The sequence below is a fragment of the Salipiger bermudensis genome, from assembly GCF_017309175.1.
Taxonomy (GTDB): Bacteria; Pseudomonadota; Alphaproteobacteria; order Rhodobacterales; family Rhodobacteraceae; genus Salipiger; species Salipiger bermudensis.
In genome coordinates this window covers 112,309-166,798 of record NZ_JAEKJV010000001.1, presented here as the reverse complement: position 1 = coordinate 166,798, position 54,490 = coordinate 112,309, and the positions used below count along the sequence as shown (strand labels likewise).

Genomic DNA, 54,490 nt, shown 5'->3' with positions numbered 1-54,490 from the left:
CTGTCGAGGGGGAGGAAGAGAAATGAAGACGCTTCTCGAAATGTCCGGCGTGTCGGTAAGCTTTGACGGCTTCAAGGCGATCAACAACCTCAGCTTCCGCATCGGGGAGCCCGAGTTGCGCGCCATCATCGGCCCCAACGGCGCCGGCAAGACCACCTTCATGGACATCATCACCGGCAAGACCCGGCCCGACGAGGGCACGGTAATCTATGGCGAGAAGTCGATCTCGCTGCTGAAGATGTCAGAAAGCCAGATCGCCATGGCCGGCGTCGGGCGCAAGTTCCAGAAGCCCACCGTGTTCGAGGCGCAGAGCGTGCGCGAGAACCTCGCCATGGCGCTGAAGAACAAGCGCGGGCCGTTCGACGTCCTGCTCTATCGCAAGACGAAGCGCGGCGCCGAGCGCATCGAGGAACTGGCCGAGATCATCGGCCTGACCGACAGCCTGCCCCGCATCGCGGGCGAGCTGAGCCACGGCCAGAAGCAATGGCTCGAGATCGGCATGCTGCTGGCGCAGGACCCGCGCCTGCTGCTGGTGGACGAGCCCGCCGCCGGCATGACCCCGGCCGAGCGCGAGCACACCACCGACCTGCTCAAGCGCGCCGCCGAGAAGCACGCCGTCGTCGTGGTCGAGCACGACATGGAGTTCATCCGCCGGCTCGACTGTCGGGTGACGGTGCTGTGCGAGGGCTCGGTGCTGGCCGAGGGCTCGCTCGATCACGTGACCTCGAACCCCGAGGTCATCGAAGTCTATCTCGGTCGCTGAGAGGAGAACGCCATGCTGAGCGTCGAGAACCTGACCCTGAAATACGGTCAAAGCCAGATCCTGCACGGGATCTCCCTCACCGCCGCGCCGGGCGAGGTCACCGCCGTGACCGGGACCAACGGCGTGGGCAAGACCTCGCTGCTGAAGGCCATCGCCGGACGGCACCCCTATTCGGGCGGCACCATCACGCTCGACGGCACGCCGCTGGAGCACCTCAACGCCTATCAGGCAGCGCGCGCGGGCATCGCCTACGTCCCGCAGGGACGCGAGGTCTTCCCGCTCATGACCGTGCAGGAGAACCTCGAGACCGGCTTCGCCTGCCTGCCGAAATCGGACCATGGCGTGCCTGCACATATCTTCGAGCTGTTCCCGATCCTGAAGGACTTCTTGCACCGCCGCGGCGGCGACCTTTCGGGCGGGCAGCAGCAGCAGCTTGCCATCGCGCGGGCGCTGATCTCGCGGCCGCGCGTGCTATTGCTGGACGAGCCGACCGAGGGCATCCAGCCCAACATCATCCAGCAGATCGGCCGGGTGATCGCGCAGCTGCGCGACCAAGGCGACATGGCGATCATCCTCGTGGAACAATACTTCGACTTCATGTGGGGGCTGGCCGACAGTTTCGTCGCGGTGACCCGCGGAGAAGTGGCACTCTCCGGTAGAGCGGGCGAGATCGACCGCGAGGCGCTGCTGGCCAAGGTCTCGATCTGACGGTTTATCGCTAACTTGCTGCGACGCGGCGGATTTTTCCCTTGCCCAAATCGCTTTGAAGGACAACTCTCCTGCACGGGAGAGTTGTTTGCATGCGGTTATCGGCAAACAGGAACAGAGGCGGCCTGACGCCCGCGCGTGACGGCGTGGCGCGATTCCGCACCCCCACCCGGATCTCGAACATCCGCTGCTGCCCGCCGGGCAGCGCGCCCGTCGATTTGACGACTTACGTGACGATTTACAGGAGGACCCCATGACATCCATGCGCAAACCGCTGCTCGGCAGCGTCGCGATGGCCCTGGCGCTGAGCGCCGGCGCCGCCGGGGCGGAGACCATCCGCTTCTGGACCACCGAGGAGCAGCCCGAGCGGCTCGCGCGGCAGGAAAGCATGGCGCAGGAATTCGGCGAGGCCTCGGGCCACACCGTCGAGGTGATCCCGGTCACCGAGAGCGAGCTTGGCACCCGCGCCACCGCGGCCTATGCCGCGGGCGACCTGCCAGACGTGATCTACCACCCGCTGGCACTGGCCCTGCCCTGGGCCGAGGCAGGCATCCTCGATCCCGACGCCGCGACCGACGTGATCGACGCGCTCGGCCCCGACACCTTCGCCTCGGGCGCGCTCGAGATGGCGCGATTCGACGAGGGCAGCTGGGCCTCGGTGCCCGCAGACGGCTGGACCCAGATGATCGTCTACCGCGCCGACCTGTTCGAGGAGGCCGGGCTCGAGCCGCCGACCTCCTACGCCGCGGTCGAGACCGCGCTGGAGGCGCTGCACAATCCGCCCGAGATGTACGGCTTCGTCGCCGCCACCAAGGTGGACGAAGCCTTCATGAGCCAGGTGCTCGAGCATGTCTTCCTCGCCAACGGTGTCTCGCCGGTTGGGCCGGACGGCTTCACCCCGCTCGACGAGGCCGCGACCACCGAGGTTCTGGAATTCTACAAGGCCATCGCCGAGGCCTCGCCTCCGGGTGATCTCTACTGGGACCAGTCGCGAACGCTCTACTTCTCGGGCAACGCGGCGATGATCATCTGGTCGCCCTTCATCCTCGACGAGCTGGCCGGCCTGCGCGACAGCGCGCCGCCGACCATCACCGACGATCCGACCTCGTCCGAGCTCGCCTCGAAGACCGGCATCGTGACCAACTTCGCCGGCCCGTCGAACCCCGATGGCGCGGCGTGGGCGTCGATCAACATGTTCGGCATCACCGGCGACGCGCAGACCGACGCCGCCATCGAGTTCGTGACCTACTCGATGGGCGAAGGCTATGTCGACACGCTCTCGATCGCGCCCGAGGGCAAGTTCCCGATCCGTCGCGGCGACGGTGATGACGCCGAGGCCTTCGTCAACGCCTGGTCCGAGCTGCCGGTGGGCGTCGACCGCAAGGCGCCGCTGAGCGATCTCTACCCGCAGGAGATGATCGACGAGATCGTCGCCGGTCTCGACGTGGCCCAGCGCTGGGGCGCCGATGACGGACAGCTGGCGCTGGCCTCGAAGATGATCAGCAGCCAGGCGCTGAACCGCGTGGTGCGCGAGTATATCGACGGCGAGATCGACGCGAGCGCGGCGGTCGAACAACTCAACAGCGAGCTTGGTGCGATCCAGTAACCCAGGCCCCTGCCCGTCCCGGCGTCGCGTCGGGACGGGCTTCGTATCCGCAAGACGAGGGCGAAGATGACCGACGCCACCCCTCCCACCGGCACCGGCCCGCTGGCGAAGCGCGAGGCGCGGCTGGCCTGGGGCCTGCTGTTCCCGACGCTGGCGGCGGTGTCGCTGGTGGTGATCCTGCCGCTGCTGGCAGTATTCTGGATCAGCTTCAAACCGGTGACGCTGGCCGACCTACGCCCGCCGACGCCCATCGTGCGCGAAGACATCCGCGGCGATCTAGAGGCACCGGGCGACGCGGCCACGCTGCGCTATCGGCTGCGCAACTCCTCGCAGGATCAGCCGATCCGCGGCGTCACGCTGAGCGATGCCTGGCCCGATGGGCTGGAGCCGGGCGAGCTCGATCCCGCCTGCGCCATCGCCGACGGACGGCTGGGCTGCGATTTCGGCGACTGGGAAGGCGGCCAGCGGGTGACGCTGCAGATCCCCGTTACCGCCACCGAGACCTATCTCGCGGGCCCGCCGGCCACCGACAGCCCGCCTGCGATGACCGGCAGCGCCACCAACGTGCTGACCAGCTTCGACTTTACCGCCGAGAACTTCGTCCGCGTCTTCGACGGCGACGAGTTCTGGTCCGTGCTGGGGGTGACCCTGTTCTACACCATCTTCGGCACGCTGGGCGCGCTGATCATGGGGCTCTTCGCCGCCATGCTGCTCAACAAGTCCTTCAAGGGACAGGGCATCCTGCGCGGGCTTTACCTGTTTCCCTATGTCGCCCCGGTGATCGCGGTGGCGTTCGCCTGGATCCTGCTCTTCGACCCGTTCTCGGGCTCGGCCAATGCGCTGCTGTTGCAGATGGGCGTGACCTCTCAGGCGATCAACTTCTTCGGCGAGCGCCCTCTGGCGCTGATCATGGTGACCCTGTTCGAGATCTGGCGCTATTTCCCGCTCAGTTTCCTGTTCATTCTCGCCAGGATGCAGTCGATCGACCACGACATGTACGAGGCCGCCGACATGGACGGCGCCTCGCCGTTCCAGAAGTTCTGGTACCTGTCGCTGCCGCAGCTTCTGGGCATCCTGTCGGTGCTGTTCCTGCTGCGCTTCATCTGGACCTTCAACAAGTTCGACGACATCTTCCTGCTCACCGGCGGCAACGCCGGCACGCGGGTGCTGACGGTGAACGTCTACGAGCAGGCCTTCGCGCTGTCGAATATCGGCGCCGGTGCGGCGGTGGCGGTGGTGATCTTCTGCTGCCTGCTGCTGTTCTCGGTGTTCTTCTTCCGGGTGATGAGCCGGGAGGAAGGGTTGTGAGCGTGGCGCGTGTGGCAGGGGTGTGGAGGGGCGCCGCCCCTCTGCCGCCCGGGGGGCGGCATTCACCCCGAGGTATTTTTGAACCAGAGAAGATCGGGGGTGCGGCATGAGACTGCTGCGGCATGGGCTCCTGACCGGGCCGATCCTTGGGGCGCTGTGGTCGCTCGTGGTGGCGACGACGGTGGCGGTGGCCATGAGCCTGTTCACCGGCGACGCCTTCCGCCCGACGCTCTGGGGCGGGCTGCTGGCCGGCGTGGCGCTTGGGCTGGGCTGCCTGCGGTTCGGCGGGCGGCAGCGGCTGCTGGTGCCGCTAGCGGTGGCGCTGGGTCTGCTCGCGCTGAGCGTTGTGGCGGGGATCGGTGCGCTTGAGATCGGCGATGGCAGTGCGCCGCTGGCGGCCTGGACCGGGCGGGTGGCGACGCTGGGCTTCACCGGGCTGGGGCTGTGGCTGATCCTCGAGGAACTGCGCCCCGGCACCATCACCCGGCACGAGTTCGAGGAGGCGGTGATCCGCTTCCTGACCGGCTTTGGCTACATCTTCTTCACCGCGATCGTGCTGATCCCGTTCTACGTCATGGTGATGACCAGCCTGAAGAACCAGTCCGAGCTGATGGCCAACCCGCTCGACTTCACCATCGACCTAAGCCAGGGGGCCGAACTCTTCCGCAGCTATTCCGAGCTGATGACCGAGTACAGCTTCGGCCGCTACCTGTGGACCAGCTTCTACGTCTCGGTGCTCACCGTGCTGATCACCCTGGCCTTTGCCATCCCCGGCGCCTACGCGGTGGCGCGGCTGCGCTTCAGGGGACAGGCGCTGTTCTCGCGCTCGATCCTGCTCATCTACATGGTGCCGATGATCGTGCTCGCGCTGCCGATCTACATCGCGTTTTCCATGACCGGGCTGCGCAACACCATCTTCGGCATCGTGCTGATCTACCCGGTGACCACCATCCCCGTGGCGCTCTACATGCTGCAGGGCTATTTCCGCGGGCTGCCTGCCGAGATCGAGGAGGCCGGGCTGATGGACGGGCTGAGCCGGCTCAAGGTGATCTGGCAGATCACCCTGCCGCTGTCGCTGCCGGCACTGGCGAGCGTGTCGCTCTACGTTTTCATGATCGCGTGGAACGAGTTCCTGCTCGCCTTCATGCTGCTCGACGATCCCTCGAAATACACCCTGACCCGCGGCATTGCCTCGCTGAACTCCTCCGAGGTGCCGCGCCAGCACCTGATGGCGGGCTCGGTGATCGCCACGGTGCCGATCATGGTGCTGTTCCTCGGGCTCGAGCGCTTCATGACCAAGGGGCTCACCGCCGGGTCGGTGAAAGGATGACGATGCGTGACAATCAGGCCCGCGCCATCCTGCGCGGCAACGACCGGGGCGGCTATACCGTGCCCACCGACATGCTCTACCCGTTCCAGTGGAACTGGGACAGCGCCTTCGCGGCGTGGGGCTTCTCCACCTTCGACAGCGACCGCGCTTGGCGCGAGTTCGAGACGCTTTTCGCCGCGCAATGGGCGGACGGCATGGTGCCGCACATGGTGTTCCACGACGAGGCACCGGGCTATTTCCCCGGCCCCGATGTCTGGGGCGCGGGCGGCGACGTGCCGACCTCGGGCATCAGCCAGCCCCCCGTCGCGGCCACGCTGATGCGCATGGTCTGGGAGGCCGATCCGGAGGCGGGCACCGCGCGGCTGCGCGCACTCTATCCGAGGCTTTTGGCGTGGCACCGCTGGTGGATGCAGACCCGTTGCGACAGCGGCGCGGTGGCGGTCTGCCACCCGTGGGAGTCGGGGCGCGACAACTGCCCCGACTGGGACGTCGGCCTCGCCAATGTCGACGGCTCCGGCGCCGGCGATTACGCCCGCCGCGACGCGGCAGAGGTCGACGGGGAACAGCGCCCGACCAAGCTCGAATACGACCGCTACCTCGCGCTTGTGCGCTTCGGCAAGGACTGCGGCTGGGACCAGCAGACCATCGTCGAGCGCTGCCCCTTCCTGATGGCCGACCCCGGCATCACCTTCCTCCTGATCCGCGCCCATGACGACCTCGCAGCCCTCGGCCGGGCGCTCGGAGAGGATGTCTCCGAGATCGAGGGCTGGGCGGCAGAGCTGCGCGCGAGCGTGGAGACGCTGTGGAACCCGGAGCTTCAGAGCTACGACGCGAAGGACCTGCGCAGCGGCGCATGGGCCGGGGTGATCGGCTCGGGCGCGCTGCTGTGCTGGCTGGCGCGCTGCGAGAGGCCCGAGATGGAGGCGCATCTCGCCCGCATGTGGGACGCGGTGACCTACGGCCTGCCCTCGTCGGACCCGGAGGCGCCAAGCTTCGAGCGCAAGCGCTACTGGCGCGGGCCGGTCTGGCCGCAGATGAACGCGCTGATCGGGCTCGGTCTGCTCGGCGCCGGGCGCGACTGGGACGAAGCGCGGCTGCGCGAGGAAACCGCCGCGCTGATCGAGAGCGCGGGCTTCCGCGAGTATTTCGACCCGCTGGATGCCGCCCCGTGCGGCGGCGACAACTTCACCTGGACCGCCGCGGTGTGGCTGGCCTGGGCCGGACGGTAAGGACGACAGACATGGCAAGCATCGAGCTCAAGAGCGTCGAGAAATGGTACGGCGAGGCGCAGGTCATCAAGGGCGTGGACCTCGCCATCGAGGAAGGCGAGTTCGTCATCTTCGTCGGCCCCTCGGGCTGCGGCAAGTCCACGTTGCTTCGGATGATCGCCGGGCTGGAAGAGACCTCGCGCGGGCAGATCCTGATCGGCGGGCGCGACGCCACCGCCGAGCCCCCTGCCCGGCGCGGGCTCGCGATGGTGTTCCAGAGCTACGCGCTCTATCCGCACATGTCGGTGCGCGAGAACATGGGCTTCTCTCTCAAGGCCGCGGGCGTCGCGAAATCCGAGATGGACGCCAAGGTCGACGAGGCGGCGCGCGTGCTGAAGCTTGAGCCATTGCTCGACCGCCGGCCCAAGGACCTGTCGGGCGGCCAGCGCCAGCGGGTGGCGATCGGCCGCTCGATCGTGCGCGATCCCACCGCCTTCCTGTTCGATGAGCCGCTCTCGAACCTCGACGCCGCGCTGCGCGTCGAGATGCGCTACGAGATCGCCAAGCTGCACCAGACGCTGGACGCCACGATGATCTACGTCACCCATGACCAGGTCGAGGCGATGACCCTTGCCGACCGCATCGTGGTGCTGGAAGCCGGCCGCGTCAGCCAGGTCGGCACCCCGCGCGAGCTCTATGAGAAGCCCGGCAACCTCTTCGTGGCGCAGTTCATCGGCTCGCCCAAGATGAACGTCTTCCCCGCCGCCACGCCCGGGCTGACGCTCGAGGCTCCGCTGCCCGCGCAGGCCGAACATTTCGGCATCCGCCCCGAGCACATCACGCTCGCCGAGCCGGGCAGCGGCCAGATCGACGGCACCGTCGACGTGATGGAATATCTCGGCGCCGACACCTACGTGATCGTCGATTGCGGCCCGGCCGGCAAGCTGACCGTCCGCAGCCACGGCGACACCGGGCTCAAACCCGGCCAGCCCTGCGGCCTGATCTTCGAGCCCGGTCAGACCCATCTCTTCGACGCTCAGGGTCTGGCGCTGCGCTGACGCAAGCGCCCCGCCCTTCTCTGGTTACCAAATACCTCGGGGGAGACCGCGCGCTCCGCGCGGGCGGGGGCAGCGCCCTCAACCGGCCCGACCTTGACAAGCGGGCCGCCGCAGGACACATCGCGCCCATGTTCTACACGCTTATACAGGTCGCCGCGGGCGGCGCACTGGGTGCCAGCGGGCGCTATCTCACCGGCGTCGGCATGACCGCGCTGATGGGGCGCAGCTACCCGTGGGGCACGCTGACGGTGAACGTCGTCGGCTCCTTCCTGATGGGCGTGCTGGTGGTCACACTGGCCAACCTCTCGGCCACCCGCTTCGCTCCCTTCCTCGCCATCGGGGTGCTGGGCGGCTTTACCACCTTTTCGAGCTTCTCGCTCGATGCCGTCACCTTGTATGAACGCGGTGAGGTGGCGCTGGCCGCCGGCTATGTCGCCGCCTCGCTGATCCTGTCCATCGCCGCGCTTTTCGCCGGCCTGTTCCTCACCCGGAGTGTCTTCGCATGAGCCGTGTCCAGACCATCACCGTGGGCCCCGGCGACGGCGACCAGCGCCTCGACCGCTGGCTTAAGCGCCAATTCCCGCATCTCCAGCAGGGCCGCATCGAGAAGATGTGCCGCAAGGGCGAGCTGCGGGTCGACGGTGGCCGCTGCAAGGCCGCGACCCGGCTCGAGGTCGGCCAGCAGGTGCGCGTCCCGCCCCTGCCCGAGCCCGGCGAGACCCCGGCACCGGCGGCCAAGCCCAAGGCCACGGTCAGCGATGCCGACGCCAAGATGATCCGCGACGCGGTGATCTACCGCGACGACCACATCATCGCGCTCAACAAGCCCCCGGGCCTGCCGGTGCAGGGCGGCAGCAAGCAGGAGCGCCATGTCGACGGCCTCGCCGAGGCGCTGCGCTTCGACTACGACGAGAAGCCCCGGCTGGTGCATCGGCTCGACAAGGACACCTCAGGCGTGCTGCTGCTGGCCCGCACCCGCGAGATCGCGCAGGCGCTCACCGGTGCGATCCGGCACAAGCAGACCCGCAAGATCTACTGGGCCGTGGTCGCCGGCGTGCCGACGCCCTATCTCGGTGAGATCCGCTTCGGCCTCGTGAAGGCACCGGGCCACGGCAAGTCCGGCGAGGGCGAGAAGATGATCTGCGTGCACCCGCGCGAGATGGACCGCACCCCCGGCGCGAAGCGTGCCCACACGCTCTATGCCACGCTCTACCGCGTGGCAGGCCGCGCCTCGTGGGTGGCCCTCGAGCCGATCACCGGCCGCACCCACCAGCTGCGCGCCCACATGGCCGAGATCGGCCACCCGATCATCGGCGACGGCAAGTATGGAGGCTCCGGGCAGGAGAACCTCGGCGATGGCTGGGGCGCTCAGCTTGGCGGGGTGATCTCGAAGAAGCTGCACCTGCACGCACGCTCGATGACCTTCCTGCACCCGGTGACCAAGAAGCCGGTCACCGTGACCGCCTCGCTGCCCGCGCATATGGCCAACACATGGGAGACGCTCGGCTGGGCCGAGGACATCGCCGCCGACGACCCCTTCGCGGAGCTGCACTGAGCATGTCGCTGCGCCTCGTGATCTTCGATGTCGACGGCACGCTGGTCGACAGCCAGGCCGACATCCTCGCCTCGATGCAGGCCGCCTTCAGCGCCACCGGCCTCACCGTTCCGGCGCGCGAGGAGATTCTCTCCATCGTCGGCCTCTCGCTGCCGCAGGCGATGGCCAGGCTCGCCCCCAAGGCGGACAAGACCGCCCGCGCGGAAATGGTCGAGGCCTACAAGGCCGCCTATCTCGCCCTGCGCGCCGAGAAGGGCACGCCCGACAGCTCGCCGCTCTACCCGCATGTGCGCAAGGTGCTCGACCAGCTTCACGCCGAGCCCGACACGTTGCTTGGGATCGCCACCGGCAAGTCCCGTCGCGGGCTCGACAAGCTGGTCGACGGACACGATATGCGCCCGCTCTTCGTCACCCAGCAATGCGCCGACGACCACCCGTCCAAGCCGCACCCCTCGATGATCGAGGCGGCGCTCTCTGAGACCGGGGTCGAGCCGCATCGCGCCGTGATGATCGGCGACACGAGCTACGACATGGACATGGCCCGTTCCGCCGGCATCCTCGCGATCGGCGTGACCTGGGGCTACCACGACGCCGAGCGGCTGCGCGACGCGCATCTCGTCATCGACGACATCCGCCTGCTGCCCGGCCTTCTGACACAGATCTGGGAGCAGACCGCATGAGCGAATGGGCACCCCGCCGGTTCTATGAGACCGCAACCGCCACGCAAGTCGAGGGTGGCCACGGCATCGCGCTGGACGGCCGCCGGGTGATGACGCCGGGCAAGTCGCCTCTGGTGGTGCCGACCCGCGGGCTGGCCGAGGCCATCGCCGAGGAATGGCAGGCGCAGGGCGAGAAGATCGACCCCAACACCATGCCCTTCACACGCACCGCGAACAGCGCCATCGAGAAGGTTACGCCGCAGCGAGCAGCGGTGGCCGATATGCTGGCCGATTACGGCGACAGCGATCTGCTGTGCTACCGCGCCGACCAGCCCGACGAGCTGGTGCAGCGCCAGTCCGAACGCTGGGACCCGCTGCTCAACTGGGCTGCCGCACGCTTCGGCGCCCGGCTCGAGCCCCGCGCCGGGGTAATCCACGCGCCGCAGGACCCGGGCGCCCTGGCAGCGCTGGCCCGCGAGGCGCATGCGCTCGATGCCTTCGAGCTGGCAGCGTTCCACGACCTCGTGTCACTCACCGGCTCGCTGGTGCTGGGCCTTGCGGCCACCGATCCGGACCACGATCCCGAGGCGCTCTGGGCGCTGTCGCGGCTCGACGAGAGCTGGCAGGAAGAGCTCTGGGGCGTTGACGAAGAGGCAAGCGACGTTGCGGAACGAAAGCGCGCCGCCTTTCTGCACGCGCATAGGTTTTATCGCCTCTGCAACGCTGATTAATCCCGCCGCGCCATCGGATTGACTGCTCAATTAGGCGGCACGTAATGGTGATTTGTCAGGCGGAACGGCTTGACCTCTCAGAAGGAATCCTCCCAAACTCGCGAGCACCAATGGGGGGGAGCACCCATCCTAGGTTATCACGGCCCACGAAGGGCCAATGAACCGGCCCGACAGGGGCTGGAAAACAGGAAGAGGTTAACATGAAGAACACCGTAATCCTTGGCGCGCTGACCGTTGCCGGTCTCGCCGCAGGCGCCGCAAGCGCCGCGACGCTCGACGACGTCAAGGCACGTGGCAATCTGAACTGCGGCGTGTCCACCGGCCTGACCGGCTTCTCGGCCCCCGACGCCAACGGCGTCTGGCAGGGCTTCGACGTCGCCGTCTGCCGTGCCGTTGCAGCCGCCGTCCTCGGCGATCCGATGGCTGTCGAGTTCGTCTCCACCACCGGTCAGACCCGCTTCACCGCGCTGGCCTCGGGCGAGATCGACATGCTGGCCCGCAACACCACCTGGACCTTCTCGCGGGACAACGACCTGAAGTTCGAATTCGTCGGCGTGAACTACTACGACGGCCAGGGCTTCATGATCCCGAAGGAGCTGGGCGTGTCCTCGGCCAAGGAGCTTGATGGCGCCACCGTCTGCATCCAGACCGGCACCACCACCGAGCTCAACCTCGCGGACTTCTTCCGCGTCAACAACATCAACTACGAGCCGGTGCCGATCGAGACCAACGCCGAGGCGCAGCAGCAGTACCTTGCCGGTGCCTGCGACGTCTACACCACCGACGCCTCCGGCCTCGCGGCGACCCGTGCCTCCTTCGAGACCCCCGGCGATCACGTGATCCTGCCTGAAATCATCTCGAAAGAGCCGCTCGGCCCGCTGGTCCGCCACGGCGACAACGAGTGGGGCGACATCGCCCGCTGGACCCTCAACGCGCTGATCGCCGCCGAAGAATACGGCGTCACCTCGGCGAACATCGAGGAACTGTCCTCGGCCCCGACCGACAACCCGGAAATCAACCGACTGCTCGGCACCGAAGGTGAGCTTGGCGCGATGATCGGCCTCGAAGCCGACTGGGCCAAGAAGGCCATCATGGCCAACGGCAACTACGGCGAGATCTTCGAGAAGACCATCGGCGAGAACACCCCGATCGGCCTGTCGCGCGGCCTGAACGCGCAGTGGACCGAAGGCGGCCTGATGTACAGCCCGCCGTTCCGCTGATCGGACGGAAAACACTGGGGCGCGGGGAGACATTCCCGCGCCCTTCCTAACTGACGACAAACAAATCAGACTATCGGTCGAAACGACCAAACTGAGTTCCCGGAGAGGGGCCGGATGCCGGACAAACCGGCGCGACGCCTTGGAAAGAACGGGAACCACCGGGGAGACGACATGACGACGATGACAGACCCGCCGGGGCAGGGCTTCCGGCTGTCGCAGCTTATTTACGACACACGCTACCGCTCGCTCACGATCCAGGTCGTGGCGATGATCGTGCTGATGCTCCTGTTCTCTTGGCTGGTGTCGAACACCATCCACAACCTGCAGACGCTCGGCAAGGATTTCGACTTCGGCTTCCTGACCCAGCCCTCGGGCTACGACATCAACCAGCGCCTGATCGAGTATGACAGCCAGTCCACGCATGGACGGGCGGCCATCGTCGGCATCCTCAACACGTTGCTCGTCGCCGTTCTGGGCTGCGCGCTGGCCACCGTGCTGGGCGTCATCGCCGGCGTGCTGCGCCTGTCCAACAACTGGCTCGTCTCGCGCCTGATGGCGGTCTATGTCGAGGGCTTCCGCAACGTGCCGCTGCTGCTCTGGATCGTGCTGATCTTCGCGCTGATGACCGAAAGCACCCCGGCCCCGCGCGCCTTCCGCGGCGACACGCCAGACGCCTCGATGCTGTTCGACGCCGTGGCGATCACCAACCGCGGCGTCTATGTCCCCGCGATCCATTTCGCCTCGCCCTTCTTCACCAACGGCGCCCTCAACTGGCTTGTCGTTCTGGTGGTGCTTGGCGCCTCGATCTTCGCCATCCAGCGACTGCGCCACTGGGCCACCGAGAAGCAGGAAGCCACCGGCGACCGGCCGACGACCTGGTATCTCATCCTCGGCATCCTGATCCTGCCCACCGGCCTGCTGATGCTGCTGATGGGCGCCTTCCTCGACATGCCCTCGCTGCAGGGCTTCAACTTCGGCGGCGGCATCCACCTGCGCAACTCGCTGATCGCGCTGTGGCTGGCGCTCTCGCTCTATACCGGTGCCTTCATCGCCGAGATCGTCCGCGGCGGCATCCTCGCGGTCAACAAGGGCCAGACCGAGGCCGCCTATGCGCTCGGCATTCGCCCCAGCACCACGATGAATCTCGTGATCCTGCCGCAGGCGTTGCGCGTCATCATCCCGCCGCTGATCTCGCAGTTCCTCAACCTCACCAAGAACAGCTCCCTGGCCATCGCCGTGGGCTACATGGACGTCCGCTCCACCCTCGGCGGCATCACCATCAACCAGACCGGACGTGAGCTCGAGGGCATGCTGCTGCTCGGGTTGTTCTACCTCGTGCTCAGCCTGCTGATCTCGGGCGTGATGAACGTCTACAACGCCTCCGTGAAGCTGAAGGAGCGCTGAGATGAGCGATACACACGCACAGACCGTCGCCTTTGTCCGCGACACCATGGTCGAGGAGCAGGAGCCGCCGCTGTCGCAGTCCGGCGCCTACAAGTGGATCCACGAGAACATGTTCTCGACCCCGCTCAACGTCATCCTGACGGTGGTGTCGCTGTTCGTGATCTGGACCGTGCTGAGCCACCTCCTGCCTTGGGCGGTGATGGGCATCTGGGATGCCGACAGCCTCGCCCAGTGCCGCGAGATCCGAGACGAGATCTACGGCGCCGATGCCTCCGTCGCCTGCTGGGCGGTGATCTCGGAGCGCTGGAACCAGCTGCTCTTCGGATTCTACCCGCCCGAACTCTACTGGCGCCCGGTTCTGGCCTTCGTGCTGTTCCTTGCCGCCATCGCACCGGTGCTCTTCGCCTCGGTGCCGCGCAAGGCACTGTGGTTCTCGGCCGCCGCCCCCTTCGTGCTCTACTGGCTCCTCTGGGGCGGCTCGCTCTGGGGCCCCATCGCCGTGGCAGCGGGCTTTGCCCTCGGTGCCGTGGTCATGCGCTTTGCGGCCCCTGCCCTCGGCGCGCTCGCGGCCGTCCTGCTGGCGATCTTCGTCCCCCTGCTCTACTGGTTCACCCTCAGCGGCCCGCTCGCGGGCGCGCTCAACGCGGTGATCCCGCTCGAGCTCGTCAACGTGCGCTCCAACGACATGGGCGGCTTCATGCTGGCGATGATCATCGGCGTCTCGGGCATCGCCCTGTCGCTGCCCCTGGGCATCGTGCTGGCGCTGGGACGGCAATCGGACCTGTTCATCATCAACAAGTGCTCGGTGATCTTCATCGAGGTGATCCGTGGCGTGCCGCTGATCGTGTGGTTGTTCACCGCTTCGCTGCTGCTGAACTACTTCCTGCCGCCGGGCACCAATTTCGACCTGATGCTGCGGGTCATCATCATGGTGACGCTGTTCTCCTCGGCCTATATCGCCGAGGTGGTCCGCGGCGGTCTGGCGGCGCTTCCCAAGGGCCAGTACGAGGCGGCGGATGCGCTTGGCCTAGACTACTGGAAGTCGATGCGGCTGATCATCCTGCCGCAGGCGCTGAAGATCTCGATCCCCGGGATCGTGAACACCTTCATCGGCCTGTTCAAGGACACCACGCTGGTGGTCTTCATCGGCCTGCTGGACCCGATCGGCCTGTCGAACGCGATCCGCGCCAGCACCGACTGGAACGGCATCTACTGGGAACTCTTCGTCTTCATCGGGCTGTGCTTCTTCATCTTCTGCTTCAGCATGGGCCGCTATTCCCTCTTCCTCGAGAAAAAGCTCCGTCGTGAGCACCGCTAAGGAGACCTGATCATGCAACAACAGGCGACCGAGACCGTCGACCGCAGCCAGATGACCGTCTCCGACGAGGTGGCGATCCAGATCACCAAGATGAACAAGTGGTACGGCAACTTCCACGTACTGCGCGACATCGACCTCACGGTGCATCGCGGCGAGCGCATCGTCATCGCCGGGCCCTCGGGCTCGGGCAAGTCGACGATGATCCGCTGCATCAACCGACTGGAAGAGCATCAGGCGGGCAAGATCGTGGTCGACGGCACCGAGCTCGGCTCGGATCTGAAGAACATCGACAAGATCCGCTCGGAAGTGGGCATGGTGTTCCAGCACTTTAACCTTTTCCCGCACCTGACCATCCTCGAGAACTGCACCCTCGCTCCGATCTGGGTCCGCAAGGTCCCGAAGAAGGAGGCCGAGGCCACGGCGATGCACTTCCTCGAGAAGGTCAAGATCCCCGAGCAGGCGCACAAGTATCCCGGCCAGCTCTCGGGCGGTCAGCAGCAGCGCGTGGCGATCGCCCGCTCGCTGTGCATGAAGCCGCGGATCATGCTCTTCGATGAGCCGACCTCGGCCCTCGACCCGGAGATGATCAAGGAGGTGCTCGACACCATGGTGAGCCTCGCCGAAGAGGGCATGACCATGCTCTGCGTGACCCATGAGATGGGTTTCGCGCAGGCGGTGGCGAACCGGGTGATCTTCATGGATGCGGGCCAGATCGTCGAGCAGAACGAGCCCAAGGCGTTCTTCAACAACCCGCAGCACGAGCGCACCAAGCTGTTCCTCAGCCAGATCCTCGGCCACTGACCCCCCTGCCCCACGGGCACAGACCTCAAAGAAAAAGCCCGTTCCTTCGGACGGGCTTTTTTTCATCCCCGGCGGGGGCCACGGGCCCAAGAATTTTAGCTAAAATTCTTGGGCTGCGCCGGAAGCTCTGCCTCTCAAAGGAAACACGCCCCGGAGAGGGATCTCCGGGGCGTGTCTCAATACTGTCGAAGCGGGGTGCTTCAGCCGCGCTCTTCGACGACCTCGACGAGATGCGGGATCTTGGCGATCATGCCGCGCACCGAGGGGGTGTCCTCGAGTTCGCGGGTCTTGTGCATCTTGTTCAGGCCGAGACCGATGAGGGTCTTGCGCTGGACTTCCGGGCGGCGGATCGGCGAGCCGATCTGCTTCACGACGATGGTTTTAGCCATGGATCTCAGGCCTCCTCAGCGACTTGGCTCGACTCGGCCGGCGCTTCGTCGCGCTTGGGCAGGATGTCGGCCACTTTCTTGCCGCGACGCTGGGCAACGTTGCGCGGCGACTGCTCGCGCTCGAGGCCGGCCAGCGTGGCGCGGATCATGTTGTAGGGGTTTTGCGACCCGATCGACTTGGCGACCACGTCGTGCACGCCCAGCATCTCGAACACAGCACGCATCGGACCACCGGCGATGATACCGGTACCTTGCGGTGCAGTGCGCATCACAACACGGCCAGCGCCGTGACGGCCCTCGACGTCGTGGTGCAGGGTGCGGCCTTCGCGCAGCGGCACGCGGATCATCTTGCGCTTGGCTTGCTCGGTGGCCTTGCGGATGGCCTCGGGGACCTCCTTGGCCTTGCCCTTGCCGAAGCCGACGCGGCCCTTCTGGTCGCCGACGACGACGAGCGCGGCGAAGCCGAAGCGCTTACCGCCCTTCACGGTCTTGGACACACGGTTGATCGCGACCAGGCGATCTGCGAATTCCGGCGTTTCGTCGCGGTCGCGACGGTTGTTCCGGCGATTGTCACGTTCTGCCATCAGGCATTCCTCTGTTCAGGGTCGGCGCGCTGCGGTCCTCGCGGACCGGAGCCACCGGGTTGGTGCAATCCAGGTGAGGCGCAGAAGGCGTCTCCCGGATCATCGAGGCGTTTCCGCCTACAAGAACGGGGCAACCGAAGCTGCCCCGAGAGAGATCGTCGGGCGGGGCCGAACCCCGCCGCGACAGATCAGAGCTTGAGGCCACCCTCGCGGGCCGCGTCGGCCAGAGCCTTGACGCGACCGTGATAGAGGAAGCCGCCACGATCGAAATAGGCTTCTTCCACACCGGCGGCCTTGGCACGCTCGGCGATCAGGGCGCCCACTTTCTGGGCCGCTTCGACGTTGCCCTTGCCGACCACACCGAGATCTTTCTCCATGGTCGAGGCCGAAGCCAAGGTCACGCCACGAACGTCGTCGATCAGCTGGACGCTGATGTTCTTGTTCGAACGGTGCACCGAAAGGCGCACGCGGCCGGCGTTGACCTTGCGAAGCTTGTTCCGGACGCGCAGGCGGCGCTTCTGGAACAGTTGCAGTTTGCTGTTTGCCATTGTCCGCGTCCTTACTTCTTCTTGCCTTCCTTGGCGAAGATGTACTCACCTTTGTAGCGAATACCCTTGCCTTTGTACGGCTCCGGACGGCGCCAGTCGCGGATGTTTGCCGCAACCTGACCGACCTCTTGGGCGTTGTGGCCCTCGACGATGATTTCCGTCGGCTTCGGCGTGGTGACCGTGATGCCCTGCGGAATGTCGAAGTTCACGTCGTGGCTGTAGCCCAGGTTCAGCTTCAGGGTCGAACCCTGGACCTGAGCGCGGTAACCCACGCCCTGGATCTCGAGCTCTTTCTTGAAGGTGTTCTGGACGCCGTGGACCATGTTGGCGACCACGGTGCGGGACATCCCCCACTGCTGACGGGCGCGCTTGGAGTTGCCGCGCGGCGTCACGCTGATGGTGTTGTCCTCGACCGCGATGGTCACATCGTCGGTGGCGGTGAAGGTCTGGGCGCCTTTCGGGCCCTTCACTTCAACGGTCTGGCCGCTGACGGATGCGGAAACACCCGAGGGCAGCTCGACCGGCTTTTTCCCAATACGAGACATGCGTCCCTCCTTAGAATACCGTGCAGAGCACCTCGCCGCCGACATTGGCAGCGCGGGCGTTTGCGTCCGACATCACGCCCTTCGGCGTGCTGACAATCGACACACCCAGGCCCTGACGGACCGAGGGGATGTCCTTCACACCCATGTACACGCGACGGCCGGGCTTGGAGACCCGCTGCAGTTCGCGGATGACCGGGGTGCCATCGAAGTACTTGAGGCTGATCTCGAGGGTCGGGTGGCCGTTCTTGTCGGTCCCGGACTCGTAGCCGCGGATGTAGCCTTCGTCCGCAAGGACGTCGAGCACCCAGGCGCGCAGCTTCGACGCGGGGGTCGACACGACCGACTTGCCGCGAAGCTGCGAGTTGCGGATACGGGTGAGCATATCGCCGATAGGATCGTTCATCTCATACCCTCCTTACCAGCTCGATTTCACGACACCGGGAGCCAGGCCATTGGAACCGAGATCGCGAAGAGCGATACGGCTGACCTTGAGCTTGCGGTAGTATGCGTGGGGACGGCCCGTGAGCTGGCAGCGGTTGTGCAGACGGGTCGGCGAGGAATTGCGCGGCAGCTTCGCCAGCTTCAGGCGGGCCTTGAAGCGCTCTTCCATCGGTTTGCTTTCGTCGGTCGCGATCTCTTTGAGCTCAGCGCGCTTGGCGGCATACTTCTCCACCAGCGCCTGGCGCTTCTTTTCGCGTTCGATCATGGATTTCTTGGCCATGTGTTCGCTCCTCAGGCGTTGAAGGGCATGTTGAAATGCTTCAACAGCGCCTTGGCTTCCGCGTCGGTTGCCGCGGTGGTGGTGATGATGACATCGATGCCCCAGACCTCGTCGACCTTGTCGAACTCGATCTCGGGGAACACGATGTGCTCCTTGATGCCCATGGCAAAGTTGCCACGGCCGTCGAACGACGGCTTCACGCCACGGAAGTCGCGGATGCGGGGCATCGCGATGTTCACCAGGCGGTCAAGGAAATCGTACATCCGGTCACCACGCAGGGTCACCTTGGCACCAAGCGGCATGTCTTCACGAACCCGGAAGCCGGCGATCGACTTCTTGGCTTTCGTGGTGACGGCCAGCTGGCCGGCGATCTTGGTCAGGTCTTCCTGAGCCGATTTCGCCTTCTTGGAGTCGCGCACGGCCTCGGCACCGCAGCCGATGTTCAGGACGATCTTGTCCAGACGCGGGATCTGCATGTCGTTGGTGTAGCCGAACTCTTCTTTCAGAGCGGCCTTGATCGTGTCGCGGAACTGCGTCTTGAGACGCGGGGTATAGGTCGCGGTATCAAGCATCGATCACGTCCCCCGTGGTCTTGGCGAAACGGACCTTCTTGTCGCCTTCCATGCGGAAGCCAACGCGGGTCGGTTTGCCGTTGGCATCGACGATGGCGAGGTTCGACAGGTCGAGGGGCTTCGCCTGCGGCAGACGGCCGCCCTGCGAGTCCTGCGACTGACGGGTGTGACGGATCGCCATGTTCACGCCGCCGACGACGGCCTTGCCGGCCTTCGGATCGACGGATTCGATGGTTCCGGTCTTGCCCTTGTCCTTACCGGCAAGAACGACGACCTTGTCACCTTTTTTCAGCTTGGCAGCCATCAGAGCACCTCCGGAGCGAGCGAGATGATCTTCATGAAGTTCTTCGCACGCAGCTCGCGAACGACCGGCCCGAAGATACGGGTGCCGACCGGCTCGCCCGAGTTGTTCAGGATGACGGCCGCGTTGCGGTCGAAGCGGATGGACGTGCCGTCTTCACGGCGGACTTCCTTGGCGGTGCGCACGACGACGGCCTTGCGGACGTCACCCTTCTTCACGCGGCCGCGCGGAATGGCCTCTTTCACCGAGACGACGATGATGTCGCCGACCGATGCGTAGCGGCGATGCGAGCCGCCGAGGACCTTGATGCACTGAACTTTCCGGGCACCGGAGTTGTCAGCGACATCCAGATTGGTCTGCATCTGGATCATGTGGTTTCTCCCGACCTTTGGGGGTTGTTCTAGGTCTACCCCCCAGGGTTTCGATCAAACTGGGATGTGGGCGGATTACTCCGCGATCACTTCCCAGCGCTTCGTCTTCGACTTAGGCGCGCATTCGATGATGCGGACGCTGTCGCCGACTGCGAACTTGCCCGCCTCGTCGTGAGCGCGGTACTTCTTCGACTTCTTGATGGTCTTCTGCAGCACGGGGTGCTTGAAGCGGCGGACCACCTGGACCGTGACGGTCTGTGCGTTGGCGGTGGAGGTCACGGTGCCTTGCAGGATACGCTTGGGCATGGGGTTAACTCCTTATTCCGCCGAAGCCGCGGACGCGGCTTTCTGGTTCAGCACGGTCTTCACACGCGCCACGTCACGACGGACCTGGCGGATGCGTGCGGTGTTTTCGATGGCTCCGGTGGCCTTCTGGAAGCGGAGGTTGAAGGCCTCCTTCTTCAGGGCCACGAGCTCGTCCCGGAGCTGGTCCGGGGTCTTCGAGCTAAGCTCTTTGGCGTCCATATCGGTCGCTCCTTTGTTGCAACATCACCGGAGAGCCCCGTCGTTACGCGGGTCACCCTGATTCCCGGTGGAGGTGGATGAGCGCGCTCTATAGGCCGGGATCGCGCATAAGGCAAGGGAGAAAGGGCTGCGCGGGCTGGGCGTGGGCAAATCTGCCCCCTGCCCTGCGTCGGCAATCGTCCGCTTCGGGTCGAACCGCTCGGCTCCGCCCGTTCGCACCTCAAACGCTCCCCCGGAGCGTTTGCCGGCTACGCCGAACCGGTGCTCACTCCCACTTGTAGTTGAAGCTCACCGAGATGCGCTCGTCCTCCGCCGTGTTGGGCGGCACCTCGTGGCGCAGCCACGACTCCCAGAGCAGCACGTCGCCCACCGCCGGGGCCTCGTAGACGAAGGTCTTCAGCTCCTCGCGGCAACCCTTGCGGCGGGCGGGCGCAGCCATCATGAAACCCAGCCGCGGATCCTCGAGCTTCAGCGCCGAGGTGCCGTCGGGCATCGACACATAGGTGGTGCCGGAGATTACCGAATGCGGGTGGATGTGCGAGGAATGCGTGCCCCCCTCGGGCAGGATGTTGATCCAGATGTCCTCGACCACCAGCTTCTTGTCGCCGAGATCGAACTCGAGATCCTCGGCAAAGGCCGCCACATGCTTGTCGAGCGCCTCGACCAGAGCGGCAAAGATCGGGAAGCGCCACGGCAGGTCGGTCAGCGAGGCATAGGAGGTGTAGCCCGGGTAGTTGTTCTCGTCGCACCATTCCTGCCCCGCCTCGTCATCCTCGGCGATGGACCAGCACGAGGCCTCGAGCTCGTCGAAATCGATGGCAGGCGCCTGCTCGGAGAGCGGGGCGCGGTAGAGGCGGGTCGCGAAGAGAGAACGGATCTGGGTCATGCCCCGCTCATAGCGCGAGTCGCGGAAACTGGCGAGAGGCAAGCTTTTGTTAAGAGCTCGCTGCCATGCTGACGGACAGGTCACAGATGCCACTCACGGCCTTGCCTCCTTCAGGCGCTCTCTCTGTGGCCGGGCCGTCAGACCGGCCTGGCCACCGCTCACGAACGACTGCGCCATCACTGCGCGCGGTCACACACTGCCATCCCGTTCTGCCACCAGCTTGGCAGTCGAATATGGACGAGGTCAGAATGACCCTCCTGCGCACGCTTCTGGCGCTGTCGATGCTGCTCGCCCCGCTGCCGGGCTCAGCTGCGGCGTTCCTGCCACTTCAAGATGGCGGGCAACCGCTCCTGCAACAGGGTCGGCCCCTATTCGCCCCTCCGGCGACCGATACCGGGCGGCATATCTCCGCGGGCGTGCCCCCACCGGTCGCGCCGCGCCCTCCTCCTGGCGGCGTCCCCCTTGCCAACCTCGGGACGGCGAGCCTGTTTGCAGGTCGCCGCGAAGGGGGGCTCTTCGCCCCCGTCGCCCCTCGCGCCGCCCCCCGGCTTCTTGGCCCCGTCACCGGCATCGCGGCGCATCTGCGCAATGTCATCGCCCTGGCCGAGGCCGGTGCCGCGGGCTATGACGCCGTGCAGCACGGGGCCCGCATCCGCCCGCCCAGGGCGCCGACGCGCATGACGCTGGCTGACATCTTCCAGTGGATCGCGGACACCCCCGGGCAGCCCCATGCAATCGGGCGCTACCAATTCATCCCCGATACGCTGCGCATGCTCGTTGGGCGCGCAAATCTTCCGCGCAGCACCCGGTTCTCGCCGCAGGTCCAGGACCGCCTCGCCGACCTGCTGCTGCTCGATGCGGGGCTGGGTGAGCTACAGGCGGGCACGATCAGCCGCACGCGCTTCATGAACAACCTCGCGCAGATCTGGGCCGGGCTGCCGACTTCCAGCGGCCGATCGCATTACCATGGCTATGCCGGCAACAAGGCAACCATGAGCTGGGCGCGCTTTGATCGGGAAGTATCGCGCGTGCTCCCGGATTAGCCCCCTGCCCCGCCGAGAGCACCCCAAACGAAAAGACCCCCGCCGATCGCTCGGCGGGGGTCTCGATCTTTTCTCAAGCGCGGAAGCGCCCGATCTTACCAGTCTTCGCGAACGACGACGCGGGTCTTGATCGGCAGCTTCATCGCGGCAAGGCGCAGAGCTTCGCGTGCGACATCTTCGGCAACGCCGTCGATCTCGAACATCACGCGGCCCGGCTTGACCTTGCAGGCCCAGTAATCGACCGAGCCCTTACCCTTACCCATCCGGACTTCGGTGGGCTTCGAGGTCACCGGGGTATCCGGGAAGATCCGGATCCAGACACGGCCCTGACGCTTCATGTGACGCGTCATGGCACGACGGGCTGCCTCGATCTGGCGCGCGGTGACGCGCTCGGGCTGAAGAGCCTTGAGACCGTAATGACCAAAGTTCAGATCAGAGCCGCCCTTGGCTTCACCCTTGATCCGGCCTTTGAACATCTTGCGGAATTTTGTGCGTTTCGGTTGCAGCATCAGTCAAACTCCCTCAGCGACGGCCGCCCATGGCGCCGCGCGGAGCCGGACCGTCCTGGATTTCCTGCGACTTGCGATCGCGGGCAGCCGGGTCGTGCTCCATGATTTCGCCTTTGAAGATCCAGACCTTGATCCCGATGATACCATAGGGGGTCGTGGCTTCGACGTTGGCGTAATCGATATCGGCGCGCAGGGTGTGCAGGGGCACACGGCCTTCGCGATACCACTCGGTACGGGCGATCTCGGCACCGCCGAGACGACCAGCGACGTTCACACGGATGCCGAGGGCACCCATGCGCATGGCGTTCTGCACCGCGCGCTTCATGGCACGACGGAACGACACACGACGCTCGAGCTGCTGCGCGATGCTCTCACCCACGAGGCGGGCGTCAAGCTCGGGCTTGCGCACCTCGACGATGTTGAGGTGCAGCTCGCTGTCGGTCATGCTCGCCAGCTTCTTGCGCAGGACTTCGATGTCCGCGCCTTTCTTGCCGATGATCACGCCCGGACGTGCGGTGTGAACGGTCACGCGGCACTTCTTGTGCGGACGCTCGATGATCACACGTGCGACGCCGGCCTGCTTGCACTCTTCGTGGATGAACTCGCGGATCGCGATGTCTTCCAGAAGCAGGTCGCCGTAATCCTTGGTGTCAGCGTACCAACGGCTGTCCCAGGTGCGGTTGACCTGAAGACGCATGCCGATCGGATTGGTCTTGTTACCCATTAGGCTTGCTCCTCGATCTGACGCACCTTGATGGTGAGTTCCGAGAACGGCTTGTTGATGCGGCCAAAGCGGCCACGGGCACGGGGGCGCCCGCGCTTCATCACAAGGTTCTTGCCCACGTAAGCCTCGGCGACGACAAGCTCGTCGACGTCCAGACCGTGGTTGTTCTCGGCGTTCGCGATAGCGGACTGAAGGCACTTCTTCACGTCCACGGCGATCCGCTTCTTCGAGAAGGTCAGGTCCGTGAGGGCCTTTTCCACCTTCTTGCCACGGATCAGCGCGGCCACCAGGTTCAGCTTCTGCGGCGACGTGCGCAGCATGCGCAGCTTGGCCATTGCCTCGTTGTCCGCCACGCGGCGGGGATTCTTATCCTTGCCCATGGCTTACTTCCTCTTGGCTTTCTTGTCGGCCGCGTGCCCGTAGTAGGTGCGGGTCGGCGAGTATTCACCGAATTTCTGACCGATCATGTCTTCGGTAACCAGCACGGGAACGTGCTTCTGGCCGTTGTAGACGCCAAACGTCAGGCCCACGAACTGGGGCAGGATCGTCGAGCGGCGCGACCAGATTTTGATGACTTCGTTCTTGCCGCCTTCGCGTACCTTCTCGGCCTTTTTCAGGACGTAGGCATCAACGAAAGGGCCTTTCCATACAGAGCGCGACATATGTTAGCGACCCTTCTTCTTGGCGTGACGCGAGCGGACGATGAGCTTCTGCGACGCCTTGTTGGTGTCGCGGGTCCGCTTGCCCTTGGTCGGCTTGCCCCAAGGCGTCACCGGGTGACGACCACCGGAGGTCCGGCCTTCACCACCACCGTGCGGGTGGTCGATCGGGTTCATCACGACGCCGCGGACGCTCGGACGCTTGCCCATGTGGCGTACGCGACCGGCTTTACCGAGGTTCTGGTTGCTGTTGTCGGGGTTCGACACGGCACCGACGGTGGCCATGCATTCCTGACGCACCAGACGCAGCTCGCCCGAGGACAGACGGATCTGGGCGTAGCCACCGTCACGGCCGACGAACTGGGCATAGGTGCCCGCGGCGCGTGCGATCTGACCGCCCTTGCCCGGCTTCAGCTCGATGTTGTGCACGATGGTACCGATCGGGAGGCCCGAGAACGGCATCGCATTGCCCGGCTTGATGTCAGCCTTGACCGAGGCGACGATCTTGTCACCGATGGCCAGACGCTGCGGCGCCAGGATGTAGGCCTGCTCACCGTCATCATACTGGATGAGAGCGATAAAGGCGGTACGGTTGGGGTCGTATTCGATGCGAACGACGATGCCGTTCACGTCAAACTTGTTGCGCTTGAAATCGACGATCCGGTAGAGACGCTTCGCGCCACCGCCGCGGCGGCGTGCAGTGATCCGTCCGGTGTTGTTCCGGCCGCCCGATTTCGTCAGACCCTCGGTGAGGGCCTTGACGGGACGTCCTTTGTACAGCTCCGAACGGTCGATCAGCACCAGCCCGCGCTGGCCCGGCGTCGTCGGTTTGTACGACTTGAGTGCCATGCTTCTGTCTTCCGTTTGCAGAACGGGTGAAACGGGTCCACCCTATGTGAAAGCCCCCTCGATCCCGGATGGATCCGCAGGTGGCCGATGGTGTAGGCCCCCGAAGGTGCCTGGTTAGATGCCCGGCGAATGCGTGGAACGGATCAGCGTGGGCAAAACGCGAAGCCCCGGACGAATCCGGGGCCTGAGCGGATGGGGTCGTTTAGGAGATCCACCGCGAGAGGTCAAGGCCCGTCGCGAGGTCCGTCCAAGCCAGCGCTCCGGTTCTCTCGAGCCCCCTGCCCCCGGTGTCGCCGTGCCGAGCAAACCCGGTCATTCCAGCCCCCCCTGTCATGCAGAAAGGCCCCCGGTTTCCCGGGGGCCTTTGCCATGTCATGCAATCGCTGTGAGACGATCAGAGGCCGGTCGACACGTCGATCGTGTTGCCCTCTTCGAGGGTCACGTAGGCCTTCTTCACGTCGTTCCGGCGGCCGATCTGGCCACGGAAGCGCTTCACCTTGCCCTTGGTGATGGTGGTGTTCACGGCCTTGACCTTGACACCGAAGAGCGCCTCGACGGCCTCTTTCACCTGGGGTTTGGTTGCGTCGATCGACACTTCGAAGACAACCGCGCCGTTCTCGGACGCCATGGTCGACTTCTCGGTGATGATCGGCTTGCGGATCACGTCGTAATGTTCGGGCTTCGCACTCATTTCAGTCGAGCCTCCAGAGCTTCGACACCCGCCTTCGTGAGCACCAGGGTGTCACGCTTGAGGATGTCATACACGTTGGCACCCACGCTGGGCAGCACGTCGAGGCCGTCGATGTTCGCCGCAGCGCGAGCGAAGTTCTCGTTGACCTCGGCACCGTCGATGACCAGAGCCCGCTTCCAGCCGAGGTTCTTGACCTGGCTTGCGAGGGTCTTGGTCTTGCCGTCGGCGTCGGCGTTCTCGATGATCACGAGGCTGCCGGCTTTCGCCTTGGCGGACAGTGCGAGCTTGAGGCCCAGCTGACGGACCTTCTTGGGAAGGTCGTGGGCGTGGCTGCGCGGGGTCGGACCCTTGTAGATACCACCCTTGCGGAAGATCGGCGCCTTGCGGGAGCCGTGGCGTGCGCCGCCGGTGCCCTTCTGGCGATAGATCTTCTTGGTCGAGTAGCTCACTTCCGAGCGGGTCTTGACCTTGTGGGTGCCAGCCTGCGCCTTGTTGCGCTGCCAGCGGACCACGCGGTGCAGGATGTCGGCGCGCGGCTCGAGATCGAAGATCTCGTCCGTCAGCTCGACTTCGCCCGCGGCACCGCCGTCGAGTTTGATCACGTCGAGTTTCATTCGTCGCCTTCCTTCTTCTCGGCCTCGATCTCCGCCTCGGCGGCTTTCAGGGCCTCTGCTTCGGCTGCGGCCTGCTCTGCGGCTGCTGCTTCGGCTGCTGCGGCTTCCTCGGCTGCGGCCTGTGCGGCGGCTTCCTCGGCGGCTTTCGCGGCTTCCTCAGCGGCGGACTTCAGGGCGGCGGGCAGAATGGCGTTCTCGGGGAACGGCTTCTTGACCGCGTCCTTGATCGTCACCCAGCCACCCTTGGAGCCCGGAACCGCGCCCTTGATCATGATGAGGCCGCGCGATGCGTCGGTCTTCACAACCTGCAGGTTCTGCGTGGTGACACGGACGGCACCCATGTGGCCGGCCATCTTCTTGCCTTTGAAGACCTTGCCCGGGTCCTGACACTGACCGGTCGAACCGTGCGAACGGTGCGAAATCGACACACCGTGCGTGGCGCGCAGGCCGCCGAAGTTGTGCCGCTTCATGGCACCGGCGAAGCCCTTACCGATGGTCGTGCCGGACACGTCCACGAACTGGCCTTCGAAGTAATGGTCAGCGGTGATTTCCTCACCGACGCCGATCAGGTTCTCGGCATCGACGCGGAATTCCGCGATCTTCCGCTTCGGCTCCACCTTGGCGATGGCGAAATGGCCACGCATCGGCTTGGAGACGTTCTTTGCCTTGACCGAGCCCGCGCCGAGCTGAACGGCGGTGTAGCCGTCCTTGTCGCTGGTCCGCTGGGCGACGACCTGACAACCGTCGAGTTGGAGAACGGTCACAGGAACCTGCTTGCCGTCTTCCAGGAAAAGCCGGGTCATGCCGACTTTCTTTGCGATCACTCCAGAGCGCATCATGAGTTGCTCTCCTTACACCTTGATCTCGACATCCACGCCGGCGGCGAGGTCGAGCTTCATGAGCGCGTCCACCGTCTGCGGGGTCGGATCGACGATGTCGAGCAGCCGCTTGTGGGTGCGGATCTCGAACTGGTCGCGGGATTTCTTGTTCACGTGGGGGCCACGCAGAACGGTGAATTTTTCGATCTTGTTCGGCAGCGGGATCGGCCCGCGCACCTGCGCGCCCGTCCGCTTGGCGGTGTTCACGATTTCCTGCGTCGAAGCATCGAGGACGCGGTAATCGAACGCCTTGAGCCGGATGCGAATGTTCTGGCTTTGCATGTTCGGTCTGCCTTTACATAGGCGTGAGAGTTGAGAGGAGGAGACAGGACCATCCCGCCCCCTCTTCGAACCCGTTCGGGCGCGGCCGAGGCCCCTGCCCTAAGACATGATGGGTGCCGAAGCACCCATCAGAATTCCAAGCTGGCGCGCCGGATAAGGCCGGACGCGCCTGCTGTCAAGATCACTCGATGATCTTGGAGACGACGCCGGAGCCGACGGTACGGCCGCCTTCGCGGATGGCGAAGCGGAGGCCGTCTTCCATGGCGATCGGGGCGATCAGCTCAACCGCGAACTTCAGGTTGTCGCCGGGCATGACCATCTCGGTGCCCTCGGGGAGGGTCACGGTGCCGGTCACGTCGGTGGTCCGGAAGTAGAACTGCGGACGGTAGTTCGCGAAGAACGGCGTGTGACGGCCACCTTCTTCCTTGGTCAGGATGTAGACCTCGGCTTCGAACTTGGTGTGCGGCTTGACCGAACCCGGCTTGCAGAGAACCTGGCCACGCTCGACGCCTTCACGGTCGATGCCGCGCAGAAGGGCGCCGATGTTGTCGCCGGCTTCACCGCGATCGAGCAGCTTGCGGAACATCTCGACACCGGTGCAGGTGGTCTTCTTGGTGTCGCGGATGCCGACGATTTCCAGTTCGTCGCCGACGTTCACGACGCCACGCTCGACACGGCCGGTCACAACGGTGCCGCGGCCCGAGATCGAGAACACGTCTTCGATCGGCATCAGGAACGGCTGGTCGACAGCGCGCTCGGGCTGCGGGATGTACTCGTCCACGGCAGCCATCAGTTCCTTGATCTTGTTCTCGCCGATTTCCGGATCACGGCCTTCCATCGCCGCGAGAGCGGAGCCCGCGATGATCGGAATGTCGTCGCCCGGGAAGTCGTACTCGGAGAGCAGCTCGCGGACTTCCATCTCGACGAGCTCGAGGAGCTCCTCGTCGTCCACCTGGTCGACCTTGTTCAGGAACACGACCATGGCGGGGATGCCCACCTGGCGGCCCAGAAGGATGTGCTCGCGGGTCTGCGGCATCGGGCCGTCAGCTGCGTTCACAACCAGGATCGCGCCGTCCATCTGGGCAGCACCGGTGATCATGTTCTTCACGTAGTCGGCGTGGCCGGGGCAGTCGACGTGCGCGTAGTGACGGTTCTCGGTCTCGTACTCCACGTGCGCGGTCGAGATCGTGATGCCGCGGGCTTTCTCTTCCGGCGCGCCGTCGATCTGATCGTAGGCGCGGAAGTCACCGAAGTACTTCGTGATCGCCGCCGTCAGCGTCGTCTTGCCGTGGTCAACGTGACCGATCGTGCCGATGTTGCAGTGCGGTTTGCCGCGCTCAAACTTTTCCTTTGCCATGCGAAAGGCTCCTTTTTCTGTCAGGTGGTGGGCATTTAGCCCACCCTACGGTGGTGGGTAGGGCGGGGACCGGCCCCGCCACCCGGCTTATGCGTACTTGGACTGGATCTCGTCAGAGATGTTCTGCGGAACCGGATCGTAGTGGTCGAACTGCATCGTGAACTGCGCGCGGCCCGAGGACATGGAGCGCAGGGTGTTGATGTAGCCGAACATGTTGGCCAGCGGCACGAAGGCCTGGATCGCCACGGCGTTGCCGCGCGGCTCCTGACCGGACACCTGACCGCGACGGGAGGTGAGGTCACCAATGATCGAACCGGTGTACTCTTCCGGGGTCACGACCTCGACCTTCATCATCGGCTCGAGCAGCTTCGCACCGGCCTTGCGCAGACCTTCGCGCATGGCCATCCGCGACGCGATTTCGAAGGCCAGAACCGAGGAGTCCACGTCGTGGAACTTACCGTCGATCAGTGCGACCTTGAAGTCGATCACCGGGAAGCCTGCCAGCGGACCGGAGTCCATGACCGACTTGATGCCCTTCTCGACGCCCGGGATGTATTCCTTCGGAACCGAACCACCGACGATCTTGCTCTCGAACGAGTAGCCTTCGCCCGGCTCTGTGGGGCTGATGACCAGCTTCACCTCGGCGAACTGACCCGAACCACCCGACTGCTTCTTGTGGGTGTAGGTGTGCTCGATCTCGTGACCGATGGTCTCGCGATAAGCCACCTGCGGGGCACCGATGTTCGCCTCGACCTTGAACTCCCGCTTGAGGCGGTCGACGAGGATGTCGAGGTGAAGTTCGCCCATGCCCTTCATGATTGTCTGACCGGACTCGAGGTCGGTCTCGACGCGGAAGGACGGGTCCTCGGCCGCCAGACGCTGCAGGCCTGCGGACATCTTCTCCTGGTCAGCCTTGGTCTTCGGCTCGACGGCGATCTCGATGACCGGGTCGGGGAAGGTCATGGTTTCCAGGACGACCTGCTTGTTCGCATCGCACAGGGTGTCACCGGTGGTGGTTTCCTTCAGGCCCGCGATGGCGATGATGTCGCCCGAACCTGCCCAGTCGATCTCTTCCCGGCTGTTGGAGTGCATCATCATCATACGACCGATGCGCTCTTTCTTGCCCTTGGTCGAGTTGATGATGCTGCTGCCCTTCTCGAGAAGGCCCGAGTAGATACGGGTGAAGGTCAGCGAGCCCACGAACGGGTCGTTCATGATCTTGAACGCGAGGCCGGCAAACGGCTCTTCGTCGCCGGGGCGACGTTCGATGTTGCGCGTCTCGGTCTCGTCGTCCGGCGAGAAGCCCATGTAGGGCGGCACGTCGAGCGGACCCGGCAGGAAGTCGACCACGCCGTTGAGCAGGGGCTGAACACCCTTGTTCTTGAACGCGGAGCCACCCAGAACCGGCACGAAGGACAGGTTGAGCGTGCCCTTGCGGATCAGGTCGCGCAGCTGCTCGATCGACGGCTCTTCGCCTTCGAGATACGCTTCCATCGCGTCGTCGTCCTGCTCGACGGCGTTCTCGATCATGTGCGAGCGCCACTCGTCGGCCAGGTCCTTGAGGTCGTCACGGATCGGCTGGCGCACCCAGGAGGCGCCCAGGTCTTCACCCTGCCAGACCCACTCTTCCATCGTGATCAGGTCGACGATGCCCTCGAGCTTGTCTTCTGCACCGATCGGGAAGTTGACCGGAACGGGGGTCGCGCCGGTGCGGTCCTTGATCATCTTCACGCAGTTGAAGAAGTCGGCACCGATCTTGTCCATCTTGTTGACGAACACGATACGCGGGACCTTGTAGCGGTCGGCCTGACGCCAGACGGTCTCGGTCTGCGGCTCGACGCCGGCGTTGCCGTCCAGAAGGCAGATGGCACCGTCGAGAACCGCCAGCGAACGCTCCACCTCGATGGTGAAGTCGACGTGACCGGGGGTGTCGATGATGTTGTAGCGGAACTTGGTGTCCGACGTGCCTTCGGCGGTCGGATCTTCCTGCCACTGCCAGAACGTGGTGGTGGCGGCGGAAGTGATGGTGATCCCGCGTTCCTGCTCCTGCTCCATCCAGTCCATCGTGGCTGCGCCGTCGTGGACTTCGCCGATCTTGTGGGAACGGCCGGTGTAGTAGAGAATGCGCTCCGTCGTCGTGGTCTTGCCCGCATCGATGTGGGCCATGATCCCGAAGTTACGGTAACGCTCCAGCGGATAATCGCGTGCCATGATGGACTGCCTTTCCTGGATTTACCAGCGGTAGTGGCTGAACGCCTTGTTCGCGTCGGCCATCTTGTGAGTGTCTTCGCGCTTCTTCACGGCGGAACCGCGAGATTGCACAGCGTCCAGAAGCTCACCGGCGAGGCGCTCTTCCATGGTGTTCTCGTTGCGCGAACGCGACGCGGTGATGAGCCAGCGGATGGCCAGCGCTTCGCGACGCTCGGGGCGCACTTCGACGGGCACCTGGTAGGTGGCACCACCGACGCGGCGCGAGCGGACCTCGACCGACGGTTTGATGTTGTCGAGCGCTTCGTGGAACACTTCCACGGGCGCGCGCTTCACCTTGCCTTCGACGCGGTCGAGCGCGTTGTAGACGATCTTTTCTGCGACCGACTTCTTACCATCGACCATCAGGTTGTTCATGAACTTGGTCAGCACGATATCGCCATACTTGGCGTCGGGCAGGACTTCGCGCTTCTCTGCAGCGTGACGACGAGACATTTCCGTATCCTCTTACTTGGGACGCTTCGCGCCGTACTTCGAGCGACGCTGCTTCCGGTCCTTGACACCCTGGGTATCCAGCACACCGCGCAGGATGTGGTAACGCACACCGGGAAGGTCTTTCACACGGCCGCCACGGATGAGCACAACCGAGTGCTCTTGCAGGTTGTGGCTTTCGCCCGGAATGTAGCTGATCACCTCGAAGCCGTTGGTCAGGCGCACCTTGGCCACTTTCCGCATAGCGGAGTTCGGCTTCTTGGGGGTGGTGGTGTAGACGCGGGTGCAGACGCCACGCTTCTGCGGGCATTCCTGCAGGTGCATCGACTTGGAACGTTTGACTTTGGGCTGCCGCGGCTTGCGGATCAGCTGCTGGATCGTGGGCATTTGGGTATCTTCCCCGTGTTTCTCACATATGTGCTGCACGGGGCGTCCCGTGCGGTTCATCATTCAAGGCGCCCTGCGCGTCCGCAGGTCACCGGCGACGCATCTCCCCTGACCCGACAGTCAGAGACGACGCAAAGCACCGCATGCGCTCCCGTAAGGGAACGACGCGGTGGGTGTCCAGAGGATCGGGGCCGAGGCCCGGATCGTGACCGCTTCAGTACTGTAGAACGCACCGGACGCACTGATGCCTCCGGCGAATTGAGGCGCGTATAGGGGGAGTCGCGAGCCTTGTCAACATAAGCCGAACCTTGTCAGGGCAAAGCGGCAATGCGATGCAGGTCAGGGGCTTGTTTCAGAGGAGCGTGGGCGATGCAAGTGATCGGGCTGTGCCGGTTTTCCTATCCGGCCGAGGGTGGTTTCCAGGTCGAACACGACGATACCGCCACCCGCGAGGCCTATCTCTTCGCCCCGGCCCGCCTCGAGGAGCGCTTCCGCCACTTCGAGGCGATCTGCCTGCCGGGGCTGAAAGCCCAGAGCGATCCCGACTTCACCTTCCTCGTGCTGGTGGGCACCTCGCTGCCCCCAGCCGCGCGCGAGAGGCTCGAGGCGCTGCTTGAGGGGCTCCCGCAGGCGTGCATCGTGGCCCGCCCTCCGGGCCCCCACCGGGCGGTCTGCCAGGAGGTCATAAACGCCGCCCGGGACATGGCCGAGCCCTGCCTGCAGTTCCGCCATGACGACGACGACGCGGTGGCGGTGGACTTCGTGGCCACCCTGCGCGAGGCGGCGCGTGACGTTGCGTCGTTGCGCGCCAAGCATCGGCTCGTGGGCTTCGACTGGAACCGTGGCTACGTCGCCCGACCCGATGCGGAGGGGATCTGCGCCGAGGAAACGGTCACCCCCTACTGGGGCGTGGCCGAGGCGATGGCGGTGGCCCCGGGCGTGAAACGGAGCACGATGAATTTCGGGCACAACAAGATCATGCGCTTCATGCCCACGGTAACCTTCACCGACCGGCCGATGTATGTGCGCGGCCACAATGAGCACAACGACTCGCGGCAGAAGAAGCACGTGAAGCCGGTCGCCCTGCCCCGGCTCGACGGCGACGGAGAGGCGCTGTTCCGAGAGCGCTTTGCCATCGATGCCGATCAGGTGCGCCGGATCTTTGCCTGAGCCATGGCGCGGCGCCGCAGCTGGCCCTCGCGCCAGAGGTTGAAGCTGCCGGTCGCGACGATGATCGCCGCGCCGATCAGGGTGAGCGGCACCGGCCAGTCTCCGAACACCAGCAGCCCGACCGCCAGCGCGATCAGCAGCCCGGTATATCGGAACGGTGCGACGAAGCTCATCTCGCCCACCCGCATCACGATCACCGACAGGCTGTAGCCGGCAATGATGAAGAGGGTGGTGCCGGCCAACAGCAGTCCCAGCCGGGGCGTGATCGGTTCCCACGCCTGCCCCAGCGACATGGTCAGCGCGAAGAGGAACACCGCCACCGAGGAGACCAGCGTGACGGTCAGCGACGGCACCGCAGGTGACATCCGGCGGGTGACCAGATCCCGCAGCGTCACGAAGGCCACCGCGACCAGTGCGAAAATCGAGTAGAGGTTGAAGCCCTCTGTGCCCGGTCGCACGATCAGCAGCATGCCTGCAAAGCCCGCCGCGATGGCGAGCCAGCGTCGCCAGCCCACCCTCTCGCCGAAGAACACCGCAGAGCCCAGCGTCAGGGTCAGCGGCAACATCTGGAGAAGCGCCGTCACGTTGGCCAGCGGCATCTGGCGCAGAGCGGTGAGGAAGAAATAGGTCGAGCACACCTCGGCCACCGCGCGGGTCAGCACCAGCGCCCAATCGCGGCGCGGCAGGTCGAAGCGTAGCGCGTTCAGGCGCCACGCAAGAAGCGCGATGAAAAGGCTTGCAAAGAAGCCGCGGATCACCAGCAGCTGCGACAGCGAGATCGCCTCGCCGATCGCCTTCACGCAGGTGTCGCCCAGCGTGAAGGCCGCCATCGAGGCCATCATCAAGAGCGCGCCGCGGGTGTTGTCTGAAAGCTGTGCCATGCCTTGATCGGTAGACCCGTCGCAGCGATCCGCCAAGAACATTCCGTTCGCCCACGTATGATTTTCCTGGGCCGCAGAATGGGGCCGGCAAATACGAAAAAGCCCCCGCGCGGGGCGGGGGCTTTTCATTGTCAGCGAGAGGCGAGGTTTACTCGCGGCTCTCCGGCGTATCTACGACCAGGTTGTCGAACTCGTCGCCACCGATCACGTCGTTGCCCGAGAACTCGGCATCCGGGGCCGCGAGGGCCGCGGCGGCTTCCGCCTCGGCCTTCTTGACCTCGATCACCTTGCCGTCGCGGTCGGTCGCGATCTTGCGCACCCGCTGGGTCGCGCCACCGGTGCCCGCCGGGATCAGGCGGCCCACGATGACGTTCTCCTTGAGGCCCACGAGCTTGTCCTTCTTGCCCTGCACCGAGGCTTCGGTGAGGACCCGGGTGGTCTCCTGGAAGGAGGCCGCCGAGATGAAGGAGCGCGTCTGCAGCGACGCCTTGGTGATGCCGAGAAGGATCGGTTCGCCCTGTGCCGGACGGCCGCCCTTCTTCTCGATCTTGGCGTTGGCCGCGTCGAACTCGGCCTTGTCCACGTGCTCGCCCTTGAGAAGGGTCGTGTCGCCGCTGTCGGTGATCTCCCACTTCTGCAGCATCTGCCGGACGATGACCTCGACGTGCTTGTCGTTGATCTTCACGCCCTGCAGTCGATACACGTCCTGCACCTCGTCGATCATGTAGTTGGCCAGCGCCTCGATCCCCATGATGGCGAGGATGTCGTGCGGCGCCGGGTTGCCGTCCATGATGTAGTCGCCCTTCTGGACATAGTCGCCCTCGACCACAGGAATGTGCTTCCCTTTCGGGATCATGTATTCCTTGGTGTCGAGCGTGTCGTCGACGGGCTCGATCGCGATACGGCGCTTGTTCTTGTAGTCCTTGCCAAAGCGCACGTAGCCGTCGATCTCGGCGATGATCGCGTGGTCCTTCGGACGGCGTGCCTCGAAGAGTTCGGCCACACGCGGCAGACCACCGGTGATGTCCTTCGTCTTCGCACCTTCGCGCGGGATACGCGCCACGACGTCACCGGCCTTGATCTCCTGACCGTCTTCGCAGGACAGGATCGCGTCCACCGACATCGGGTAGGTGATCGGGTTGCCGGCCGCGTTGCGGACGGGCTCGCCGTCGCCATCCATCAGGATGATCTCGGGCTTGAGCTCGTTGCCCTTCGGTGCCGCACGCCAGTCGATCACGATCTTCTGGGTCATGCCGGTGGCATCGTCGGTCTCGTCGCGCACGGCAAGGCCGTTCACGAGGTCGACGTGACGGGCCACACCATCGGCTTCCGCGATGATCGGCAGGGTGTACGGGTCCCACTCGAAGAGCTTGGCGCCACGTTCAATGGTCTCGCCTTCCTTGACGAAGAGCTTGGTGCCGTAGCCCAGCTTGTGGCTGGCGCGCTCGGCCCCATCCTCGCCCTGGATGATGAGCTTCATGTTGCGGCCCATCACCAGCGTCTCGCCGGAGGTGTTCTCCAGCGTAGAGGCGTTCTCGAAGGCGATGATGCCTTCCTGGCTCGCCTCGAGGAAGGACTGCTGACCACCCTGGGCAACGCCGCCGATGTGGAAGGTCCGCATCGTCAGCTGCGTGCCCGGTTCACCGATCGACTGTGCCGCGATGATGCCGACGGCCTCGCCGGTGTTCACCATCGTGCCGCGCGCAAGGTCACGGCCGTAGCACATGGCGCAGACGCCCTCTTCGGCCTCACAGGTCAGCGGCGAGCGGATCCGCGCGGTCTGCACCGCCGCATCCTCGATGGCATCCGCCATGCGCTCGTCGATGAGCTGACCGTCGCGAACCAGAACCTCTTCGGTGCCGGGGCGCATGATGTCCTCGGCCGCGACGCGACCCAGGATACGCTCACCGATGCTCGACACGACCTCACCGTCGTTGACCGCCGCTTCCGCGGTGATCGCACGGTCGGTGCCGCAGTCGCGCATGCGCACGATGCAGTCCTGCGCCACGTCCACCAGACGACGGGTCAGGTAACCCGAGTTCGCCGTCTTCAGAGCGGTGTCCGACAGACCCTTACGGGCACCGTGGGTCGAGTTGAAGTACTCGAGAACGGTCAGGCCTTCCTTGAAGTTCGAGATGATCGGGGTCTCGATGATGTCGCCGTTCGGCTTCGCCATCAGGCCGCGCATCCCGCCCAGCTGCTTCATCTGCGTGACCGAGCCACGGGCACCGGAGTGGGCCATCATGTAGACCGAGTTGGGTTCCATCTCGGAGCCATCCTCGGCGCGCTTGGCGGCCGAGATGGTGTTCATCATGGCGTCGGTGACCTTGTCGTTACACTTCGACCAGGCGTCCACGACCTTGTTGTACTTCTCGCCCTGGGTGATCAGGCCGTCCATGTACTGCTGTTCGAAGTCCTTCACCTGATCGCGGGTTTCCTCGACCAGATCCCACTTCGTGTCGGGGATGACCATGTCGTCCTTGCCGAACGAGATGCCCGCCTTGAAGGCCTCCTTGAAGCCCATCGACATGATCTGGTCACAGAAGATGACCGACTCCTTCTGACCGCAATAGCGGTAGACGGTGTCGATGACGCGCTGGACGTCCTTCTTCCGCAACAGGCTGTTGACGAGGTCGAACGGCGCCTTGGCGTTCATCGGCAGCAGCGCGCCGAGGCGCACGCGACCGGGGGTGGTCTCGTAGCGCTTGACGATCTCCTGGCCGGTCTCGTCGATCTGCTTGACGCGGCAGGTGATCTTGGCGTGCAGGTGCACTTCGCCGGCGGTGAGCGCGTGCTCGACCTCTTCGATGTTCGAGAACACCATGCCCTCGCCCTTCATGCCTTCACGCATGATGGTGAGGTAGTAGAGGCCGAGGATCATGTCCTGCGACGGCACGATGATCGGGCTGCCGTTTGCGGGCGACAGCACGTTGTTCGTGGACATCATCAGGACGCGCGCCTCGAGCTGCGCTTCCAGCGACAGCGGCACGTGAACGGCCATCTGGTCCCCGTCGAAGTCGGCGTTGAAGGCCGAACACACGAGCGGGTGAAGCTGGATCGCCTTGCCCTCGATGAGCTGGGGTTCGAACGCCTGGATACCAAGACGGTGCAGCGTGGGCGCGCGGTTCAGCAGAACCGGGTGCTCGCGGATGACCTCGTCGAGGATATCCCAGACCTCGGGACGCTCTTTCTCGACCAGCTTCTTCGCCTGCTTCACGGTGCTCGACAGGCCCTTGGCTTCGAGCCGCGAGTAGATGAACGGCTTGAACAGCTCGAGCGCCATCTTCTTGGGCAGGCCACACTGGTGCAGCTTGAGCTCCGGACCGGTCACGATGACCGAACGGCCCGAGAAGTCGACGCGCTTGCCGAGAAGGTTCTGACGGAAGCGACCCTGCTTGCCCTTGAGCATGTCGGAGAGCGACTTCAGCGGGCGCTTGTTGGCGCCGGTGATGACGCGGCCACGGCGACCGTTGTCGAACAGGGCGTCGACGGCTTCCTGCAGCATCCGCTTTTCGTTGCGGACGATGATGTCCGGCGCGCGCAGTTCGATCAGCCGCTTGAGGCGGTTGTTCCGGTTGATCACGCGGCGGTACAGGTCGTTGAGGTCGGAGGTCGCGAAGCGGCCACCGTCCAGCGGCACCAGCGGGCGCAGTTCCGGCGGAATGACCGGGATCACGGTGAGGATCATCCACTCGGGGCGGTTGCCCGACTCGAGGAAGCTCTCAACCACCTTGAGGCGCTTGATGATCTTCTTCGGCTTGAGCTCGCCGGTGGCTTCCTTGAGGTCCGCGCGCAGCTGCTCGGCCTCGGCTTCGAGGTCGATCTGGGCCAGCATCTCGCGGATCGCCTCGGCGCCGATATTGGCGGTGAAGGCGTCCATGCCATAGGCGTCCTGCGCATCGAGGAACTCGTCCTCGGTGAGCATCTGGCCGTAGGTCAGGTCGGTGAGACCGGGCTCGATCACCACGTAGTTCTCGAAGTAGAGCACGCGCTCGAGGTCACGCAGGGTCATGTCCAGCATGAGGCCGATGCGCGACGGCAGCGACTTCAGGAACCAGATATGGGCGCAGGGCGCGGCCAGCTCGATGTGGCCCATGCGCTCGCGGCGCACCTTCTGGAGGGTAACCTCGACGCCGCACTTTTCGCAGACGACGCCGCGATACTTCATGCGCTTGTACTTGCCGCACAGGCACTCGTAGTCCTTGATCGGGCCGAAGATGCGCGCGCAGAAGAGGCCGTCACGCTCGGGCTTGAACGTGCGGTAGTTGATCGTCTCGGGCTTCTTGATCTCGCCGTAGGACCACGAGAGGATCCGCTCGGGCGAAGCGAGCGACACCTTGATCTCGTCGAAGACCTTGGGCGGGGTCAGCGGGTTGAACGGGTTGTTCGTCAGTTCCTGGTTCATGTCAAAACCTTTGTGTCATGGCTGCGTCGGGAGAGGGCCCAAGATTTTTCGGACGAAAAATCTTGGGCGGAAGAATTTTCGGAGGAAAATTCTTCGTCACTCCTCCCCTTCCGCGTCCAGGAGTTCCATGTTCAGGCCGAGGCCGCGGACTTCCTTCACGAGCACGTTGAAGCTCTCGGGAACGCCCGCCTCGTAGTTGTCCTCGCCCTTGACGATGCTTTCGTAGACCTTGGTCCGGCCCGCCACGTCATCCGACTTCACGGTCAGCATTTCCTGCAGGGTGTAGGCGGCGCCATAGGCTTCCAGAGCCCAGACTTCCATCTCACCGAAGCGCTGGCCACCGAACTGCGCCTTACCACCCAGCGGCTGCTGCGTGACGAGCGAGTACGGCCCGGTCGAACGTGCGTGGATCTTGTCGTCGACAAGGTGGTGCAGCTTCAGCAGGTACTTCACACCCACCGTGACCTTCCGCGCAAACTCTTCGCCGGTGCGACCGTCGAACAGGCGCGACTGGCCCGAAGTGTCGAAGCCGGCACGCGACAGCGCGTCGTTGACATCCGCTTCCTTGGCGCCGTCGAAGACCGGGGTCGCGATCGGCACGCCACGGGTGACGTTGCCTGCGGCTTCCACCAGCAGATCCTCTTCCATGTCGGCGATGCCCTCGTCGTAGACCTCGTCGCCATAGGCGATGCGCATGGCTTCGCGGACCGGCGTGAGGTCACCCGAGCGGCGGTAGTCCTGCAGAGCGTCGTCGATCTTGATGCCCAGGCCGCGCGAGGCCCAGCCCATGTGGGTTTCAAGGATCTGACCGACGTTCATGCGCGACGGCACGCCCAGCGGGTTGAGGCAGAAGTCGACCGGGGTGCCATCCTCGAGGAACGGCATGTCCTCCATCGGAACAACGCGGGAAATCACACCCTTGTTGCCGTGACGGCCGGCCATCTTGTCGCCCGGCTGCAGCTTGCGCTTCACCGCCACGAACACCTTGACCATCTTCATCACGCCCGGCGGCAGGTCGTCGCCACGACGGACCTTCTCGACCTTGTCCTCGAAGCGGGCATCGAGGGCGCGCTTCTGCGCCTCGTACTGCTCGTGCAGGGCCTCGACGATCTGCGCGTCCTGCTCTTCGGCGAGCGCCAGCTGCCACCACTGGCCGCGGCTGAGCGTCTCGAGCAGCTCGGAGGTGATCTCCGAGTTCGGCTTCACGCCTTTCGGGCCCTTCACCGCGGTCTTGCCGAGGATCAGGTCGCCGAGACGGGCATAGATGTTGCGGTCGAGGATGGCGAGCTCGTCGTCCCGGTCACGGGCCAGCTGCTCGACTTCCTCGCGCTCGATCTGCAGCGCACGTTCGTCCTTTTCGACGCCGTGACGGTTGAAGACCCGCACTTCCACGACGGTGCCGTAGTCGCCCGGCTTCACCCGCAGCGAGGTGTCGCGCACGTCCGAGGCCTTTTCGCCGAAGATGGCGCGCAGAAGCTTTTCTTCCGGCGTCATCGGGCTCTCGCCCTTCGGAGTGATCTTGCCCACGAGAATGTCGCCCGGCTCCACGTCGGCGCCGATATAGACGATGCCGGCCTCGTCGAGGTTGCGCAGGGCTTCCTCGCCGACGTTCGGGATGTCGCGGGTGATCTCTTCCGGCCCGAGCTTGGTGTCGCGGGCGGCGACTTCGAATTCCTCGATGTGGATCGAGGTGAAGACGTCGTCACGCGCGATGCGCTCGGAGATCAGGATGGAGTCCTCGTAGTTGTAGCCGTTCCACGGCATGAAGGCGACGATGACGTTCTTGCCGAGCGCCAGTTCCCCCATATCCGTCGACGGACCATCCGCGATGACCTCGCCCTTGCCGACCTTGTCACCCACCTTGATCAGCGGACGCTGGTTGATGCAGGTGTTCTGGTTCGAGCGCTGGAACTTGCGCATCCGGTAGATATCGACCCCGGCATCGCCAAGCTCGAGATCCTCGGTTGCGCGGATCACGATCCGCTGCGCGTCCACCTGGTCGACGATACCGGCGCGGTGTGCCTGGATGGCAGCGCCGGAGTCGATGGCGACCTTGCCCTCGATGCCGGTGCCCACGAGCGGCGCTTCCGAGCGCAGCGTCGGCACGGCCTGACGTTGCATGTTCGCCCCCATCAGAGCGCGGTTGGCGTCGTCGTTCTCGAGGAACGGGATCAGCGAGGCGCCGACCGAGACCAACTGCTTGGGCGACACGTCGATCAGGTCGACGCTTTCCGCCGGCGCGAGCGTGTAGTCACCGGACTGACGGGTGTTGACCATCTCGTTGATGAACTGGCCCCCCTCGTCGATGTTGGCGTTCGCCTGTGCAACCGTGTGGCGCATCTCCTCGGTGGCGGACATGTAGTGGACCTCGTCGGTCACCTGCTTGTCCTTCACCACCCGGTACGGGGTCTCGATGAAGCCATACTTGTTGACGCGGGCGAAGGTGGCCAGCGAGTTGATCAGACCGATGTTCGGGCCTTCCGGCGTCTCGATCGGGCACATCCGGCCGTAGTGGGTCGGGTGCACGTCGCGCACCTCGAAGCCGGCACGCTCACGGGTCAGACCGCCCGGCCCGAGCGCCGAAAGACGACGCTTGTGCGTCACTTCGGAGAGCGGGTTGGTCTGGTCCATGAACTGCGACAGCTGCGACGAGCCGAAGAATTCGCGCACTGCGGCCGCGGCGGGCTTCGCGTTGATCAGGTCCTGCGGCATGACGGTGTCGATCTCGACCGACGACATGCGCTCCTTGATAGCGCGCTCCATGCGCAGCAGACCGACGCGGTACTGGTTCTCCATCAGCTCGCCGACGGAACGGACGCGACGGTTGCCGAGGTGGTCGATGTCGTCGACTTCGCCCTTGCCGTCACGCAGTTCGACCAGCGCCTTGATGCACTTGACGATGTCGTCACGATCCAGCGTGCGCTGGGTGTCGGGCTTCTCGAGCGCGAGACGCATGTTCATCTTCACCCGGCCCACGGCCGAGAGGTCGTAGCGCTCGCTGTCGAAGAACAGGGTGTCGAACAGCGCCGAGGCAGCTTCGACGGTGGGCGGCTCGCCCGGACGCATGACGCGGTAGATGTCCATGAGCGCGCTGTTGCGGTCCATGTTCTTGTCCTGCGCCATGGTGTTCCGCATGTACGGACCCACGGTGACGTTGTCGATGTCGAGGACCGGGATCTCGGTGATGCCCGCGTCGACCAGCTCCTTGAGGGTGCCGCCGGTCACGTCGCCATCCTTGTCGACGGTCCAGGTCAGCTCGTCGCCGGCCTCGACGTAGATCGCGCCGGTTTCCTCGTTGATGATGTCCTTGGACACGTACTTGCCGACGATCTGGTCGAACGGAAGCAGCAGGTTCTGCACGTTGCCTTCGTCGATCAGCTTCTTCACCGCGCGCGGGGTCACCTTCTTGGTGGCCTCGGCGATGATCTCGCCGCTGTCGGCATCCACGAGGTCATAGGTCGGACGGGTGCCGCGCACACGCTCGGGGAAGAACTTGGTCACCCAGCCTTCGCCACGGCGCAGGTTGTAGGTGACGGTCTTGTAGTAAGCGTCCATGATCGCTTCCTGATCCAGCCCGAGGGCGTAGAGCAGGGTCGTGACCGGCAGCTTGCGGCGGCGGTCGATGCGGGCGAACACGATGTCCTTGGCGTCGAATTCGAAGTCGAGCCACGAGCCGCGGTAGGGGATGATGCGGCAGGCGAAGAGCAGCTTGCCCGAGCTGTGCGTCTTGCCCTTGTCATGGTCGAAGAACACGCCCGGCGAACGGTGCATCTGAGACACGATCACGCGCTCGGTGCCGTTCACGATGAACGTGCCGTTCGGGGTCATGAGCGGCATGTCGCCCATGAACACGTCCTGTTCCTTGATATCCTTCACCGACTTGGCGCCGGTGTCTTCGTCGATATCGAACACGATCAGGCGCAGGGTGACCTTCAGCGGGGCGCTGTAGGTCATGTCGCGCTGCATGCACTCCTCGACGTCGTATTTCGGCTTCTCGAGCTCGTAGCTGACGAACTCGAGCACCGCGGTCTCGTTGAAATCCTTGATCGGGAAAACCGACTGGAACACGCCTTTGATCCCCTCGCCGTCGGTCGGCTGGGGCTGGTCACCGGATTTCAGGAACAGTTCGTAGGAGCTCTTCTGAACCTCGATTAGGTTCGGCATCTCCAGAACTTCACGGATTTTACCGAAGTATTTGCGAAGACGTTTCTGGCCAAGGAAACTTTGCGCCATGAGGTTTGTCACCTTTTCAGCTTCTCACCGGTCGCGCGCGCTGTCGGGCACCAGCGGCACGTCCATCCGAGACGACGGTTCTGATCCATTCCTGGCCCCTGTCCCACCAAGGGCCTCCCGATCGGTGAACTCGTCTGAGAAAAGCCCCTCCCCCGCACGCCGGCAAGGGGCCTCTCTGAGACGGGTTCGGCTGGGCCCGGGAAACCCCGGACCCAGCCTGAAGTCACAATCACATGCAGTGCGAGCGCACCATGCGTGATTACTTGAGCTCGATTTCCGCGCCTGCTTCTTCGAGCTTCTTCTTGATTTCCTCGGCTTCGTCCTTGGAAACGCCTTCTTTGACAGCCTTGCCGCCGGCTTCCACCAGCTCTTTGGCTTCTTTCAGGCCGAGACCAGTGATGCCGCGGACTTCCTTGATCACGTTGATCTTCTTGTCGCCAGCCGACTTGAGGATCACGTCGAACTCGGTCTTTTCCTCTTCAGCAGCAGCTTCGCCGCCGCCGGCCGGGCCAGCCATCATGACAGCGCCGCCAGCTGCGGGCTCGATGCCGTACTCGTCCTTGAGGATGGTTTTCAGTTCTTGTGCTTCGAGCAGGGTCAGACCGACGATTTGCTCTGCAAGTGCTTTAAGATCAGCCATTTTGCCTTTTCCGTATCTTTAGATGTGTTCCAACGTGCGGGTCTGCAACCCCACGAGTGTCCTTTGACTGCGCGTTACGCCGCCTCGGCCTTTTCCTCGATGGAGGAAAGGATCGAAGCGATGTTCGAAGCAGGTGCGCCAATGGCGCCGGCGATGTTCGAAGCGGGTGCGCCGATGCAGCCGACGATGGAAGCAATAAGCTCATCGCGCGACGGCATTTTCGACACGGCCTCGACACCGGCCCGGTCCAGAGCCGTACCACCCATCGCACCGCCAAGAATCTCAAGCTTCTTGTTGTCCTTGGCGAAGTCCTCGATCACCTTGGCTGCCGCCACGGGATCTTCGGAATAGGTGAGAACGGTCATGCCTTCCAGGTAGGAGGAGATGCTCTCGCATTCCTTGCCCTGGAGGGCGATCTTGGCGAGCCTGTTCTTGGCGACGCGGACCTGCGTCTCAGCCGCGCTTGCGCGCGCCCGAAGATCCGTCATCTCGGCAACCGTGAGACCCTCGTAGCGGGATACCACCACGACGCCAGAGCTTTCGAAGATCTGGCCGAGTTCCTCGACCACTTTCTCTTTCTGGGCTCTATCCACAGTTTCACTCCAGTTGATGGAGGGGAGACCCCTCCGGCTCGTTCAAGCCAGGTTTCCCCGGCCAAGAAGGTCCGATTCGGGTCGTCGCATCGCGTCGCCGGAACACTTGTAAGATCCGGTTCGTATGTCTCTTCCCGTCTCAGGCAGGATTTATAGGATGCCTCCAACCCACCGTCTCGGACGAAATCGAGGGCGTCCACGAATCGCGCGGATGCCCTCAACAGCGGCTGAATACCGGTTTTGCCCGACCCTGCCAAGGGGCGCGGTGAAAAAGGTTCCGTCACGCTCGCGTGACACCGACACGGGCGTCCGGGCTTGACGCAGCCTCCTCCGGTCTTTAAGCGGCTAAGGCCGAAAAACGCCAGGCCGGTTCGGTTATCCCGGCCCTCGCATCCTCGCGAGAGTTAGTCGAGTTTCGAACCCGCGGCGCACACCCATTCCGGTGGGGTGCGCGAGCGCTGTTGCGAACGGTCTCCCGCCCCTGCCCTACATATGCAGAGAGCACGCATGACCGTTGTCAACGAAACACCCCCTACGAAAGCCACCGTCATTCTCGCGCAGGTCTTCATCTCCTGCCTCATGGCCCTCCTGATGACCGGGATCTTTACCGCCATCCCCGCGGCACTGGCGCCCGGCTGGGTCGGCATCTGGCTGACCCGCTTCGCGACCGCTTGGCCGATCGCCTTCGTCCTGTCGATGGCCGTCGGGCCGTTGTCCTTCTGGCTGGCGCGCCGCACGCAGCACCTGCTCGCGATGGCGCGGGGCTAGAGCCGCCGAACAGCGCACGGGGCGCGTAAGCGCCGCCCAAAAGAATAAGCCCCGAAAAAGAAAAAGGGCGGACCCGAAGGCCCGCCCTTTCCGATCAGATCAATCCGAAGATCACTCGACGCTGGCGGCGTTGGCCACGTCGACGGTCACGCCCGGGCCCATAGTGGAGCTGAGCGAGATCTTCTTCATGTAGGTGCCCTTGGCGCCGGTCGGCTTGGCCTTGGCAACCGCGCTCACGAAGGCGCGGATGTTCTCGACCAGCTGGGCCTCGTCGAACGAAGCCTTGCCGACGCCGGCATGAACCACACCGCCCTTTTCGGCGCGGAACTGGACCTGGCCACCCTTGGCGTCCTTGACGGCCTGGGCGACATCCATTGTCACAGTGCCGACCTTCGGGTTCGGCATCAGGTTGCGCGGGCCGAGGATCTTACCGAGACGGCCGACGATCGGCATCATGTCCGGGGTCGCGATGCAGCGATCGAACTCGATGGTGCCGCCCTGGATGGTCTCCATCAGGTCTTCGGCGCCCACGATGTCCGCACCGGCGGCCTGGGCTTCTTCAGCCTTCGGGCCACGGGCAAAGACGGCGACGCGCATGGTCTTGCCGGTGCCGTTCGGCAGGCCGATCACGCCACGGACCATCTGGTCTGCGTGACGGGTGTCGACGCCGAGGTTCATCGCGATTTCGACGGTCTCGTCGAACTTCGCGCTGGCAGCGGACTTGATCAGGGCGACGGCCTCTTCGACGGTCACGTCTTCCTTGCCTGCAAAGGCCTCACGGGCGGAGCGGGTGCGTTTTCCGAGCTTTGCCATCTTACTTCACCTCGATGCCCATGGACTTGGCGGAGCCAAGGATGATCTGCATTGCAGCTTCGACGTCGTTCGCGCTGAGGTCCTTCATCTTGGCCTCGGCGATCTCGCGCACCTGCTTGGTGGTGACGGTCGCAACGGTCTCGCGGCCCGGGTTCTCGGCACCACGCGGACGGTTCCGCTTGCCGACCGGCTTCAGGCCAGCCGCCTTCTTCAGGTAGTAAGACGCGGGCGGCGTCTTGATGTCCATCGTGAAGGACTTGTCCTGATAGTAGGTGATCACGGTCGGGCACGGCGCGCCGGGCTCCATTTCCTGCGTCTTGGCGTTGAACGCCTTGCAGAATTCCATGATGTTGATGCCACGCTGACCGAGGGCGGGGCCCACGGGCGGCGACGGGTTCGCTTTGCCTGCAGGGATCTGCAGCTTCATGACGCCGGCAAGCTTCTTGGCCATTGTCTTTCTCCTTTACAACACCCCTCGAACGCGTCCTCGGGGCTTTTGCGTTGCGTGGTCTGGTCCGGTCATCGCGATGACCTCGCCTGCCACGGTGAAACGGCATCTCTGCCGCGTGCGGCGGGCAATCCCGCCACCAATCCTCAGCCCTGCTTGGAGACCTGAGTGAATTCCAGTTCGACCGGGGTCTCCCGGCCGAAGATCGACACCGCGACGCGCAGACGCTGGTTGTCGTCGTCGACACTCTCGATCATGCCATCGAAGCCCTCGAACGGACCGTCGTTGACCTTGACCTTCTCGCCCACCTCGAAGTGGATGAGCGTGCGCGGCGCCTCGTCGCTTTCCTGAACGCGGCCCAGGATCGACTCGACCTCGGCATCGCGCATCGGCATCGGGCGGCCCTGCGGACCAAGGAACCCGGTGACGCGGTTGATCGAGTTCACCAGGTGATAGCCCTGGTCCGACATCTCCATGTGCACCAGCACGTAGCCGGGCATGAAGCGCCGCTCGGTGGTCACCTTCTTGCCGCGACGCACCTCGATGACCTCCTCGGTCGGAACGAGGACCTCATCGATCTGGTCCTCGAGCCCCTGCTCTTCGACAGACTGACGGATCTGCTCCGCGATCTTCTTCTCGAAGTTCGACAGAACACTGACCGAATACCACCGCTTCGCCATAGGGCCCCTCTTCCAACCTTGCGCCGGTCATCTCTGCCGGCAGTCTTTCGCGTCTACGCGACCGTTTTTCTCGCGAGGCGTTTGCGCCTCGGAACGGCCTCGCCCCAAACAAAAACCGGCGTGCAACTCGAATCGCTGCACGCCCGCCTGAGGAAAGTGTTCCGTCCCCTACCGCCCTGCCCGGCTGATTTCAAGGCCCGGCGGGCGGTTTCGCCCCGGCCTCAGCCGAAGAACGACAGAAGGCCCTGCAACCCGCTGCGGATCAGGATGTCGACGATCGCGAAGAAGCTCGCGGTCAGCGCCGCCATGATGAAGACGGTGACAGTGGTAAGCAGCACCTCGCGGCGGGTCGGCCAGACGATCTTGGCGACCTCGGCCCGGGTCTGCTGAATGAACTGAATGGGGTTGGCCATCGAGGGGTGCTTTCCGTTTGCATGCGGTTTTGGCGCATATACGAGGCTCCGCGCCCGCTGGCAAGGGCCCGACCGGGCGCCCGGGAGGTCACGAGACGCTCCCGGACGATCACGGCGCGGGCGCTCACTCTCACGAAAATCTGAGAAAATCCGCCACATCCGCACGCAACCAATCGACGCCCGGAGCGTTCGCGCGCTCGTCGGAGAAAACTTCAGGATGCCAGATGTTTGGACGATATTTTTTCGCCGCGGCTCGGCAGGAACCATTCCGTCTCGGCGGCGGTTGTTCAGTCACAATCGCAGGGCGCCACGCTCCGCACATCGAAAGTTTAAAAGTTCCACGAGACGAAAGGATCGTATCATGAAACGTCTTCTTACCGCTACCGCACTCGCCGCAACCATGGCAACCTCCGCTTTCGCAGCGTCCGACGCTGAGCGTGCAGCCATCACCATGTACTATCCGGATGCCAACTTCTCGGTCCTTTCCGATGATCAGGTCACCGAGATGTTCGCCGTCGCAAACAGCGGCAGCTCGGACACCCAGAAGCGTCAGGATATCGAAGCCATCGCAGCGATGGACAACCCAAGCCCGGCCTCCGCTGACGTCTCCGAGATGGACCTGACCGCCTATGTGCCGGAATGGCGCCTCAACGAGATGACCGACGCCGAGAAGCAGGAAGTCATCGCCCTGGTGGATCAGGACGACAACCCGGACAACGTTCGCGTCCAGCTCCTGAAGGACATGGAAAGTGCCGCACCGAACCTGACCACCGGTGAAATGCAGGCCGTGAAATCGGTTGCCCCCGACGCCGACCTTACCGTGCTGACGACCGAGCAGGTGAACGAGATCCGCGCAGCGATCTACGGTGCCGATGAAGACGCCGAGATGCGCAACAAGATCGAAGATGCTCTGTCGTAATCCGACTTCAGCGACAACATCGGGGCCGCGCCTTTTTGCGCGGCCCTTTTTTGTGCGCGCGGCCGGTCGGTTGGTCGCGCCGGCTAGACGCCGAGACGAAAAAGGGCCGACTGCAAAAGCAGCCAGCCCGAAGTCACCCTGAGACGATTTCCGAACGCCTCAATGGCTTACGATATAACATCACACACTCACGCCGGCAAGCACCATGTCGCCTGCCCGCCCGCAACGCAGACCGCTCGCACATGAGCCGATCATTATCCGTCAGTGAGGGAATTGGCAGGGGCAGCAGGGTTCGAACCCGCGACCTACGGTTTTGGAGACCGTCGCTCTACCAGCTGAGCTATACCCCTAAGGCCGGTGCCCCGTTTACGAGAGGCTCCACGGCTTTGCAAGCGGGAAAAGCACCTCAGATCCACCGCATTCTGCGCAGCACCGCAAGCTGCAGCGCGGCCACGATCACAAGTGCCCCCACAAAGAACCAGAAGGCCAGCGGTTCGCCGGTTCCGGGCAGGCCCGCGACGTTGATTCCGAACAATCCGGTGAGGAATCCAAGCGGCAGGAACACCGCTGAGAGAATCGACAGAAGGTACATGTTGCGGTTCAACCGCTCAGAGGCCTGGCCGTTAAGCTCGTCGCGCACCAGCGCCATTCGCTCGCGCATCGCGTCGGCGTCTTCGACCACCCTCTCCAGCGCGTCGAGTTCTTCTGCGAGGTGGCGCTGGTCGTCACTCTCGAGCCATGCAGGCTGCCCGGTCTGCAGCGCGCGCAGCGCGTCTCGCTGCGGCTGCAGGTAGCGGCGCAGGATGATCGCCTGCCGGCGCAGGTCGACCAGCGTCGCGCGCACCTCCGGCCCGGCTTCGTCGAGCACCGCCTCCTCGAGATCATCGGCAAGATCGTCGATCCCGTTCCAGTGCCGCTCGATGCGCTGGGTGAGCCGTTCGACCAGCGTCACGAGGAACTCGGCGCAGTCACAGGGGCCACGCCCATGGTCCAGTTCGGTCGCGATCTCCTCGATGGCGCGGACCTTGCGGCGGGCAAGACTCACGATGCGGTAAGGGTCGATCCACAACCGCACCGAAACCATGTCCTCGGGGTCCTGCCCCTCGATGGTGTTGATGCCCCGCAGAATGACGATCAGCCCGTCGCCGACGCGGGTCACCCTCGGACGCGTCTCCTCCGCGACCAGCGCGTCGATGATGGTGGGATCGAGGTAAGAGAGATTCTCGACGATCCAGGCGGGTGTGTCGGGATGCTGGGCGCGCAGATGGACCCAGCCCAACTCGTCGCTGCGCAGGACCTCCGACACCTCGGCCGCCGAGAGGGTCTGACTGTGGCGATTGCCCGCCAGGACAAAGGCGGACTGGATGACATCATCGGTGCGGGGGACAAGCTCGTTCATGGCAACAAAATTAGCCTCGGCCGGGGCTCTGGCAAGACAACATTGCGCGCCTACCCGCCCGACCCATTATGTGCATTTATTCACAACAGCTATCGCATCGCCGAAGTAGCGCTCAATTCGGCTCACAGCTCACGCAGCACTCGTCAAACGCGTGACCCGCTGTCAGCCAAGATCGCCAGGAACCATTAAGGTTTCAGCTCTTTAGACATGCTTATGGGACGCGTTCGCTCACGTTCAAGCGCACGAAGTCGCGAGGCGGCGTGAGCGTTGGCGTGATTTGAAACTGGCGGGTTTCCGACCGATATCTCACTCATCCGAAGCACGGATCACACGATCAACCGCACAAGATGTGCAGCAGAGAACCAAAGGAACCTGACATGAAACGCTTCATCACCCTCACCGCCGCCGCCATCACCACCGTTGCCGCCCTGTCCGGCGCCGCATCCGCCCAGGCGTACAACACCGGCGACAACGCCCGCGCCGCGCTCCAGCGCATTGCGCCGACGGCCAATGTCGAAGCCCTGACCAACTCGCAGGCGATCGCCGTGTACCAGCTGGTGCAGGACGAAAACAGCGCGGCCGACAAGAAAGCCAGCGTCGAGGCCGCGGTCCACAACTACCAGTAAGTCGCATTCTCCGGGAGCGCCGCGTCACGCGGCGCCCCCGGCAACGGCCACAGGCCCGACATGCAAAAGGGGCGCCCCTCGGGGCGCCCCTTTAAACGTTTCGAAAGGTCGCGCCGACGTGCGGCACGACCGGTCCGAAGATCACTCGATGATCTTGGAGACGACGCCGGAGCCGACGGTACGGCCGCCTTCGCGGATGGCGAAGCGGAGGCCGTCTTCCATGGCGATCGGGGCGATCAGCTCGACCGCGAACTTCAGGTTGTCGCCGGGCATGACCATCTCGGTGCCCTCGGGGAGCGTCACGGTGCCGGTCACGTCGGTGGTCCGGAAGTAGAACTGCGGACGGTAGTTCGCGAAGAACGGCGTGTGACGGCCACCTTCTTCCTTGGTCAGGATGTAGACCTCGGCTTCGAACTTGGTGTGCGGCTTGACCGAACCCGGCTTGCAGAGAACCTGGCCACGCTCGACGCCTTCACGGTCGATGCCGCGCAGCAGCGCGCCGATGTTGTCGCCGGCTTCACCGCGATCGAGCAGCTTGCGGAACATCTCGACACCGGTGCAGGTGGTCTTCTTGGTGTCGCGGATGCCGACGATTTCCAGTTCGTCGCCGACGTTCACGACGCCACGCTCGACACGACCGGTCACAACGGTGCCGCGGCCCGAGATCGAGAACACGTCTTCGATCGGCATCAGGAACGGCTGGTCGACAGCGCGCTCGGGCTGCGGGATGTACTCGTCCACGGCAGCCATCAGTTCCTTGATCTTGTTCTCGCCGATTTCCGGATCACGGCCTTCCATCGCCGCGAGAGCGGAGCCCGCGATGATCGGAATGTCGTCGCCCGGGAAGTCGTACTCGGAGAGCAGCTCGCGGACTTCCATCTCGACGAGCTCGAGGAGCTCCTCGTCGTCCACCTGGTCGACCTTGTTGAGGAACACGACCATGGCGGGGATGCCCACCTGGCGGCCCAGCAGGATGTGCTCGCGGGTCTGCGGCATCGGGCCGTCAGCTGCGTTCACAACCAGGATCGCGCCGTCCATCTGGGCAGCACCGGTGATCATGTTCTTCACGTAGTCGGCGTGGCCGGGGCAGTCGACGTGCGCGTAGTGACGGTTCTCGGTCTCGTACTCCACGTGCGCGGTCGAGATCGTGATGCCGCGGGCTTTCTCTTCCGGCGCGCCGTCGATCTGATCGTAGGCGCGGAAGTCACCGAAGTACTTCGTGATCGCCGCCGTCAGCGTCGTCTTGCCGTGGTCAACGTGACCGATCGTGCCGATGTTGCAGTGCGGTTTGCCGCGCTCAAACTTTTCCTTTGCCATCTTTCTAAGACGCCTCGCCTTTTCCAGGGGCCCCAAATGACCCGGTTTCGCATCGCGGGCCGTTTATTGGCTTGCAGAGGGAAAATCAAGCCGTTCATGCACGGATGGGCACGGGCCCGCCCGGCCGCGCCCCGAGGGACACGGCCAGACGGGCCGGAAGCACAAGCCCTTGTGATCGCGGGTTTTCAGGAAAGCACGCCGCGCCGGGCATTGCCGCGCCGCGGCGACGCCTCAGGAGGCGGCCTCTTGCGACGTCTCCGTCGCAGGGTCCGCGTCCGCCTCGGGCTCTGCCGCAGGCTCGGGCGAGGCGGCGGGCGCGGCAGCGGGCGGGTTGGCGTCGGGGCCGCCGAACCAGCCCTCGTCCTCCTGCATGCGCCGCATCCATTTCTCGATCTGCAGCGCCGCGTTGGCGGAGAGGTTGCGCATCTGCTGCGCCTTGGTCTGGGTGACGCCCGAACCCACCACGGTCTCGGCGGTGAAGCTCTCGAGCACGGTGAACTGCTCGGGCTCGGCGTTGAGCTTGCTCTGGGTGGCGTCGTCCCACACGGTCACCCGCAGGATGAGCGCCGATTTCGGGCTGAACACCAGCGGCACGCCCGGCTGGGCCAGCACGAACCCCTCGACGCTGATGCCCATGTGGTAGAACTTGTCGCCCTCGTAGCGGCGGAAGCGCTCTTCAATGGCGGCGTCGACCGAGGCGATCCATTCCTCCTCGGTGGCGTTGCGCGAGACCGGCCCCTCGACAAGGTTCGGCGCCACCACGGCGGCGTGGCCAAGCTTGAAATCCCCGATCGGCTCAAGCGGCTCATCGAGCTGGGATTGGCCGTTGGCGCAGGCCGCGAGGCCAAGAACGAGGCCGAGGGCGGGGATCAGGCGAAACATGTTCTGGCTCCGGTCGTCACGTCAGGTCGGACCGGCTTAGCCCAGCGGGGCCCCGCGCGCAATCGTGCCCCCCGATGCCAGCCGCGATGCAGCGCGATCACGGCGGCGTCATCGCGGGCACGGCGCGGCTTGCCATCCCGGGCGGCTTTGCGGACACTCGGCCCCGACCCAAGCAACGATCCGGCCCGACATTGCCCCTCCCCAGACAACTGACCACAATGCTTTTCCTGAGTGTCACGCTCTTCGTGGCCGCCTGCGCGACACAGCGCCCCGAGGATCTCCCGCGCCCGACCGAGGCCGATATCTCGGCGCTTGCCGACGAGATCCACGCCCTCGATCCCGGCATCGACGCCGGCGAGGCGGCGCGGGCGGCGGCCATCGCCTATGAGTACCCGCTGCGGCTCGCGGTGGAGTACCAGGTCGAGGATCCGCCGATCATTCACAACATCAAGGTCAACCAAGGCCTCAAGCCCCGCGGCCTGTGCTACCAGTGGGCCGACGATCTGCAGGCGCGGCTGGCACAGGAAGGGTTCGAGACGCTCGAACTGCAGCGTGCCATCGCCAACTCGCAAAGCGCCATCCGCATCGAGCACAGCACCGTCGTGGTCACCGCGCCGGGCGACAGCATGTACGAGGGCATCGTGCTCGACCCGTGGCGCAATGGCGGCCAGCTCTTCTGGGGCGCCGTCACCGAGGACGACGCCTATCCGTGGCTGCCGCGGCAGGACGTCTTCGCCCGCAAGCGGGCGCTGCTGGCGGCGCGCTGACCGCGCCGCCCCAATGCCTCAGCGCAGCACGTGGACCGCGCATTTGGCGTGGCGCACCACCTGCGTCGCGGTCGACCCCATGAGCATGTCGCCCATGCCCGGCCGGTGCGAGGCGATGACGATCAGATCGGAACCGGTTTCCTCGGCATAGTCGAGGATGGTGCGGCCGGAGTGGCCCTCGACCACGATCCCCGAGGCATGGCCAAGCTTGGCGGCCATCGCGTCAAGCTCGGACTGCACCGCCGCGCGCGACTGCGCGAGGTAATCGGGCGGCATGTAGCTGATTGCGTAGCCCGGAATATGCTCCATGACGTGCAGCAGGGTGATGGTGCTGTCGTCGCCGGCGAGTTGACGGGCGACGGCCACCGCCGCCTCGGCCTTGGCGTCACTGTCGAATGCGATCGGGACAAGGATATTGGTGTACATGCGCGGCCTCCTTCAAAGATTCTGCGTCGAGTTTGCGCTATCCAAAGGGGCTATGCCTTGATCCATATCACCCTCACCCGGCCCGGTTCCGATCACAATTCGGTCGCAATCTGACCGTAGCGTCTCGGGTGCAGGCCGCAGAACGCGCCACATCGACCGAACCTCAGCGCCAGATCCCCGAAACCGCCGGATCTTTCGCTGACCGCGCCGATGCCCCGCAGCGCAGCAGCCGTTTCCCGCCGCGCCGACCGATCCACAAAGTCGATCCCGAACGAGCCTGAGCGAGGAGAGTCCCACATGCGCTACCTGATTGGTGAAACGAACTGGAAGATGGTCACCCTGTCCGAGGCCGTGGCCGATAGCGGGTTGCTGCGGACAAGCTGCGAGGCCGGCGAAGAGCTTGCCGATTTCCACCGCATGGGTCAGCATGACCTGCTGGTGCTCGAGGCCTCCCAGCTTGGCCGCCACGTGAGCCTTGCCGACCTGCGCGCCCAGAGACCGGACGTGCCGATCTGCCTGATCGCCTCCGCCCCTGCCCCCGAACGCATCGCACATTGGCTGATGGCCGGGGCCGATGCGGTGATCGAGGACACCGCCGCCCTGCCCGAGGCACTGGCGCGCCTTTCCGCCGTTGCGCGCCGCGCCCATGGCGTCGCCCACCCGCTGGTCGAGCGCGGACCGCTGCTGCTCGATCTCGAGCGGCGGCGCGCGCACCTCGGCGAGGTCACGCTGTCCCTCTCGCCCAAGCTCTACGAAATTCTCGAGTTCCTCGTGCTGCGCCCGGGCCGGCTGGCCGCCCGCGACGCGCTTCTGGGCCATGTCTACGGGTTCGAGAACGAGCCGGCGCCAAGGGTCTTCGACGTCTACATGTGCAACCTTCGCGCGCATCTGCAAAGCGTCGGCCCGGCCCTGAAGATCGAGACGGTGCGCGGGGCGGGATACCGGCTCGAGGTGAACGAGCGCCGCAAGGACGCCCGTCCGCTGGCTGCCTGATCACGGGTTGCCTGATCACGGGCCGCCTGATCATGAGCCGCAGCGACTCGCGCCGCCCGCGTCAGCCGTAGGTCGCCGCCACGTCATACAGCACCGGCTCGAAGCTGCGGCACAGCGCGTTGAAACGGCGATTGTGCTCGCGCATCTCCTCGCTGCGCAGCATGGCCTGAAAGTCCTCGCGACTCTGCCACTGCGAGTAGTTGGCGATGCGGGTCTGGGCGTCATTGACGTGCAGGCCCGCGGCGATGAAGCCGGGCTGTTTCGAGATGAAGCCCGCATAGGCCTCCTCCAACGCATCGAGCAGGTCCTGGCA

General features: G+C 64.7%; 62 protein-coding genes and 1 tRNA gene (2 of these 63 running past the window's edge). 23 read left to right on the top strand and 40 right to left on the bottom strand.

What is annotated here, in order from left to right; all coding sequences use genetic code 11:
* The 16 genes from urtC to JF542_RS00740 all read left to right on the top strand — a co-directional run.
* A protein-coding gene (gene urtC, locus JF542_RS00815; protein ID WP_207074378.1) for an urea ABC transporter permease subunit UrtC crosses the window boundary here: on the top strand, positions 1-26 show its 3' end. Its footprint begins 1,213 nt before the window's first position; the window shows 26 of its 1,239 coding nt (coding positions 1,214-1,239); its start codon lies beyond the left edge, outside the window; the stop codon is at positions 24-26.
* Complete coding sequence (gene urtD / locus JF542_RS00810) at positions 23-763, top strand: urea ABC transporter ATP-binding protein UrtD (protein WP_007792659.1); 741 nt, start codon at positions 23-25, stop codon at positions 761-763. Before urtC ends, urtD begins: the two co-directional genes overlap by 4 nt.
* Positions 764-775: 12 nt before the next feature.
* Positions 776-1,471, top strand: a complete 696-nt coding sequence (urtE, locus tag JF542_RS00805) for an urea ABC transporter ATP-binding subunit UrtE (protein ID WP_207074377.1) — start codon at positions 776-778, stop codon at positions 1,469-1,471.
* A gap of 253 nt (positions 1,472-1,724) precedes the next feature.
* On the top strand, positions 1,725-3,077 hold the full coding sequence (locus tag JF542_RS00800; protein WP_207074376.1) for an ABC transporter substrate-binding protein: 1,353 nt from the start codon (positions 1,725-1,727) through the stop codon (positions 3,075-3,077).
* Positions 3,078-3,143: 66 nt separating this feature from the next.
* Positions 3,144-4,385, top strand: a complete 1,242-nt coding sequence (locus tag JF542_RS00795) for a carbohydrate ABC transporter permease (protein ID WP_207074375.1) — start codon at positions 3,144-3,146, stop codon at positions 4,383-4,385.
* Positions 4,386-4,491: 106 nt separating this feature from the next.
* Entirely contained in the window at positions 4,492-5,715 is a 1,224-nt protein-coding gene (locus tag JF542_RS00790) for a carbohydrate ABC transporter permease (RefSeq protein WP_207074374.1), read from the top strand.
* 2 nt (positions 5,716-5,717) lie between these two features.
* The gene (locus tag JF542_RS00785; protein ID WP_207074373.1) at positions 5,718-6,944 is read left to right on the top strand and encodes an MGH1-like glycoside hydrolase domain-containing protein; all 1,227 of its coding nucleotides are present in this window, start codon (positions 5,718-5,720) and stop codon (positions 6,942-6,944) included.
* An 11-nt stretch (positions 6,945-6,955) separates the two neighbouring features.
* Positions 6,956-7,981 (top strand): ABC transporter ATP-binding protein, encoded by a 1,026-nt coding sequence (locus JF542_RS00780; protein WP_207074372.1) that lies wholly within the window; start codon positions 6,956-6,958, stop codon positions 7,979-7,981.
* A gap of 128 nt (positions 7,982-8,109) precedes the next feature.
* Complete coding sequence (gene crcB, locus JF542_RS00775) at positions 8,110-8,487, top strand: fluoride efflux transporter CrcB (RefSeq protein WP_007792678.1); 378 nt, start codon at positions 8,110-8,112, stop codon at positions 8,485-8,487.
* Positions 8,484-9,536 carry an RluA family pseudouridine synthase gene (locus JF542_RS00770; protein ID WP_007792682.1) on the top strand — a complete coding sequence of 351 codons (1,053 nt, stop codon included), beginning with the start codon at positions 8,484-8,486 and terminating at the stop codon, positions 9,534-9,536. Before crcB ends, JF542_RS00770 begins: the two co-directional genes overlap by 4 nt.
* Positions 9,537-9,538: 2 nt before the next feature.
* Positions 9,539-10,216: an HAD-IA family hydrolase gene (locus JF542_RS00765; RefSeq protein WP_207074371.1), complete on the top strand. Its 678-nt coding sequence runs from the start codon at positions 9,539-9,541 to the stop codon at positions 10,214-10,216.
* A complete protein-coding gene (locus JF542_RS00760; protein ID WP_207074370.1) occupies positions 10,213-10,926 on the top strand; it encodes an ATP12 family chaperone protein in 714 nt (237 codons plus the stop codon). Before JF542_RS00765 ends, JF542_RS00760 begins: the two co-directional genes overlap by 4 nt.
* 200 nt (positions 10,927-11,126) lie before the next feature.
* Positions 11,127-12,146 (top strand): amino acid ABC transporter substrate-binding protein, encoded by a 1,020-nt coding sequence (locus JF542_RS00755; protein ID WP_007792692.1) that lies wholly within the window; start codon positions 11,127-11,129, stop codon positions 12,144-12,146.
* A 171-nt stretch (positions 12,147-12,317) separates the two neighbouring features.
* The gene (locus JF542_RS00750; protein ID WP_207074369.1) at positions 12,318-13,550 is read left to right on the top strand and encodes an amino acid ABC transporter permease; all 1,233 of its coding nucleotides are present in this window, start codon (positions 12,318-12,320) and stop codon (positions 13,548-13,550) included.
* Position 13,551: 1 nt separating this feature from the next.
* Positions 13,552-14,868, top strand: a complete 1,317-nt coding sequence (locus JF542_RS00745; protein ID WP_007792699.1) for an amino acid ABC transporter permease — start codon at positions 13,552-13,554, stop codon at positions 14,866-14,868.
* Between the two features lie 12 nt (positions 14,869-14,880).
* On the top strand, positions 14,881-15,669 hold the full coding sequence (locus JF542_RS00740) for an amino acid ABC transporter ATP-binding protein (RefSeq protein WP_040544279.1): 789 nt from the start codon (positions 14,881-14,883) through the stop codon (positions 15,667-15,669).
* Positions 15,670-15,869: 200 nt separating this feature from the next.
* On the opposite strand, the gene rpmD is transcribed toward JF542_RS00740, so the two are convergent.
* The 12 genes from rpmD to JF542_RS00680 all read right to left on the bottom strand — a co-directional run bounded on the left by rpmD (position 15,870) and on the right by JF542_RS00680 (position 21,111).
* Positions 15,870-16,058 (bottom strand): 50S ribosomal protein L30, encoded by a 189-nt coding sequence (gene rpmD / locus JF542_RS00735; RefSeq protein ID WP_007792704.1) that lies wholly within the window; start codon positions 16,056-16,058, stop codon positions 15,870-15,872.
* A 5-nt stretch (positions 16,059-16,063) separates the two neighbouring features.
* On the bottom strand, positions 16,064-16,642 hold the full coding sequence (rpsE, locus tag JF542_RS00730) for a 30S ribosomal protein S5 (RefSeq protein WP_007792708.1): 579 nt from the start codon (positions 16,640-16,642) through the stop codon (positions 16,064-16,066).
* 188 nt (positions 16,643-16,830) lie between these two features.
* Complete coding sequence (gene rplR, locus JF542_RS00725; RefSeq protein WP_007792712.1) at positions 16,831-17,190, bottom strand: 50S ribosomal protein L18; 360 nt, start codon at positions 17,188-17,190, stop codon at positions 16,831-16,833.
* 11 nt (positions 17,191-17,201) lie between these two features.
* A complete protein-coding gene (rplF, locus tag JF542_RS00720; protein WP_040544281.1) occupies positions 17,202-17,735 on the bottom strand; it encodes a 50S ribosomal protein L6 in 534 nt (177 codons plus the stop codon).
* Positions 17,736-17,745: 10 nt separating this feature from the next.
* Positions 17,746-18,138, bottom strand: a complete 393-nt coding sequence (rpsH, locus tag JF542_RS00715; RefSeq protein ID WP_007792718.1) for a 30S ribosomal protein S8 — start codon at positions 18,136-18,138, stop codon at positions 17,746-17,748.
* A 12-nt stretch (positions 18,139-18,150) separates the two neighbouring features.
* The gene (gene rpsN / locus JF542_RS00710) at positions 18,151-18,456 is read right to left on the bottom strand and encodes a 30S ribosomal protein S14 (RefSeq protein ID WP_007792722.1); all 306 of its coding nucleotides are present in this window, start codon (positions 18,454-18,456) and stop codon (positions 18,151-18,153) included.
* 11 nt (positions 18,457-18,467) lie between these two features.
* Entirely contained in the window at positions 18,468-19,028 is a 561-nt protein-coding gene (gene rplE, locus JF542_RS00705; protein ID WP_007792725.1) for a 50S ribosomal protein L5, read from the bottom strand.
* The gene (gene rplX / locus JF542_RS00700; protein ID WP_207074368.1) at positions 19,021-19,332 is read right to left on the bottom strand and encodes a 50S ribosomal protein L24; all 312 of its coding nucleotides are present in this window, start codon (positions 19,330-19,332) and stop codon (positions 19,021-19,023) included. Before rplX ends, rplE begins: the two co-directional genes overlap by 8 nt.
* Complete coding sequence (gene rplN / locus JF542_RS00695; protein WP_005854833.1) at positions 19,332-19,700, bottom strand: 50S ribosomal protein L14; 369 nt, start codon at positions 19,698-19,700, stop codon at positions 19,332-19,334. Before rplN ends, rplX begins: the two co-directional genes overlap by 1 nt.
* 75 nt (positions 19,701-19,775) lie before the next feature.
* Entirely contained in the window at positions 19,776-20,006 is a 231-nt protein-coding gene (gene rpsQ, locus JF542_RS00690) for a 30S ribosomal protein S17 (RefSeq protein WP_007792742.1), read from the bottom strand.
* A 12-nt stretch (positions 20,007-20,018) separates the two neighbouring features.
* The gene (gene rpmC / locus JF542_RS00685; protein ID WP_207074367.1) at positions 20,019-20,225 is read right to left on the bottom strand and encodes a 50S ribosomal protein L29; all 207 of its coding nucleotides are present in this window, start codon (positions 20,223-20,225) and stop codon (positions 20,019-20,021) included.
* A 265-nt stretch (positions 20,226-20,490) separates the two neighbouring features.
* Positions 20,491-21,111 carry a TIGR02466 family protein gene (locus JF542_RS00680; protein ID WP_207074366.1) on the bottom strand — a complete coding sequence of 207 codons (621 nt, stop codon included), beginning with the start codon at positions 21,109-21,111 and terminating at the stop codon, positions 20,491-20,493.
* 248 nt (positions 21,112-21,359) lie between these two features.
* Between JF542_RS00680 and JF542_RS00675 the strand changes: the two genes are divergently transcribed.
* The gene (locus tag JF542_RS00675) at positions 21,360-22,154 is read left to right on the top strand and encodes a hypothetical protein (RefSeq protein ID WP_207074365.1); all 795 of its coding nucleotides are present in this window, start codon (positions 21,360-21,362) and stop codon (positions 22,152-22,154) included.
* 95 nt (positions 22,155-22,249) lie between these two features.
* Here JF542_RS00675 and rplP read toward each other — a convergent pair whose 3' ends face one another.
* The 13 genes from rplP to rpsL all read right to left on the bottom strand — a co-directional run bounded on the left by rplP (position 22,250) and on the right by rpsL (position 31,804).
* Positions 22,250-22,663, bottom strand: coding sequence for a 50S ribosomal protein L16 (rplP, locus tag JF542_RS00670; RefSeq protein ID WP_007792765.1), 414 nt, complete (start codon positions 22,661-22,663; stop codon positions 22,250-22,252).
* A 13-nt stretch (positions 22,664-22,676) separates the two neighbouring features.
* Positions 22,677-23,387 carry a 30S ribosomal protein S3 gene (gene rpsC / locus JF542_RS00665; RefSeq protein ID WP_007792767.1) on the bottom strand — a complete coding sequence of 237 codons (711 nt, stop codon included), beginning with the start codon at positions 23,385-23,387 and terminating at the stop codon, positions 22,677-22,679.
* Positions 23,387-23,767, bottom strand: a complete 381-nt coding sequence (rplV, locus tag JF542_RS00660) for a 50S ribosomal protein L22 (RefSeq protein ID WP_007792768.1) — start codon at positions 23,765-23,767, stop codon at positions 23,387-23,389. Before rplV ends, rpsC begins: the two co-directional genes overlap by 1 nt.
* 3 nt (positions 23,768-23,770) lie before the next feature.
* Positions 23,771-24,049, bottom strand: coding sequence for a 30S ribosomal protein S19 (gene rpsS, locus JF542_RS00655; protein ID WP_007792772.1), 279 nt, complete (start codon positions 24,047-24,049; stop codon positions 23,771-23,773).
* A gap of 3 nt (positions 24,050-24,052) precedes the next feature.
* Positions 24,053-24,895 carry a 50S ribosomal protein L2 gene (rplB, locus tag JF542_RS00650; RefSeq protein ID WP_207074364.1) on the bottom strand — a complete coding sequence of 281 codons (843 nt, stop codon included), beginning with the start codon at positions 24,893-24,895 and terminating at the stop codon, positions 24,053-24,055.
* A 394-nt stretch (positions 24,896-25,289) separates the two neighbouring features.
* Positions 25,290-25,586, bottom strand: a complete 297-nt coding sequence (locus JF542_RS00645) for a 50S ribosomal protein L23 (RefSeq protein WP_008883497.1) — start codon at positions 25,584-25,586, stop codon at positions 25,290-25,292.
* Complete coding sequence (rplD, locus tag JF542_RS00640; protein ID WP_207074363.1) at positions 25,583-26,200, bottom strand: 50S ribosomal protein L4; 618 nt, start codon at positions 26,198-26,200, stop codon at positions 25,583-25,585. The genes JF542_RS00645 and rplD overlap by 4 nt, the downstream gene beginning before the upstream one ends.
* Positions 26,197-27,039, bottom strand: a complete 843-nt coding sequence (gene rplC / locus JF542_RS00635; RefSeq protein ID WP_007792788.1) for a 50S ribosomal protein L3 — start codon at positions 27,037-27,039, stop codon at positions 26,197-26,199. The genes rplD and rplC overlap by 4 nt, the downstream gene beginning before the upstream one ends.
* 12 nt (positions 27,040-27,051) lie before the next feature.
* A complete protein-coding gene (gene rpsJ, locus JF542_RS00630) occupies positions 27,052-27,360 on the bottom strand; it encodes a 30S ribosomal protein S10 (protein WP_007792792.1) in 309 nt (102 codons plus the stop codon).
* Between the two features lie 181 nt (positions 27,361-27,541).
* Positions 27,542-28,717 carry an elongation factor Tu gene (tuf, locus tag JF542_RS00625; protein WP_007792858.1) on the bottom strand — a complete coding sequence of 392 codons (1,176 nt, stop codon included), beginning with the start codon at positions 28,715-28,717 and terminating at the stop codon, positions 27,542-27,544.
* A gap of 87 nt (positions 28,718-28,804) precedes the next feature.
* Positions 28,805-30,928, bottom strand: coding sequence for an elongation factor G (gene fusA, locus JF542_RS00620; RefSeq protein ID WP_007792797.1), 2,124 nt, complete (start codon positions 30,926-30,928; stop codon positions 28,805-28,807).
* Between the two features lie 21 nt (positions 30,929-30,949).
* Complete coding sequence (gene rpsG, locus JF542_RS00615) at positions 30,950-31,420, bottom strand: 30S ribosomal protein S7 (protein ID WP_007792799.1); 471 nt, start codon at positions 31,418-31,420, stop codon at positions 30,950-30,952.
* Between the two features lie 12 nt (positions 31,421-31,432).
* Entirely contained in the window at positions 31,433-31,804 is a 372-nt protein-coding gene (gene rpsL / locus JF542_RS00610; RefSeq protein ID WP_007118826.1) for a 30S ribosomal protein S12, read from the bottom strand.
* A gap of 369 nt (positions 31,805-32,173) precedes the next feature.
* Between rpsL and JF542_RS00605 the strand changes: the two genes are divergently transcribed.
* Complete coding sequence (locus tag JF542_RS00605; protein ID WP_207074362.1) at positions 32,174-32,974, top strand: glycosyltransferase; 801 nt, start codon at positions 32,174-32,176, stop codon at positions 32,972-32,974.
* Here the strand turns inward: JF542_RS00605 and JF542_RS00600 are convergent.
* From JF542_RS00600 to rplJ, 5 genes are all read right to left on the bottom strand, one after another.
* A complete protein-coding gene (locus JF542_RS00600) occupies positions 32,950-33,855 on the bottom strand; it encodes a DMT family transporter (protein WP_040545013.1) in 906 nt (301 codons plus the stop codon). The genes JF542_RS00605 and JF542_RS00600 overlap by 25 nt on opposite strands.
* A gap of 148 nt (positions 33,856-34,003) precedes the next feature.
* Entirely contained in the window at positions 34,004-38,260 is a 4,257-nt protein-coding gene (gene rpoC / locus JF542_RS00595) for a DNA-directed RNA polymerase subunit beta' (protein ID WP_207074360.1), read from the bottom strand.
* A gap of 96 nt (positions 38,261-38,356) precedes the next feature.
* Entirely contained in the window at positions 38,357-42,493 is a 4,137-nt protein-coding gene (rpoB, locus tag JF542_RS00590) for a DNA-directed RNA polymerase subunit beta (RefSeq protein ID WP_007792829.1), read from the bottom strand.
* 259 nt (positions 42,494-42,752) lie between these two features.
* On the bottom strand, positions 42,753-43,133 hold the full coding sequence (rplL, locus tag JF542_RS00585; protein WP_007792832.1) for a 50S ribosomal protein L7/L12: 381 nt from the start codon (positions 43,131-43,133) through the stop codon (positions 42,753-42,755).
* A gap of 74 nt (positions 43,134-43,207) precedes the next feature.
* Positions 43,208-43,726, bottom strand: a complete 519-nt coding sequence (gene rplJ / locus JF542_RS00580; RefSeq protein WP_207074359.1) for a 50S ribosomal protein L10 — start codon at positions 43,724-43,726, stop codon at positions 43,208-43,210.
* Positions 43,727-44,233: 507 nt separating this feature from the next.
* Between rplJ and JF542_RS00575 the strand changes: the two genes are divergently transcribed.
* The gene (locus tag JF542_RS00575; RefSeq protein WP_207074358.1) at positions 44,234-44,494 is read left to right on the top strand and encodes a DUF2798 domain-containing protein; all 261 of its coding nucleotides are present in this window, start codon (positions 44,234-44,236) and stop codon (positions 44,492-44,494) included.
* Positions 44,495-44,605: 111 nt separating this feature from the next.
* Here the strand turns inward: JF542_RS00575 and rplA are convergent, their stop codons facing one another.
* From rplA to secE, 4 genes are all read right to left on the bottom strand, one after another.
* A complete protein-coding gene (gene rplA, locus JF542_RS00570; RefSeq protein ID WP_007792841.1) occupies positions 44,606-45,307 on the bottom strand; it encodes a 50S ribosomal protein L1 in 702 nt (233 codons plus the stop codon).
* A 1-nt stretch (position 45,308) separates the two neighbouring features.
* Entirely contained in the window at positions 45,309-45,758 is a 450-nt protein-coding gene (gene rplK, locus JF542_RS00565) for a 50S ribosomal protein L11 (RefSeq protein ID WP_007792844.1), read from the bottom strand.
* A 143-nt stretch (positions 45,759-45,901) separates the two neighbouring features.
* Positions 45,902-46,435 carry a transcription termination/antitermination protein NusG gene (gene nusG, locus JF542_RS00560; protein ID WP_007792846.1) on the bottom strand — a complete coding sequence of 178 codons (534 nt, stop codon included), beginning with the start codon at positions 46,433-46,435 and terminating at the stop codon, positions 45,902-45,904.
* A 221-nt stretch (positions 46,436-46,656) separates the two neighbouring features.
* Positions 46,657-46,848 (bottom strand): preprotein translocase subunit SecE, encoded by a 192-nt coding sequence (gene secE / locus JF542_RS00555; protein WP_007792848.1) that lies wholly within the window; start codon positions 46,846-46,848, stop codon positions 46,657-46,659.
* Positions 46,849-47,209: 361 nt separating this feature from the next.
* Between secE and JF542_RS00550 the strand changes: the two genes are divergently transcribed.
* On the top strand, positions 47,210-47,767 hold the full coding sequence (locus tag JF542_RS00550) for a hypothetical protein (RefSeq protein WP_207074357.1): 558 nt from the start codon (positions 47,210-47,212) through the stop codon (positions 47,765-47,767).
* Between the two features lie 274 nt (positions 47,768-48,041).
* Here JF542_RS00550 and JF542_RS00545 read toward each other — a convergent pair.
* Positions 48,042-48,117 (bottom strand) — tRNA-Trp (locus JF542_RS00545).
* 56 nt (positions 48,118-48,173) lie between these two features.
* A complete protein-coding gene (locus tag JF542_RS00540; RefSeq protein WP_207074356.1) occupies positions 48,174-49,166 on the bottom strand; it encodes a zinc transporter ZntB in 993 nt (330 codons plus the stop codon).
* Positions 49,167-49,543: 377 nt separating this feature from the next.
* Between JF542_RS00540 and JF542_RS00535 the strand changes: the two genes are divergently transcribed.
* A complete protein-coding gene (locus tag JF542_RS00535) occupies positions 49,544-49,792 on the top strand; it encodes a hypothetical protein (protein WP_007792855.1) in 249 nt (82 codons plus the stop codon).
* 141 nt (positions 49,793-49,933) lie between these two features.
* Here JF542_RS00535 and tuf (JF542_RS00530) read toward each other — a convergent pair whose 3' ends face one another.
* The gene (gene tuf, locus JF542_RS00530; protein ID WP_007792858.1) at positions 49,934-51,109 is read right to left on the bottom strand and encodes an elongation factor Tu; all 1,176 of its coding nucleotides are present in this window, start codon (positions 51,107-51,109) and stop codon (positions 49,934-49,936) included.
* Positions 51,110-51,340: 231 nt separating this feature from the next.
* Positions 51,341-51,991, bottom strand: a complete 651-nt coding sequence (locus tag JF542_RS00525) for a hypothetical protein (RefSeq protein ID WP_207074355.1) — start codon at positions 51,989-51,991, stop codon at positions 51,341-51,343.
* 218 nt (positions 51,992-52,209) lie between these two features.
* Between JF542_RS00525 and JF542_RS00520 the strand changes: the two genes are divergently transcribed.
* The gene (locus JF542_RS00520; RefSeq protein ID WP_242533535.1) at positions 52,210-52,758 is read left to right on the top strand and encodes a hypothetical protein; all 549 of its coding nucleotides are present in this window, start codon (positions 52,210-52,212) and stop codon (positions 52,756-52,758) included.
* An 18-nt stretch (positions 52,759-52,776) separates the two neighbouring features.
* Here JF542_RS00520 and JF542_RS00515 read toward each other — a convergent pair whose 3' ends face one another.
* The gene (locus JF542_RS00515; RefSeq protein WP_207074354.1) at positions 52,777-53,184 is read right to left on the bottom strand and encodes a universal stress protein; all 408 of its coding nucleotides are present in this window, start codon (positions 53,182-53,184) and stop codon (positions 52,777-52,779) included.
* A gap of 297 nt (positions 53,185-53,481) precedes the next feature.
* On the opposite strand from JF542_RS00515, the gene JF542_RS00510 reads away from it, so the two are divergent.
* Positions 53,482-54,177, top strand: a complete 696-nt coding sequence (locus tag JF542_RS00510; RefSeq protein WP_207074353.1) for a winged helix-turn-helix domain-containing protein — start codon at positions 53,482-53,484, stop codon at positions 54,175-54,177.
* A gap of 61 nt (positions 54,178-54,238) precedes the next feature.
* Here the strand turns inward: JF542_RS00510 and JF542_RS00505 are convergent, their stop codons facing one another.
* On the bottom strand, positions 54,239-54,490 hold the 3' portion of the coding sequence (locus tag JF542_RS00505; RefSeq protein WP_207074352.1) for an antibiotic biosynthesis monooxygenase family protein. 99 nt of this gene lie beyond the right edge of the window; the window shows 252 of its 351 coding nt (coding positions 100-351); the start codon falls outside the window, past its right edge — the gene reads right to left on this strand; the stop codon is at positions 54,239-54,241.

Coding starts and splice junctions, on each gene's coding strand:
- rplL (WP_007792832.1), bottom strand. CDS start 43,133: ATGGCTGATCTTAAAGCACTTGCAGAGCAAATCGTCGGTCTGACCCTG.
- nusG (WP_007792846.1), bottom strand. CDS start 46,435: ATGGCGAAGCGGTGGTATTCGGTCAGTGTTCTGTCGAACTTCGAGAAG.
- rpsJ (WP_007792792.1), bottom strand. CDS start 27,360: ATGCAAAGCCAGAACATTCGCATCCGGCTCAAGGCGTTCGATTACCGC.
- JF542_RS00750 (WP_207074369.1), top strand. CDS start 12,318: ATGACGACGATGACAGACCCGCCGGGGCAGGGCTTCCGGCTGTCGCAG.
- JF542_RS00520 (WP_242533535.1), top strand. CDS start 52,210: ATGCTTTTCCTGAGTGTCACGCTCTTCGTGGCCGCCTGCGCGACACAG.
- JF542_RS00550 (WP_207074357.1), top strand. CDS start 47,210: ATGAAACGTCTTCTTACCGCTACCGCACTCGCCGCAACCATGGCAACC.
- rpoB (WP_007792829.1), bottom strand. CDS start 42,493: ATGGCGCAAAGTTTCCTTGGCCAGAAACGTCTTCGCAAATACTTCGGT.
- JF542_RS00765 (WP_207074371.1), top strand. CDS start 9,539: ATGTCGCTGCGCCTCGTGATCTTCGATGTCGACGGCACGCTGGTCGAC.
- rplN (WP_005854833.1), bottom strand. CDS start 19,700: ATGATCCAGATGCAGACCAATCTGGATGTCGCTGACAACTCCGGTGCC.
- rpsN (WP_007792722.1), bottom strand. CDS start 18,456: ATGGCCAAGAAATCCATGATCGAACGCGAAAAGAAGCGCCAGGCGCTG.
- JF542_RS00675 (WP_207074365.1), top strand. CDS start 21,360: ATGACCCTCCTGCGCACGCTTCTGGCGCTGTCGATGCTGCTCGCCCCG.
- JF542_RS00645 (WP_008883497.1), bottom strand. CDS start 25,586: ATGAGTGCGAAGCCCGAACATTACGACGTGATCCGCAAGCCGATCATC.
- JF542_RS00515 (WP_207074354.1), bottom strand. CDS start 53,184: ATGTACACCAATATCCTTGTCCCGATCGCATTCGACAGTGACGCCAAG.
- rplR (WP_007792712.1), bottom strand. CDS start 17,190: ATGGCAAACAGCAAACTGCAACTGTTCCAGAAGCGCCGCCTGCGCGTC.
- rplK (WP_007792844.1), bottom strand. CDS start 45,758: ATGGCCAAGAAGCTTGCCGGCGTCATGAAGCTGCAGATCCCTGCAGGC.
- JF542_RS00740 (WP_040544279.1), top strand. CDS start 14,881: ATGCAACAACAGGCGACCGAGACCGTCGACCGCAGCCAGATGACCGTC.
- JF542_RS00800 (WP_207074376.1), top strand. CDS start 1,725: ATGACATCCATGCGCAAACCGCTGCTCGGCAGCGTCGCGATGGCCCTG.
- fusA (WP_007792797.1), bottom strand. CDS start 30,928: ATGGCACGCGATTATCCGCTGGAGCGTTACCGTAACTTCGGGATCATG.
- JF542_RS00540 (WP_207074356.1), bottom strand. CDS start 49,166: ATGAACGAGCTTGTCCCCCGCACCGATGATGTCATCCAGTCCGCCTTT.
- rpsQ (WP_007792742.1), bottom strand. CDS start 20,006: ATGCCCAAGCGTATCCTGCAAGGCACCGTGACCTCCACCGCCAACGCA.
- rplX (WP_207074368.1), bottom strand. CDS start 19,332: ATGGCTGCCAAGCTGAAAAAAGGTGACAAGGTCGTCGTTCTTGCCGGT.
- crcB (WP_007792678.1), top strand. CDS start 8,110: ATGTTCTACACGCTTATACAGGTCGCCGCGGGCGGCGCACTGGGTGCC.
- JF542_RS00605 (WP_207074362.1), top strand. CDS start 32,174: ATGCAAGTGATCGGGCTGTGCCGGTTTTCCTATCCGGCCGAGGGTGGT.
- JF542_RS00770 (WP_007792682.1), top strand. CDS start 8,484: ATGAGCCGTGTCCAGACCATCACCGTGGGCCCCGGCGACGGCGACCAG.
- rpsS (WP_007792772.1), bottom strand. CDS start 24,049: ATGTCGCGCTCTGTATGGAAAGGCCCTTTCGTTGATGCCTACGTCCTG.
- tuf (WP_007792858.1), bottom strand. CDS start 28,717: ATGGCAAAGGAAAAGTTTGAGCGCGGCAAACCGCACTGCAACATCGGC.
- rpsC (WP_007792767.1), bottom strand. CDS start 23,387: ATGGGTAACAAGACCAATCCGATCGGCATGCGTCTTCAGGTCAACCGC.
- JF542_RS00680 (WP_207074366.1), bottom strand. CDS start 21,111: ATGACCCAGATCCGTTCTCTCTTCGCGACCCGCCTCTACCGCGCCCCG.
- secE (WP_007792848.1), bottom strand. CDS start 46,848: ATGGCCAACCCCATTCAGTTCATTCAGCAGACCCGGGCCGAGGTCGCC.
- rplV (WP_007792768.1), bottom strand. CDS start 23,767: ATGGGCAAGGATAAGAATCCCCGCCGCGTGGCGGACAACGAGGCAATG.
- rpsG (WP_007792799.1), bottom strand. CDS start 31,420: ATGTCTCGTCGTCACGCTGCAGAGAAGCGCGAAGTCCTGCCCGACGCC.
- JF542_RS00535 (WP_007792855.1), top strand. CDS start 49,544: ATGAAACGCTTCATCACCCTCACCGCCGCCGCCATCACCACCGTTGCC.
- tuf (WP_007792858.1), bottom strand. CDS start 51,109: ATGGCAAAGGAAAAGTTTGAGCGCGGCAAACCGCACTGCAACATCGGC.
- rpsL (WP_007118826.1), bottom strand. CDS start 31,804: ATGCCCACGATCCAGCAGCTGATCCGCAAGCCGCGGCAGCCCAAAGTC.
- JF542_RS00755 (WP_007792692.1), top strand. CDS start 11,127: ATGAAGAACACCGTAATCCTTGGCGCGCTGACCGTTGCCGGTCTCGCC.
- JF542_RS00510 (WP_207074353.1), top strand. CDS start 53,482: ATGCGCTACCTGATTGGTGAAACGAACTGGAAGATGGTCACCCTGTCC.
- JF542_RS00525 (WP_207074355.1), bottom strand. CDS start 51,991: ATGTTTCGCCTGATCCCCGCCCTCGGCCTCGTTCTTGGCCTCGCGGCC.
- JF542_RS00760 (WP_207074370.1), top strand. CDS start 10,213: ATGAGCGAATGGGCACCCCGCCGGTTCTATGAGACCGCAACCGCCACG.
- JF542_RS00790 (WP_207074374.1), top strand. CDS start 4,492: ATGAGACTGCTGCGGCATGGGCTCCTGACCGGGCCGATCCTTGGGGCG.
- JF542_RS00785 (WP_207074373.1), top strand. CDS start 5,718: ATGCGTGACAATCAGGCCCGCGCCATCCTGCGCGGCAACGACCGGGGC.
- rplD (WP_207074363.1), bottom strand. CDS start 26,200: ATGAAACTCGACGTGATCAAACTCGACGGCGGTGCCGCGGGCGAAGTC.
- urtE (WP_207074377.1), top strand. CDS start 776: ATGCTGAGCGTCGAGAACCTGACCCTGAAATACGGTCAAAGCCAGATC.
- JF542_RS00745 (WP_007792699.1), top strand. CDS start 13,552: ATGAGCGATACACACGCACAGACCGTCGCCTTTGTCCGCGACACCATG.
- rpmC (WP_207074367.1), bottom strand. CDS start 20,225: ATGGACGCCAAAGAGCTTAGCTCGAAGACCCCGGACCAGCTCCGGGAC.
- rplC (WP_007792788.1), bottom strand. CDS start 27,039: ATGATGCGCTCTGGAGTGATCGCAAAGAAAGTCGGCATGACCCGGCTT.
- JF542_RS00575 (WP_207074358.1), top strand. CDS start 44,234: ATGACCGTTGTCAACGAAACACCCCCTACGAAAGCCACCGTCATTCTC.
- rplB (WP_207074364.1), bottom strand. CDS start 24,895: ATGGCACTCAAGTCGTACAAACCGACGACGCCGGGCCAGCGCGGGCTG.
- rplA (WP_007792841.1), bottom strand. CDS start 45,307: ATGGCAAAGCTCGGAAAACGCACCCGCTCCGCCCGTGAGGCCTTTGCA.
- rplE (WP_007792725.1), bottom strand. CDS start 19,028: ATGCTTGATACCGCGACCTATACCCCGCGTCTCAAGACGCAGTTCCGC.
- rpsE (WP_007792708.1), bottom strand. CDS start 16,642: ATGGCAGAACGTGACAATCGCCGGAACAACCGTCGCGACCGCGACGAA.
- rpoC (WP_207074360.1), bottom strand. CDS start 38,260: ATGAACCAGGAACTGACGAACAACCCGTTCAACCCGCTGACCCCGCCC.
- JF542_RS00795 (WP_207074375.1), top strand. CDS start 3,144: ATGACCGACGCCACCCCTCCCACCGGCACCGGCCCGCTGGCGAAGCGC.
- rpsH (WP_007792718.1), bottom strand. CDS start 18,138: ATGAACGATCCTATCGGCGATATGCTCACCCGTATCCGCAACTCGCAG.
- rpmD (WP_007792704.1), bottom strand. CDS start 16,058: ATGGCTAAAACCATCGTCGTGAAGCAGATCGGCTCGCCGATCCGCCGC.
- rplF (WP_040544281.1), bottom strand. CDS start 17,735: ATGTCTCGTATTGGGAAAAAGCCGGTCGAGCTGCCCTCGGGTGTTTCC.
- rplP (WP_007792765.1), bottom strand. CDS start 22,663: ATGCTGCAACCGAAACGCACAAAATTCCGCAAGATGTTCAAAGGCCGG.
- JF542_RS00780 (WP_207074372.1), top strand. CDS start 6,956: ATGGCAAGCATCGAGCTCAAGAGCGTCGAGAAATGGTACGGCGAGGCG.
- JF542_RS00600 (WP_040545013.1), bottom strand. CDS start 33,855: ATGGCACAGCTTTCAGACAACACCCGCGGCGCGCTCTTGATGATGGCC.
- urtD (WP_007792659.1), top strand. CDS start 23: ATGAAGACGCTTCTCGAAATGTCCGGCGTGTCGGTAAGCTTTGACGGC.